This window comes from Enterobacter chuandaensis (genome assembly GCF_003594915.1).
GTDB classification, from domain to species: domain Bacteria; phylum Pseudomonadota; class Gammaproteobacteria; order Enterobacterales; family Enterobacteriaceae; genus Enterobacter; species Enterobacter chuandaensis.
The window spans coordinates 1-57,671 of record NZ_QZCS01000007.1; the positions used below are offsets into that span (position 1 = coordinate 1).

The window sequence follows — 57,671 nt, forward strand, 5'->3', positions numbered from 1 at the left end:
CAACCGGGGCTATGACGCATGATGATGACCATTCAGCAAACAGCCCCTTTTTCTGGCTTGCTTCTTTTCACCATTTCCAGGTATAGTTTTCCCGCTGTCGCAAAATCGGCAGCCGGAATTGGCGTTCCGAATAACTTCAAGGCGACACGACACGCGCCATGCGTGTTTTTTTATGTCGTTGCTCAGGCACACCCATTTTCAGGGCTGTGGTGTTTATTCGTGCACCAGAGTCCTTTTCTGATAATGGTAGTCCGGGCGGGGCAGCCTTCGGGCTGGCCGGTTTCCTTGAAGGCCGGTTACGCCAACCCCGTTCGGGCTGCCACCAGTGAAATTGGCGTTTCCGGTGGTAGTTTTTCAAACTACTTCAAGGAGGCTGCCATCATGGCTACTACCCTCACCCAGTCACACCCGCAGTTTGTCTTTGTGTTTGCCGCTGTTCGTCGCGCAGACCGTAAACCCCGTATCTGTATGCTTCGCACCGTTGCCGGTGATGAACACGCCGCACGTCTTTCCCTCGTTCGCGATTACGTCCTCTCGTTTGCTGGCCGTCTTCCGGTTGCGGAGGTGCGCGCATGAGACACACCACCATTACCGCCCGTGACCTCGAATGTCTGGAGCATATGCGCAATGTCGGCCAGCTCGTCGGCGACCTGATGCAGGTACAGGACTGCGCCACCGTTCGTCGTGACCCGGCGCAGCACTTACAGCTCACCTCCGTGATTTACCTCATGACCGCCCAGCTCGATGGCGTTGTCGAACGCTGCAATCAGCAGTGGCTGGCCGGGGAGGGTAACGTATGAAAAAGCCATTACCACCCGTATTACGCGCCGCGCTGTATCGTCGCGCCGTGGCCTGTGCCTGGCTGACCCTGTGCGAACGTCAGCACCGCTACCCGCACCTCACCCTCGACACACTGGAAAGCGCCATTGCCGCCGAGCTGGAGGGCTTCTACCTGCGCCAGCACGGCGAGGAAAAAGGCCGCCAGATTGCCTGTGCCCTGCTCGAGGATTTAATGGAAGCCGGACCACTCAAAGCCGCGCCGTCGCTGTCCTTTCTTGGGCTCGCCGTAATGGATGAACTCTGCGCCCGTCATATCACCGCACCGGTACTGCACTGAGGGAGAAAATAACAATGAAAATGAATGTAACGGAAACCGTAAAACAGGCGTGCGGCCACTGGCCGAACATTCTCTCGGCACTGGGTGTGAAGGTGATTAAAAACCGCCATCAGTCCTGTCCGGTGTGCGGCGGCTCTGACCGTTTCCGCTTTGACGACAAAGAGGGGCGCGGGACGTGGTTCTGTAACCAGTGCGGCGCGGGTGACGGGCTTAAGCTGGTAGAGAAAGTGTTCGGCGTAACCGCATCAGAGGCCGCCCAAAAGGTGAATGCTGTCACCGGCAACCTGCCGCCGGTTGCCCCGGAGGTGATTGTGGCCGCAGAGGCTGAAACGGTGGCTGACCGCAAAGCGGCGGCCGCGCTGGCCGTCAGGCTCATGGAGAAAACCCTTGCGGCCACCGGCAACGCCTACCTCACCCGCAAGGGTTTCCCCGCTCTGGAATGTCTGACGCTCACCGTCATGCATAAAACCGGCGGCGTGACGTTCCGCGCCGGGGATGTGGTTGTCCCGCTGTATGACGATACCGGCGCACTGATTAACCTTCAGCTTATTAATTCTGACGGTCTCAAACGCACCCTGAAAGGCGGAGCGGTAAAAGGTACATGCCATATCATCGAGGGGCAGAAACAGGCAGGAAAACGTCTGTGGATAGCGGAGGGCTATGCGACCGCGCTCACCGTGCATCATCTGACCGGGGAAACCGTCATGGTGGCGCTGTCCTCCGTGAACCTCCTTTCTCTGGCGAGCCTTGCCCGTCAGAAATATCCGGCCTGTCAGATTGTGCTCGCTGCCGACCGTGACCTTAACGGCGACGGCCAGAGTAAAGCCGCTGCGGCCGCAGATGCCTGTGAGGGCATTGTTGCCCTGCCGCCGGTGTTCGGTGACTGGAATGATGCGTTTATGCAGTACGGCGAGGAAGCCACGCGGAAAGCGATTTATGACGCTATCCGGCCACCGGCGCAAAGTCCGTTTGATACCATGAGCGAGGCGGAATTTACCGCCATGAGCGCCAGCGACAAGGCCTTGCGGGTGCATGAGCATTACGGCGAAGCGCTGGCTGTGGATGCGAACGGCCAGCTCCTGTCCCGCTATGAAAACGGCATCTGGAAAAATATCCCTGCCGCCACTTTTTCACGGAATGTGGCTGATTTATTCCAGCGCTTACGCGCCCCGTTCTCGTCAGGGAAAATTGCCTCGGTGGTGGAGACCCTGAAACTGATTATTCCGCAGCAGGATACACCGGCGCGCCGTCTGATTGGCTTTCGCAACGGGGTACTCGATACCCAAAGTGGCGTATTCAGCCCGCACCACAAATCGCACTGGCTGCGTACGTTGTGCGACGTGGATTTCACCCCGCCGGTGGACGGAGAAACGCTGGAGACTCACGCGCCGAACTTCTGGCGCTGGCTCGACCGTGCGGCCGGTAAAAATCCACAAAAACGCGACGTGATTCTGGCTGCGTTGTTTATGGTGCTGGCGAACCGTTACGACTGGCAGCTCTTTCTCGAAGTCACCGGTCCCGGCGGGAGCGGCAAAAGTATTCTCGCCGAAATCGCGACCCTGCTCGCCGGGGAAGATAACGCCACGTCAGCCGATATCGACACACTGGAAGACCCGCGCAAGCGTGCCTCCCTGATTGGCTTCTCGCTGATACGTCTGCCTGACCAGGAAAAATGGAGCGGTGACGGTGCAGGGCTTAAGGCCATCACCGGCGGCGATGCGGTCTCGGTTGACCCGAAATACCAGAATCCGTACTCAACGCATATTCCGGCGGTGATTCTGGCCGTGAACAATAACCCGATGCGCTTCACCGACCGCAGCGGCGGCGTCTCCCGTCGCCGGGTGATTATTCATTTCCCGGAGCAGATTGCCCTGGAGGAACGCGACCCGCAGCTTAAAAACAAAATCGCCCGTGAGCTGGCCGTGATTGTACGCCAGTTAATGCAGAAGTTCAGCGACCCGATCACCGCGCGCGCACTGCTCCAGTCACAGCAGAACTCCGACGAGGCTCTCAGCATCAAGCGCGATGCCGACCCGACATTTGATTTTTGCGGCTATCTGGAAGCCCTGCCGGAGCCTGAGGGGATGTATATTGGCAATGCCAACATCATTCCGCGTCAGCCGCGCCTGTATCTGTATCATGCCTATCTGGCGTATATGGAAGCCCACGGCTACAGGAATACACTCAGCCTCACCATGTTCGGTAAGGGATTGCCAGCCATGTTGAAAGAGTACGGGCTGAGTTATGAGAAGCGCCGAAAAAATCAGGGCATACAAACCAATCTCGCGCTAAGAGAGGAAAGCAACGCCGACTGGCTGCCGAAATGTGATGAACCCATAGCGAAATAACCTACCCTGACCGGCAATCGCCGGTCTTTTTTTACCTGCAAAATGGCAAAAGTGAACAGTAAAGTGTTCACTGTTCACCAACCATTCACCGCATAACTTAATGAATATTATAAATAAAAACCATTAGTGAACAGTGTGAACAGTTTTTCTAAAAAAAAGTTTTTTTTCTTGATGTGATCTATTCAAAAACAGGTTTACTTAACCACAGGAAGCGCTGCAACAAATCACCATTGGTATACGCTTAGGTATACAAATGAAAGTTGAATTGGTTAAAGTTACTTTATAACAGATAGTTACGGGAACTATTCAGACTCCGCCAGCCAAAATTCTCCATCGGCGATCACCAGAGTCGACTGATGAAGTCCTGAAAGCCCGCACGGCGCAAGCCCTGCGGGCTTTTTTGTGTTTCATTCCTACCGTTTCCCCATCCCTTTGACAAACATCAACACCCTCCCCCTACTCCTGTGCAAAATTACTCACACCACCCAGCGCTAAGGATTAGCCGCCTCACCCCGGAAGGAACCGCAACATGCACAGACCTATCGTCGTCATTATCTTTATTCTCCTGACCCTCGCCGCCCTCGCTGAGATAGGCTATTTATCCTTTGGATAATCCTTATACGAAATATCCCCTCACCACGGCACGTTGATCTCATTACAGTTTTTTCCTAAAGCCATCCCGCTTCGCCTGTGCCATGCTGAATCACGCTCATAACCGATAACGTTAAATGAGGATATTATGAAAAAAACAATTATCGCATTATCTGCCGTTCTGCTGGCTTCCCCAGTATTTGCTGCGACCACACATGCAACTGACGATACCGTCGCTGCGGCGAACGCAAACGCCAACGAAGCGAAGCAAAAACTGCACGAAGAGCAGAACAAAGGTGAAGAGCTGAAGCTGAAACAGCAGCATGCTGCGGAAGGTAAGAGCGAAACCTTTGGCAGCAAGGTCAGCGAAGATTCCCAGAAGGCCTGGCATAAAACCAAAGAAGGCACCGAGAAAGGGTGGGATGCCACCAAAGAAGGCGCTGAGAAAGGCTGGAACAAAACCAAAGAAGGTGCCAGCGAGCTGGAAAAGAAAGTCACTGAGTAATCCCTTTTAAAGGCCGCATACGCGGCCTTTTTTATTACCCCCAGCATTAAAGCCGAAAAGATCCCAGAGGTGGTGCGGCCGGAAAGGTCTTCGTCATTTCTCAATTGTTCTTCAAATTGCTGCGCGTCGGCGCGGTACATTTCGCAGTCGATTCATTTCATGATGGCTTCATCGCTGTAGGGCGGTGTAGAGAGAGGATATTCATACAGGACTCCCCGTTAAGAAGGAATGACGTCAGTAAACGTCCGGTGCCCCTGTTTTATTCATCCTGCAGATCATTTTTTTCATCCCCTGCATCAGGCGAATGCATGAACCGTATTGAAAATAAAGCAGGTTATTATATGCCTGCTCGAACTTTATTATTCCCCGCTCGCGGTAGCAGAGTTTTGACTGAGCATAAGAATATATTTTAAATCCCCTTTAATATAATATATCTTACATCAAAAATGTTACCCTAACTTAAACACACATTTAGCAACATTAAACAATGATGCGTTTAATTGCGTCAAATAATTGCCATACCAATTATTACAGAACGCATAAACCACAAACAAAAAATGTAACCAGGAAATAAAAAGAACTTCAAAAACAACAGGATATGAAAATAAATTTATAATCCACATCAATAAATTAATGTCCCCTTCACTGTTTACTCCTTTATTTACGGAAGCTTAATTTGCACATTCAGAGTTTTCTGGCTATATCATTTTTATATCCTCAAAACCAAATCCTCTATTAATTACAGGGTTTTATAAGGCACAAAATACGCATAAAAAACATTCTGTCTCATAAGTAATTAGATTCGCTCTGATGTTGCCACTCTGAATTCTGGCGGGCATCGTTCGCTCTAAAAAAGACGGTGAGTACTGTGTAATGAACAGTCACTCCGCCGGGGGCGCCCTTTACCTTCTCCAGAGATGGCTCGTCTTGCTCGTCGTTCACGATAACTCTGCTGGAGTAATACCTAAATGAGCCAAATCTCTGTTATTTCAAAACTCACTGGCGTGGAAACGACTACGGAAGGCACGCAGGTTACGCTGAGCCATTCCTCTATCGTTGAGCTTCATGTAGAGCGTGCTGATGTCTCCCACTTCGCACGAAGTGGTAACGATCTGGTGGTGACACTGCACTCAGGGGAAGTGATCACCCTTAAGAATTTCTACGTCACGGACGCGCAGGGCGTTAGCCAGCTGGTATTGCAGGAAAGTGACGGCGCGCTATGGTGGATTGAAGATCCTGCCGGGGCCGCCACCTACGAATCTATCGCCTCTACGGATGTGCTGCTTGCAGCCTCCGGTAGTGATGCCGGTGGCGCAGCCATCTGGCCGTGGGCGCTGGGCGGCATTGTCGCGGCTGGCGGCATCGCGGCGGCGGCAAGCTCCGGTGGCGGCGGCGGTGGGGATGACGATGATGGGAATAACAACAATCCTAACCCTAACCCCAACACGCCAGTCGATCCATCCAACCCGGATACGACACCACCAAATGCGCCAACCAGCCTTCAGTTCTCGGGAGACGGTAAAAGCGTCACCGGTACCGCCGAGCCCGGCAGTACCATCACCCTGAAAGACGCGAACGGTAACGTCATCGGCACGGGGAAAACCGGCAGTGACGGCAACTTTACCGTGTCTCTCGGCACTCCACTGACCAACGGCGAACAGGTAACCGCTACCGCGACGGATGCGGCCGGGAATACCAGCCAGGGTACCACGATTACTGCGCCGGATCTCACCGCGCCCGATGCCCCGACGATCGGTAGCGTGACGGACGATGTTGATCCTCAAACGGGGTCGGTCACAAACGGCGGCAGCACCAACGATCCACGCCCGCAGCTCAGCGGCACCGCGGAGGCGGGCTCCACAGTAACCATCTATGACGGCGGAGTCGCAATTGGCACGGCGGTTGTCGCCAGCAACGGCACCTGGACATTTACCCCGTCAGTTGACCTGAGTGAAAGCACCCACCAGATTACCATGCAGGCAACTGACGCCGCCGGCAACATCGGACCGGCCTCTCCGGTATTTACCCTCACCGTGGATCTTACCCCGCCGACAACGCCGACCGCGATTGTGCTGACCGACGACACGGGCGTTATCAGAGGGACCATTACCGCAGGCACCCCTACCGATGCGTCACAGCCGATCCTGGCGGGAACGGGCGAGCCCGGTGGCACAATCACTATTTACGATAACGGCGTCGCGGTTGGAACCACAACGGTGCTGCCGAACGGCACCTGGAGCGTCACGCCAGACGGCCCACTCCCGGACGGGACGCACACGATAACCGTCGTTGAAACCGATGCTGCCGGAAACCAGAGTACGGCATCAGAACCTATCATCTTCACCGTGGATACCACGCCGCCGCTGGCCCCCGGCGACCTCGTCGTTTCGAATGATGGCGGCACTATCACCGGCACCGCCGAGCCTGGCAGCACGGTAACCATCCGTGAAGGCGACGCTATCCTTGGTACTCCAGTGGCTGACAGCGAAGGTAACTTTAGCCTGACGCTGACCCCGCCTAAGCTCAACGGTGAAATTCTGACCGCAGACGCCACCGACGCTGCGGGCAATACGGGGCCCGCAACCTCCGCAGCGGCGCCGGATATTACCCCACCACAAAACCCGGTTATCGTGTCGGTGATTGATGATGTTCAGGCGACGGTCGGTCCCGTGGGCCAGAATGGGCTGACCAACGACCGGGCACCGACCCTGAACGGCACGGGCGAACCCGGCTCGACCATCACGATCTCCAACGGCAGCGACGTTATCGGCACGGTGGAGGTCCCCTCCTCCGGTCTGTGGAGCTTTACGCCGCCCTCACCGCTGGTTGATGGCACCTACGTGCTGACGGCAACGGCGACGGATGCAGCCGGTAACCCGAGCGGCCAGTCAAACGCGTGGACAATTATCGTTGACGGTACTGCGCCAGCCGCACCGGTGATTACGCAGGTCATTGACGACGTGCCCGGACGCACCGGGTCGCTCGACATCAATGAGACCACCAACGATTCAACCCCGACGCTCAGCGGTACCGCCGCGGCCAACGCCACGGTCACCATCCGCGTGGACGGCGTTGATATTGGTACCACCGTCGCCAATGGCCTCGGCGTATGGATCTTTACCCCAGACACCCCGATCGCCGAGGGTCCACATACCCTGACCGCCGTCGCAACTGACGCGGCAGGCAACACCAGCGACGTCTCGAACAGCTGGGGCATCACCATTGACAGCGTGGCCCCGGTAGCGCCGGTCATTACCCAGGTGGTGGATGACGTGCCAGAGCGCCTCGGCGCGCTCAACTCTGGCGACAGCACCAACGACACCACGCCAACGCTCAGCGGCACCGCGGAGCCGGGCTCAACCGTCATCATCCGCCAGGACGGCGTCGATCTCACAACGATTGTGATCGACAGCAGCGGCACGTGGACCTATACCCCAACCACACCGCTTGTTAACGGCACCTATACCTTTACCGCCGTCACCACCGATGGGGCAGGTAATACCAGCCAGCCGTCAGGCGGCTTCACCCTGACCATCGATAACACGCCGCCAGCGGCAGCGACCATCGCCACCGTGACCGATGATGTCGGCGGCGTTAACGGGCCGCTCACCAGCGGCGACACCACCGACGACACCCAGCCGCTGCTGCAGGGCACCGCGCCGGCTGATGCGGTGATTACCGTCTATGACGGTACCACCCTGCTTGGCACCGCTACCCTCGACGGCAGCGGCGGCTGGAGCTTTACCCCCATTATTCCGCTCACCGACGGCCCGCATACGCTGACGGTGCATGCCACGGATGCCGCGGGCAATACCACCATCTCAACGCCGTTCGAACTGACGGTGGATACCGTCGCGCCTGCCACGCCGGATATTCCGGCAATCACCGTCAACCCTGACGGCACAGCAACGCCGCTGAACCCGGGAGAAACCACCCGCGACACCACGCCGACCCTGAGCGGTACCGGCAATCCGGGCGATACCGTGACGATCTACAACGGCGGCGTCAAACTTGATGATGTACTCGTGGACGGCACCGGCAACTGGACCTGGACGCCCACTACCCCGCTGCCTAACGGCACCTATGACATTACCCTGACCGTGACCAACATGGACGGCACGGGCAACGAAAGCGCCCCATCACAGCCGGTCACTATCACCATTGATACCGATGCACCCGTCGCACCAGCAGCACCGGTGATTACCGACAGCGTCAGCCAGATAACCGGCCCTGTCCCTGATGGCGGAACCACCAACGACCCGCGTCCGGTCCTGAGCGGTACCGGCACGGCGAATGACGTTATTAACATCACTGATACCGTTAACGGCACACCGACCATAGTGGGCACCGTGACGGTAGACAGCAGCGGCAACTGGAGCTGGCGTCCTGACAGTAATATCGGCGAGGGCAGCCACGTTTATACCGCCACCGCCACCGACGAAGCGGGCAACGTCTCTGACCCGTCGCCAGCGATTACGATTACCGTGGATACCGTAGCACCGGATGTTCCCGTATTTGACGCCGTCGGGGGCCAGCCGAATGGTGGCACAATCACCGATGCAACGCCAACCGTCGGCGGTACCGGCGTTAACGGTGAGACGGTCATCGTTTACAACAACGGCGTCGAGGTAGGACGTGTCGATGTCGTTAACGGAGAATGGAGCTTTGTCCTGCCACAACAACCGGACGGCCTGCTGAATATCACCGTTGCAGGAGTCGATGCCGCGGGTAACGTCAGCGCGCTGAGCCCGGTCGTTTCCGTGACGCTTGATACTGTTGCGCCTGAAATACCCCAGATTAATACCGTTTCAGACAGCCAGCTCACCAACAACGTGCTTTACACCCGCGACGGCACGCCGACCCTTACCGGGACCAGCGAACCCGGCACCACCGTTATCGTCTCCGTCGACGGTAACCCGTCGGGCGTGCCGGTGACGATACAGCCGGACGGCAGCTGGAGCTGGACCGCCGGTACAACGCTGCCGGATGGTCCGCATACGTTCACCGTCTCTTCCAGCGATCCGGCGGGTAACACGTCAGGAAGTTCAGCACCGCTAAGCGTGACGGTGGATACCCTGGACCCAGCCGCCCCGGGCAATCTTAGTCTTGCTCAAGAAGGTACACCGCTGACCGGAACCGCCGAGGCTGGAGCACTCATCACCGTTAAGGATAGCGGCGGTAACGTCATTGGTACCGGGGTTGCGACCGGCGGCAGCTTCTCCATCGCGGTCAGCCCGGCCCCGCTGGATGGCGCGACCCTGACCGTGACCGCAACAGATGCGTCCGGACGTACCAGCCCTGATGCGACTTACAATGTCACCGGCACGCTTCCGAATCTTCCTGACGTGCCCGTCATCACAGCTATCAACGATGACGTCGCCCCGGTCACCGGCGATGTGAAAGGCAAAACCACCAACGACACCACGCCAACGCTTACCGGTACGGCCGAAGCGGGCAGCGTAATTACTATCTATCAGGACGGTAGCACGACGCCATTGACAACGGTGACCGCCGACGGCAGCGGCAACTGGAGCTATACGCCAGACGCGCTTGGCGAGGGGCTGCACACCTTCGAGGTAACCGCAACCCTCAACGGTGCCACCAGCGGCCGCTCTCCGGCGGCCAGCGTGACCGTCGATCTTACCGCGCCGGACACGCCAACCATTGGCTCGGTCATTGACGACGTGGGTCCTGTCACCGGTCCGCTGACCAGCGGCCAGACCACTAACGACAACCAGCCGACCCTCACCGGCACCGGCGCGGTGGGTGACACCATCTCCATCTACAACAACGGCGTGCTGCTGGACAGCGTGGTGGTCGGTAATACCGGCACCTGGAGCTACACCACGCCCGCCCTGCCAGAAGGCAATAACGTTCTGACCATCCGCGAGACCGATCCGGCGGGAAATCAGAGCGGTCCTTCGGCGGACTTCACCCTCGTGGTGGATTCTGTTTCCACCACGCCGGTCATCACCAGCGTAACGGATAATGTGGGCAATGCAGCCACCCCGATAGTCAGTGGCAGCGAAACGAACGACGCCACGCCAACGCTTACAGGGACCGCGGACGCAAACAGCGTGGTGACCATTTTCGACGGCGGCACCCAGATTGCCGTAGTAACGGCTGATAGCACCGGCGCGTGGACGTTTACTCCTGATACGGCACTCGTCGAAGGCTCGCACAGCTTCACCGTCCGGGCGACCGACCCGCAGGGCAACGTCAGCGAAGTCTCAGCCCCGTGGAGCGTGGTGGTTGACCTCACGGCACCAACGGTTCCAACGCTGGATACGGTGAACGACAACGTCCCTGGCGGCGTCACGGGCAACCTCACCAGCGGGCAGACGACCAACGACAACACCCCAACGATTAGCGGCACCGGGCTGGCGGGCAGCACCATTCACATCATGAATAACGGCACGCAGATCGGTACGGCGATCGTCGACGGAAGCGGGAGCTGGTCCTTTACGCCGACCACGCCGCTGGACGACGGCGGCTACTCCCTGCGCGCGTACGCAACGGATGCCGCGGGCAACGCCTCGGCGAACTCGTCGGTCTTCGTCTTCACCGTCGATACCGCAGCCCCTGGCGTGCCGGTGGTGACCAGCGTCATTGACGATGTCGCACCGACTACCGGTACGCTCACGTCGGGCAGTATCACCAACGACGCGCGCCCAACCTTCAACGGCACGGGCGACGTGGGCTCAACAGTGCATGTGATTGTAGATGGCAACGAAATTGGCACCGCCGTGGTCAATGCCCAGGGCGGCTGGACCTTCACGCCGGGTACCGATCTTGACGAAGGGCCACACGTCATCACCTTCAACGCCACCGACGCGGCGGGCAACGCGGGCAGCGCAACAGCACCGTTTAACCTGACGGTAGATACGGGCGTGCCGTCTGCGCCGGTCATTTCGACTGCGGCAGACAACGCGGGCAGCGTTCAGGCTCCGCTCACTTCCGGGCAGAGCACCGACGACACCACGCCAACGCTGAACGGCACCGCGACGGCCAACGCCACGGTCACGATCTATGAAAACGGGCAGCCCGTCGGCACCGTGCTGGCAGACGGTACCGGCGCATGGAGCTTTACGCCGTCAGCGCCGCTGGCCGCCGGCAGCCACACCTGGACCGCCACGGTCACCGATGCAGCAGGGAACATCAGCCCCGCCTCGCCAGACTTCACGCTGATTGTCGATACCACGGCACCCACCGCGCCGGTTATCAGCCAGGCGATTGATGATGTGGGGACCATTACCGGGCCAATCACGTCCGGGCAGACGACCGACGACACCGTTCCGCGGCTGGTCGGGACCAGCGAACCGTTTGCCACCGTCAACATCTATGAAGGCACCACGCTGGTCGGGACGGGCACCGCTGACGGCAGCGGCAGCTGGAACATCCTGCTCAACACCACGCTGACGTCGGGCGCGCACAACTTCACCGCGCAGGCCACCGATGCCGCAGGCAACACCAGCGTATCGTCCGCAAGCTTCAGTCTGACGATTGACACCGCGCCGCCTGCGCTGCCGGTGCTCACCAGCATTCTGGATGACGTGGGCAATGCGGCGACGCCAGTCGCGAACGGAGGAATAACCAACGACGCGCAGCCAACCCTCAGCGGTACGGCGGAAGCGGGTTCTACGGTGAAAATCTTCGATAACGGCGTGCAGATTGGCAGCGTGACCGCCACCGGCGGGGCGTGGAGCTATACGCCATCTCCGGCACTGAGCAACGGTCCGCACACGTTGACGTTTACCGCCACCGATGCCGCAGGCAACGCCAGCGCGCCAACCGCCGGATATACGATTAACGTTGATACCCTTGCCCCGGCCGCGCCGGTCATCAGCTCGGTGGTTGATGATGTCGGCAGCGTCATCGGCCCGATTACCGGCACCAACCCGACCAACGACACGCGTCCGGCGCTGAGCGGGACCGCCGAAGCGAATGCAACGGTACGGATCTACGATGGCATCACGCTGGTGGGCACCGTCACCGCCGACGCCAGCGGCAACTGGACGCTGCCAGAAACCACCACGCTGACGCAAGGCACCCATAACTTCACCGCCACGGCCACCGATGCCGCAGGCAACACCAGCCCGGCATCGGCCGTGACGACGATTATCGTCGATCTGACCGCGCCAACGGCCCCAACCGGAACCTTTAACGCCGACGGTAGCGTATTAACCGGCAATGCCGAAGCAGGCAGCACCGTCACCATCCGTCTCGCGGACGGCTCGACGGTGACCACCACTGCGGGCAGCAACGGCACGTACAGCTACACCTTCATTAACAAACAAACCGAAGGCCAGACGCTGCAAATCACCGCCACCGACGCGGCGGGCAATACCTCGCAGCCCGGCTCGGCCCTCGCACCGGTGGTGCCGCTCTCCGCCAGCAATAACGTTGAAGAGCTGGATCTCAGCACCACGGCCACCGTCACCAACAGCCAGTACAGCGACTACGGCTTCCTGCTGGTCGGCGCCGTGGGTAACGTCCTGACGCTGCTGGGGAATGACACCGCTCAGGTCAACTTCACGGTGGGCAGCGGCGGCAGTGCCGATATCGTGGTGAACGCCAACGCCACGGGCGCGGTGCTCTCTCTGCTCAACACCCTTGAGCTGGTGGTTCAGCATTACGTCAACGGCGCCTGGACCACCGTGGTGGATACCGGCCAGCCGCAGTTTGCTGACCTGCTGACCCTCGGCGCAACCGGCGTATCGCTGAACCTGACCGGGCTGGCGGACGGCGACTATCGCGTGCTCAGCTATAACACCAACCTGCTGGCGACCGGCTCCTACACCAGCCTCGATGTGGCGGTGAAAGAGACCGGACCGGGCACCGTCACGGGTGACACCAGCCTGGACGGTAACGTGATCACCGACGTCGACCCAACCGCGGGCAGCGATAACGCCCCGGCAGGCGCGACGGTCACGGCCGTCACCAACGCGCAGGGCACCACCACCAACATCACGGCTGACGGCACGGTGATTCAGGGCCAGTACGGCACGCTGACCATTAACCGCGACGGCAGCTACACCTACAACCTGACCGACACCAGCGCGGCAGTCATTGGCCGGACGGAGAGCTTCACCTACACCATCACCCATAACGGTGCCAGCGCGTCGGCGAACCTGGTGCTGTCGCTGGGTGCCGGTACGGTCAACGGTATTGTGGCGGTAGACGACACGGCCTCGCTGACCTTTGACACCACCGTGAGTGAAATTAATAACGGTACCTCGTCTCAGGGCGGCTTCACCCTGGTGGGCATTAATCTCGGCAACACGCTGGGGCTTAACCTGCTGGACGATATGACCAACCCGATTATCTACAACGTTGAGGAAGGTACCACCCGCACCATGACCATCCAGGCCTCCGTGGGCGGCGTGGCGCTGGCGTCGGTGTTTGATCTGTACGTCTATAAGTTCAACAACGCGACCCAGACCTTCGAGCAGGTACGCGTCGAGTCGGGCTGGCTCCGCGCCCCGTTGCTGGGCGGCACATCACCGCAGCTGACGCTGCAGCTGCCTGCCGGGGAGTACCTGTTCCTGCTGAATACCGCGTCCGGGATCACCGCCCTGACCGCCTACACGCTGAGCGTCCTGCAGGATCATGTCTACAGCGTGGCGAGCATCAGCGAGACGACCACGGGCGACGTGCTGGCGAATGACCCGGTTCCTGCGGGTACGGTAGTCAGCGAGGTCAACGGCGTGACGGTCAACAGCAGTGGCACAACCGATATTCAGGGGGAATACGGCACGCTGACCATTAATTCATCCGGCCAGTATACCTATATCCTGAGGAGCGGCGTCGGCGTGGACCATATCAGCACGCCGGATACCTTCGTCTACACCATTACCGCGCCAGACGGCACGAAAGACACCGCATCGCTTAACATCACCCCAACCGCGCAGGCGATGAATGCGGTGAACGATGTCAGCGCCGTGATGGATGTGACGTCAGTGCATCACACATCGGTCTACTCCGATACCACCGTCGGCAGTGCCAGCTGGACAACGGCGCTGTTCTCATCAACTCAGGGCTCCGGCAGCGGGACCTTCGTGGTGGATCCGAACACCGCGCTGCATAACGCCTCGCTGCACTTCAACGTGGCCTCGCTGCTGGCGCTGGGCGGGCTGACGGTGAACTGGTCAATCAGCGACAGCACGGGCGTGATTCGTACCGGCTCCTTTAGCGGTGGCTCGCTGCTGGGCGGCAATATTGACGTCCCGCTGACCGGGCTGGATTTGAACGCCGGGACCTATACGCTGAGCTACACCGGCAGCGTACCGGGGCTGAGCGTCGGGAACATCACCATCACCCCAAGCGTCAACGGCACCACCTACTCGCTGAGTGATTTCGACGCCACGGGCACCCACACCGTCAACGGCAATATCTTTGACGGTACCGACTCTGGCGGCGTGCTGGATCAGCTGCACTCGGTGGATACGCGCGTCAGCATTACCGACTTCAACGGCGTCACCACCACGCTGGATCCATACACCGGCAGCGCCACCGTCAACATAACGGGCCATTACGGCACCCTGGCAATTGCCGCGGACGGGCATTACACCTATACCCTCAACAGCGGGGTATCGCTCTCAACCATGACGTCGAAGGAGACCTTCAACTACACCCTGACCGATGCCAGCGGCAACACCGATACCGCGTCGCTAACCATCAACATGGCGCCGAAATTTATCAGTTCGGAGCATAACGATGTGATTAGCGGTACGGCCTACGGCGATACGCTGATCTATCAGGTGCTGAACAGCACGGTGGGCAACGCCACGGCGGGTAACGTCAGCAGTACCGCTGGCGATCACTGGAACGGCTTCTCGCTGGCGCAAGGAGACAAGATCGACATTGGCGACCTGCTGGTGGGCTGGGACGGGAATACCGCTTCGTTGGGGAATTATATCCATGTCACACAAAGCGGTAGCAACACTGTGATCTCCATCGACCGTGACGGTACAGGGAGCACCTACACTAATACTGCACTCGTTACGCTTGATAACGTGCAGACCACCTACGACGAGCTTGTAAACCAGCAACACATCATTACCTGATAGCACCTGTAGTACCTAACCCGGGCGCACAGCGCCCGGGCATAAATAATAAAGCTGTACTTTTTTATTAGGGACATGACATGGGAATAAAGATGCCTTACTGGTGGCTCTCGTGCTGCCTGATATCTGTGCCCGCCATCGCGGTAAACCCTGCGGCGATGATTAATACCGGACAACTCCGCGAAACGCAGGAACTTCCCTCACTGAATGGCCGCGTCGCCCCGGTGTCAGGCAAAGCTGCCCCCGGTTCATTACAGCTTGGCGAGGCCGTCAACCGCGCCGTCACCTGGCATCCGGCGATCGCTGAAGCCGTGGGCAAACTCTACGAACAGAACGAAGAGGTCGACGTCGCCAAATCGAAATACTATCCGCAGATTAACGCCGGCATGGACAACGGATATTCCCACGACGGCGACCAGAATGGCTTTACGCCGTCGCTGGTGCTCTCTCTTTCACAGATGCTTTACGACTTCGGCAAAGTGGCAAGCCAGGTGCGGGCCGAAAATGCCGGGGTCGCCCAGCAGCAGGCCAACGTACTGGTCAGCATCGACACCATCGCCCACGATACCGCTATCGCCATGGTGCAGGTACAAACCTGGCAGCAGATGGTCGACACCGCCAAAGAGCAGCTCGATGCCCTCTCCTCAATAGGCACGCTGACCCGCCAGCGTAACGACGAAGGGGCTACCTCGCTCTCTGACGTAGTACAGACCGACGCGCGCATTGAAGGCGCGCGCGCCCAGTTGATGCAGTATCAGGCCAGCCTCGACAGCGCCCGCGCCACGCTGATGAGCTTCCTTGGCTGGAACAGCCTGAACGATATCAGCAATGATTTTCCGCAAAAGCTGGCCCGCAGCTGCGATATCGCCGAGCCGGACGATCGTCTGGTGCCTGCGGTTCTTGCCGCCTGGGCGCAGGCGAACGTCGCCCAGGCGAACCTTGACTACGCCGATGCCCAGATGACGCCAACCGTCTCGCTGGAGCCGGAAGTCCGTCACTACCTGAACGATCGCTACGCGGGTAACGAAACGCGGGACCGCACCCAGTATTCCGCCTGGGTGAAAGTGCAGATGCCGCTCTATCAGGGCGGCGGACTCACCGCACGACGTAACGCCGCCGGACACGCGGTGGAAGCAGCGCAGTCCACCATTCAGCGCACGCGCCTTGATGTTCGTCAGAAGCTGCTGGAGGCCCGCAGCCAGGTGATGAGCCTGCAAAGCACGCTGCAAATTCAGGGCCGCCAGGAGGCGCTGAGCGCCCGCACCCGCGAACTTTACCAGCAGCAGTATCTCGATCTCGGCTCGCGCCCGCTGCTGGACGTGCTCAACGCCGAGCAGGAGGTCTATCAGGCGCGCTTTACCCAGCAGCAGACCCTCGGACAACTGCACCAGCTGCAGCTCAACTGCCTGTATAACACCGGGCAATTGCGTCATGCGTTCGATCTTGATAACCGCACCATCCAGACCGTGGAGATCCAGCCATGAAGCAACGCAACATCCCGCAGGGTGACAACATGACGGACGCGTCGCTGGAACAGTGGGCGCAGGCTTTTGGCTACGTTGCCACGCGCTACCGCGTCGCCTGCTCGCCCGGCTCGCTCATCGCGGGCGCGCCGTGGCTGAAAGGCAAACCGATGGTGCCCGCGCTGACCCAGCTTGCCCGTGAAGCCGGGCTGACGTTCCAGCTGCTGACGGCCGATCAGCAGTCGATCAACAGCTGGCGTCTGCCGGTGGTGGTGGAGCTAAGCGACGGAAAAATCGGCGTGATCGACAATTTTGATGGGGAGGACACGCTTGAGGTCACCTTTTTCGATAACGAGACGTACACCAACCGACTGTCGATGAGCGCGCTGTTACCCGCCATCCGCCATGTGATCGCCCTGCGTCCGCTGGCCGCCCTGAAAGACAGCCGCGTGGACGCCTACATCTCAAAATACCGGCCGGACTGGCTATACCGGCTGGTGATGCGCGACCTGCGCCCCTACAGCTGGGTGATGCTCGCCGCGCTGTTTATCAACATTCTGTCGCTCTCCGGGATTGTCTTCTCCATGCAGGTGTATGACCGGGTGATCCCCGCCCAGTCCTACCCGACGCTCTATGTGCTGACCATTGGGGTGCTGATCGCCACCCTGTTTGGCTTTGTGCTGCGCGTCGCGCGCGGTCACATTATGGATCTGCTCGGCAAGCGCTCGGATCTGCGCGTCTCGGATCGCGTGTTCGGCCACGCGTTACGGCTGCGCCACAGCGCCATTCCGCGCTCCACCGGCAGCTTTATCTCCCAGCTGCGCGAGCTGGAGCAGATCCGCGAGATGGTCACCTCTTCTACCATCTCGACGATTGTCGATCTGCCCTTCTTCTTCCTGTTTGTGGTGGTGCTGGCGATCATCGCTCCGCAGCTGGCGTGGATCGCCCCGGTAGCAGCGGTAATCATGGTCCTGCCCGGTCTGCTGCTGCAAAAGAAGCTGGCGGAGCTGGCGAAGCAGTCTGCCCATGAATCGACCCTGCGTAACGCGGTGCTGGTAGAGAGCGTGCAGGGTCTGGAGGACATCAAGCTGATGCAGGCGGAAAACCGCTTTTTGCAGCAGTGGAACAGCTATATCCAGATCACCGCGGAATCTGGCCTGCGCACCCGCGAGCTGACGCAGAACCTGATCAGCTGGGGGATGACCGTCCAGAGCCTGGTTTACGCCGCCGTGATCGTGGTCGGCGCGCCGATGGTGATCGACGGCACCCTGACCACCGGCTCGGTGGTAGCCGCCTCAATGCTGGCCTCCCGGATGATCGCCCCGATGGCAACGCTGTGCGGCGTGCTCGCCCGCTGGCAGCAGGTGAAAGCCGCCAAAGAGGGGCTGGACAGCATTATGCAGCTGCCGACCGAGAACCAGCGTGAGGAGACGCCGATCCGCCAGGACGTGCTGCGCGGACACTATCTTTTCGAGCAGGCGCAGTTCCGCTATCAGCCGGAAGATCCGCGCATGGCGCTGCGCATTAACCGCCTGGAGATCAGGCCGGGCGAGAAAGTGGCGATCCTCGGGCGTAACGGCGCGGGCAAATCCACTCTCCTGCAGGCGATGGCGGGCGGAATGGATCTGGCGGCCGGCGAGCTGCGGCTTGATAACTTCAGCCTGCCGCATCTGGACGTGGCGGACGTGCGGCGAAACGTCGGCTTTATGACCCAGAACGCTCGGCTGTTTTACGGCACCCTGCGCGAGAACATCACGCTCGGCATGCCGCGCGCCACCGACGAAGAGATTTTCGAAGTACTGGAGATGTGCGGCGCGGCCAGCTTTGTGCAGAAGCTGCCGAAGGGGCTGGACTACCCGATTATGGAAAACGGCGTGGGGCTCTCCGGCGGGCAGCGGCAGTCCATCCTGCTGGCGCGTATGCTGCTGCGCGACCCGAATATCGTGCTGATGGATGAACCGACCGCCTCCCTTGACGAGCACACCGAGCGGGAGTTTATCCAGCGTCTCGGGGAGTGGCTCGGCAACCGCACGCTGGTTGTCGCCACCCACCGTGTGCCGGTGCTGGAGCTGGTGGAGCGCGTGGTCGTGCTCAAAGATGGGATGCTGGTCATGGACGCGCCAAAAGCGCAGGCGCTGAACAACAGCCGCATGCAACAACAGCAGCAGGCAGCAACCGGACGGGAGTGGAAAAATGAAAATCAGTCAGCGTGACGTTGCGGCAATGGACGATCTTGATAACGCCCTCGACTCCGAGAGCGGCTACACCGGTGCGCGGCGGATCGTCATCTTCTCGCTGCTGATGTTTGTGGCGCTGGGCGTCTGGGCGTGGTTTGGGATGCTGGATGAGGTCTCAACCGGCTCGGGGAAAGTGATCCCCAGCTCGCGCGAGCAGGTATTACAGTCTCTCGACGGGGGGATCCTCACCGAGCTGAACGTTCACGAGGGCGATCAGGTGCAGGCCGGACAGGTGCTGGCGCGACTTGACCCAACGCGTTCTGAATCGAACGTCGGCGAAAGCGCGGCGCGCTACCGCGCGTCGCTGGCCTCCAGCGCGCGTCTGTACGCCGAGGTAAATGATCTTCCGCTGAAGTTCCCGCCTTCGCTGGAGAAATGGACCGAACTGACCGCCGCCGAAACGCGGCTCTACAACTCGCGCCGCGCCCAGCTGGAGGACACGCAGCGTGAACTGCGTTCGGCGTTAGACCTCGCGAACAAAGAGCTGGCGATCACCCAGCGGCTGGTCAAAACCGGCGCCGCCAGCCACGTGGAAGTGCTGCGCCTGCAGCGGCAGAAAAGCGACCTGGAGCTGAAGCTCACCGACGTGCGCTCGCAGTACTACGTTCAGGCGCGCGAAGCGTTATCCAAGGCCAACGCCGAAGTCGATATGGTCTCGGCGATCCTCAAAGGCCGCGAGGATTCCGTCACCCGCCTGACGGTAAAATCCCCGGTGCGTGGGATCGTGAAAAACATCAAGGTCACCACCATCGGCGGCGTGATCCCGCCCAACGGCGAGCTGATGGAGATTGTGCCGGTGGACGATCACCTGCTGATTGAAACCCGCCTCTCGCCGCGCGATATCGCCTTTATCCACCCGAACCAGGAGGCGCTGGTCAAAATCACCGCCTACGATTACGCCATCTACGGCGGGCTGCACGGCGTGGTGGAGACGATTTCCCCGGACACCATTCAGGACGAAGCCAAGCCGGAAGTGTTCTATTACCGCGTGTTTATCCGCACCAGCCAGGATTACCTGGTGAATAAGGCGGGCAGGCACTTCTCAATTGTGCCAGGGATGATTGCCACAGTGGATATTAAGACCGGAGAAAAAACGGTGCTGGATTATCTGATCAAGCCGTTTAACCGGGCGAAAGAGGCGCTGAGAGAGCGGTAGTCAAACGCCGGGTGGCGGCGATCTTCCCCCTCTCCCTAACCCTCTCCCCAAAGGGGCGAGGGGATGGTTCGCTGCTCGCATTAATGTGTGGAGATTCCTCAGCCCTGTGGGAGAGGACATCATGCCGCACCCACACCACAATACGCCTTTTCTGGAATCCGCCTCGAAGAAACCGCTTTTAATGGCGCCTTACGCTTTCCTTCAGCCTGCATCCGGGTAACATAGCTGCCAATAAAAACGCACTTGCGCACTGTGCAAGAGTGCATTACTATCCACATAGCTTCATGGACTGGAGCTCATAAGCACTATGATTAATCATTTTCGTGATCAATGGCTTAAGGATTTTTTTCTGTATGGGAAATCAAGCAATGTGATCCCTTCAAGACTTGAATCAGCCTTAGCGAGGAAGCTGGATATGATCAACGCTGCTACCTCGCACCGGGAGCTGAGATCCCCGCCAGGCAATATGTATGAATCGCTGAATCCCCCGCTTGCAGGGTACTCTTCGATTCGCGTGAACAGGCAATACAGGTTGGTATTCAGGTGGTCAGAGGGCAAAGCAGACGATCTCTACCTCTCTCCGCACAAGTACACGCCATACAAATGAGGCATTACCTATGACTCTTCAACAGGCTCTACGCAAACCCACCACGCCGGGCGATGTGTTGCAGTATGAATACCTTGAGCCGCTCAATCTGAAAATTAGCGATCTCGCGGAAATGCTTAACGTGCACCGTAACACCATCAGCGCTCTCGTTAATAATAATCGTAAACTGACGGCCGATATGGCAATCAGACTGGCCAAGGCGTTTGATACCAGTATTGAATTCTGGTTGAACCTGCAGCTAAACGTCGACATCTGGGAAGCACAGACCAATTCCCGGACTCAGGAAGAGTTGAGCCGTATAAAGACGGTCGCGGAAATTATGGCAAAAAGGAAATCAGGCAGGCCGGATGTGGCATGAGCGATCGTTTTCCCCGGTACGATATTGACCGCACCGGGTTTTACTCGTAATTACAGGGAGGTCTTCAAACGTCGAACCGCTTCTTTCAGCTCTTCATCCGTTGGCGTGACGAACGACATGCGCAGCGTCGCGTGGTCCGGCTCGTTGCAGTAGAAGAACTCGCCCGGTACAAACACCACGCCGTTGCTTAAGGTTTTTTCCAGCCATTTCGTCGTATTCATGCCGTTGTTCATTTTCGCCCAGAGGAACATGCCGCCCTTCGGCTTGTGGAACGACATCACATCGCCCAGCCCGGCTTCCAGTTCCGTTGCAAACGTCTGGTATTTCTGGCGATAGGCCTCGCGGATCATTTTAATCTGGTTCGCCAGACGACCGGTTTTCAGGTACTCGTAGGTCATCAGCTGGGACAGCGTGCTGGTGTGCAGATCGGTGGTTTGCTTGAGGTTCACCACCGCGCGCTTCAGCCATTCCGGCACCAGTACCCAGCCCACGCGGGTACCCGGCGCGAGGATTTTAGAGAAGGTGGAGGTGTACACCACGTTATCTTCATTGCCGATATCTTTGGCATGGGCAATCAGCGGGCGGAACACGTCGTCGGTGTAGTTAATTTCGCTGTACGGATCGTCTTCGATAATCACGAAATCATAGCGCTTCGATAATGCCACCAGCTCTTTACGACGCGCTTCGGAAAGCGTCACGCCGCCAGGGTTACCAAAGGTTGGAACGATATAGACCGCTTTGATGGTTTTCCTTGCCACCAACGCCTCAAGTTCATCGACCTTCATGCCGTCACCGTCGGTGCCAACGGATTCAAAGCTGGCCTGCGCCAGGCCAAAGACCTGCAGCGCGGCGAGATAGGTTGGACGCTCAACGACAACCGTATCGCCCGGGTTAATTAACGCGCGCGCCAGCACGTCCAGAGATTGTTGAGAGCCGGAAGTAATGACGACATCATCGGCCTTACAGGCGATGCCACGCCCCTCGCAGATGCGTTTAATTTCCTCGCGCAGCCCCGGCACGCCTTCCGTCAGGCCATACTGGAACGCCTCGCCAAAATGCTGCGATAAGACGGCATCAGCGGCGATTTTCAGCCCTTCATGATCGAACAGATCGGGATTGGGAATACCGCCACCCAGCGAAATCACCCCTGCCATTTTGCTGTGTTTTAATAATTCACGGATGGCAGATGATTGCAGGCCCTGCGCGCTGCTGGCGAGTTTGTTTGCAGACATTCTTTGATTACCTTCTTTTTTTATATTGTGCCCAATCTTAGCAGAAGATGAGCAATAAATTCCGTTAGCTTAGGGAGGGGACGTAAATCCTGTCGCCACAGTAAATGCACCGGCCTTGGTGAGGGGGTGAACGGCTCCAGCACACGTACCAGCCTGCCGCTTGCCAGCTCTTCCGCTACCAGCACTTCCGGTTGCAGCAATAACCCTGCCCCGGCCCGCGCCGCCATGCGTAAGCCGTAGCCGTCGTTGCATCGTAAGATCGCATCCCGCTTCCAGCGCACCTCCCCTTCCACGCCCGGCAGCCGCCACTCGTTGCGCGCGGTCCACACCGTGTGCGACAGACAAAGATGATCCATCAGATCGGCAGGCGTCTGCGGCGTACCGTGTCGCGCCAGATAATCCGGCGCGGCGCAGATCACCATGTTGTAGGGGCACAAATATTTCGCCACCAGATCGTCATTGCGGATATCGCCAATGCGAATGGCCAGATCGACCCCCTCCTCCACCAGATCCACCATCCGGTTAGTGAGATCCAGTTCGATACGCACTTCCGGGTAGCGCTGCAAAAAGCTGGCCGTCAGAGGAGCGATCGCGCAGCCGCCAAACGACGTGGGGGCGGTGACGCGCAGGGTGCCGGCGGGCGCCGCGCGCAGCCGTTCAACCGCGCTTTCGGCAATCGAGACCTGCTCCAGCACGCGCCTGGCCTCTTCGAAATAAACGCGTCCGGCGTCGGTCAGGCTCTGACGACGGGTATTGCGCTCCAGCAGGCGCGTACCGAGCTGCGATTCCAGCAGCGCAATATATTTCCCCACCATGACCGCCGACATCTCCAGCCGCGCTGCCGCGCCGGTAAAGCTGCCGCTTTCTACCACCGCGATAAACGTCTCCATGCCGCGAAGCTTATCCATATTCCGAACCTCTGGTTAGTAATCATCTAACTTTAGCCCAGTTTATCTGATTCTTTATTTATTAAAGAATGAGTGCTCACAACATCAAGGAGTCTGCTATGAAAATCGTCATTATTGGTGCCAGCGGTACGGTCGGTCATGCAGTAACGGAAGAGTTGAGTCGTCGCCACGAGGTCATCCGCGTCGGCCGCACGCAGGGAGACTATCAGGTGGATATCACCTCGCAGGCGAGCGTGCAGGCGCTGTTTGAGAAAATCGGCCCGGTGGATGCGATTGTCTCTGCGAGCGGTGGGCTGCACTTCGGCCCGCTCGCGACCATGAAAGACAGCGATTTCAACCAGGGCCTGCAGGACAAGCTGCTGGGGCAGGTGCGTCTGGCGCTGACCGGCCAGCACTACCTGAATGAAGGCGGCTCGATTACGCTCATTAGTGGGATTGTGGCGCACGAGCCGATCGCACAGGGGGTGAATGCCACCACGGTAAATGCGGCGCTGGAAGGGTTTGTCCGCGCCGCAGCGTGTGAACTGCCGCGCGGGATCCGCATCAACCTGATTAGCCCGACGGTACTGACGGAATCCGCCGACGCGTATGACGGTTTCTTCCCCGGCTTTGAAAGCGTTCCCGCCGCGACCGTTGCCCAGGCCTACCGCCGCAGCGTGGAAGGGGTGCAGAGCGGGCGGGTGTATAAGGTAGGTTACTGAGGATGTATAAAGGCCGGGTAAGGCGAAGCCATCACCCGGCTCGCTTTTAGCCAACAACGCCCCAGACGAGTTTCCCCTTGTGGAACGTCGCGGTACGCGGAGAAATGCGCGCTACCGCTTCGGCGGAACAGGAGGCATCCACCAGCACAAAGCTGGCATCGTCCTGCGCTTTCGGCCACACGCGTTCGCCTTTATCGTTCAGCGGCAGCACGTCACCGGTGGCAATGCCGAGCGCGCGGGAGAGCGTCTGCTCATTAGGGCGGATATAGAGCTGCGCGTAGAGATTGGCTTTTTCCAGCATGTCCCCCAGGCCGTACGGCGACCAGTGGTCGATCACGCTGTCGGTGCCCGTCATCACGAACACGCCCTTCTCGCGCAGCTGCTTCAGCGGCATATGCAGGGTTCCAATCGGCACGGTGGAGGCGATGGTCACCTGCTGCGCCGCCATGCGGGTGGCAATCTCATCCACCTGCTGCTCGTTGAGCGTCGCCAGCGCGAAGGCGTGGCTGATGGTCAGCTTGCCCTTCAGCGCCGGCGTTTTCTCCACGGTTTCCACCATGTAGTTCACCGCCGCCACGCCCGCCGGGCTGGTTTCGTGCAGGTGAATGTCCACCCCTTTGTCGTAATCCAGCGCAATCTGGAACATCAGATCGAGGGATTTCTCCATCGCGCCGTCGACGTTGGTTGGGTCCAGCCCGCCCACGTAGTGCGCCCCGGCCTGCATCGCCTCGCGCATCAGCTTTTCAGAGTTGGACAGCAGCAGGCCGTGCTGTGGGAAGGCAACGATTTCACAGTCAAAACCTGCGGCCCGGCGCGCCAGCACCGCCTGCAAACTTTCCAGGTTTTTCAGGCCGGATACCGGCTCTATGTTGCAGTGGCTGCGGGCAATGGTAGAGCCTTTCGACTGGATCAGGTCGATAAGCGCCTCCGCGCGTTCCTGGGTGTAGGGCTGTAGCTCCGGCAGCAGCTTCTGCTCAAGGCGGATCATGTCCTGAATCGTAGTGCCCGCCGGGCGATTCAGGGAGCGCCACGGACCGCCGTAGAAGGTTTTATCCAGATGGATGTGCATGTCGCGCATCGCCGGAAGCATCAGCTTTTTACCCGCGTCGTAGTGCGGCAGCGTGGCGTCGGCGTGGCTCTTGTTATCGCGCAGGGCGACAATTTTTCCGTCCTTGATCTCCAGCGTTTTCAGCTCGGTGCGGGTGCTCGTCGCCACGCTGCCGTCGAAGTTGAACCCGGCCTCCAGCAGCACGTTGTCGAGGTAATAGTGTTTTGCGGTGATACTCATCGGTTTGCCCGTCTCGCAGGTTGGCTTTGCTGAGTCGGCAGCATACGCGACGGAGCCGGTGGCGCCAAACAGCGCGCAGGCGGTGACCATTTTGCCGCTCTGGCTGATAAACTCGCGGCGGCTTTTGTTTTCACTCATCTTATCTTCCTTCATTAACAATATGGGTGCCGGTTTCCCCGCGAAGCGCGGCGGCCAGGCAGTCCGGCGAGGTGATGACAACACGCCTGCCGCCGTGCTTTAAAAATTCCAGCGAGGCGACGATTTTGGGCAGCATGCTGCCCGCCGGGAAGTGGCCTTCGTCCATGTAGCGCATCATCTGCGCCACGTTTACCGTGTCCAGCACCTGCTGGTTCGGCTTGCCGAAGTTAACGCACACTTTCTCCACGCCAGTAGTAATCACCAGTACGTCGGCGTGGATCTCGCGCGCCAGCAGCGCGGTGGAGAGATCTTTATCAATCACCGCGTCGACGCTCTGATAATCTCCCTCTTCGCTGCGCACGACCGGAATTCCGCCCCCACCCGCGCCGATCACCACGTACCCTTTTTGGGTCAGCGTCTTGATGGCATCCGCCTCGACAATCCGCAGCGGCTGCGGCGAAGCCACCACGCGGCGATAGCCCCGGCCCGAGTCCTCAACAAAATGCCAGTCCGGGTGCGCGAGCTGCAGCGCGTCGCGCTGCGCCTCGCTGAAGAACGCGCCGATCGGTTTCGTCGGGTGCGTAAAGCCGGGATCGTTTTTATTCACCTCCACCTGGGTAACGACCGTGACCGCTTTTTGCTCCCCGCGCGCGGCCAGACGGTTATTGAGCGCCTGCTGGATCAGGTAGCCAATGCCGCCCTGGGTATCCGCCACGCAGTTTGCCAGCGGGGTCAGCGGCAGCCCTTCCCGCTCGTGAGCGATTTCGGCGCGGCGCAGATCCAGCCCCACCTGCGGGCCGTTACCGTGGGTGAGCACGATGTCATAGTCGGAGGCCAGCATCTCCAGCACCGACTCGGCCACCGCTTTCACCGCCTGCGCCTGATGTTCAACCGACTGGCTGGCGTTGTCTTTGATAATGCTGTTGCCGCCGATGGCGACGACCATTAGCTCTTTCATACGTGTTCCTTCGCAACAGTAACTTCAGCGCTCGCAACTTCCCGGCTATCAAGGAAATGCTTCACCACAAACATGCCGCCCATCATCAGGTAGGCCGTGACGAACATCAGCGAACTGCCTTCGGCAAAGCCCACCACCGGGGCGTGGATCACGCCAAACAGAGCCAGCAGCGCCCCGCCCGCCGCCGCAACGGCCCCGCGCAGCGGCTTGTTGATGATGGCGAAGATGGCGATACAGCCCCAGAGCATGCTGGCGAGCGGCGCACCGTTACCGAGGTGCACCAGGCCTTCGTAGTAAATCCCCTTGCTGTGCAGCACGTCGGTGCCGATTTTCGCCGCGCTGGTGCCAGCCGCTCCCATCACGCTGTTCATCATGGTCAGCGCCCAGTTGGCGATCCACGGGAACAGGCAGATGAAGATCACCGGCACCTCCACTTTAGGCGTCTCCCTCACCACCTGGTTGGCGGTGACGACGCCGATAAACACCAGAATCGGCACGATGGCGGTCATTGGAATGATGGCGAGCATAAATGCCCCCAGCCCGAACAGCGGCACGATGAACATGGTCACGCCGGAGGCCAGCGTGTAGCCGATGCTGGCGCCCATCGCTTTCCAGCCCGGGTGGCCGACGTAGACCGTGACCGGGAACGGATTGCCCATCAGGCAGCCGAGCATCGACGCCAGGCCGTTTGCCAGCATGACCTTGCGGGTCGGGTACTCATCCCCCGCCGCGTGGGCGCTTTCGATGTTCTCCAGGTCAAAGATGTAGTTCGCCAGCCCCAGCGGCACGGCGGATGCCAGATACGGCAGCGCGTGCGGCAGCCCTTGCATAAAGCTGTCCACGTGCACTTCCGGCGGGTTAAAGCCGAAGGAGGACATGGACGCTTTAATAGCCTCCGGGCTTTGCAGGCCGGAGATCCACGCTAATGCCGTACCGGCAATCAGCAACAGCAGACCTGTCGGGATTTTGGCGAAAATCGGCTTTTTACCGAACCAGTTAATGAAAATCAGCAGCAGGACGATGAACGACACGGTAGGCGCTTCAAACGCCTGCAGCATCGGGTTCATCGCCAGCAGCAGCAGGCCAAGCCCGGACAGGCACGACAGCAGCACGGTGCGCGGGATCATCTTGCGGATGGTTTCTCCCAGGAACGAGCCGCCCGCGAGGATCATCGCTTCCACAAAGCACCACACCAGGCCGATCTGGATCGCGAACTCCGCATCGCCGGTCTGCTGGTAGACCGGCATCAGCACCAGGAAGGTCACGGTGAAAATCGACGGCGCGCTCGGGCCGGACGGCAGCGCGGTGACGTCCGTTCGTCCGGTGGCGCGCGCCATCTGCAGGCCAAACCAGGCGTAGCAGATACTCGCCACCAGCACCGCCAGCCCGAAGGCCGGCGCGATGCGTCCATAAACAATCTCCTTCGGGATGCCGACGACAAAAATGAGCAGCCCCATCATGGTCAGCAAATTGGTCAGGTTGTTGGTCATCAACCCGAAATATGCCGCCCAGTCACCTCTTTTCCACTCCAGTTTCATGTTTTTCATGGATGCATGCCTTATAAAAAGTAGCGATCGCGGAAGGTCAACAGCGCCTTTTCAAAACAGCTATACGGCGGGTGAACGATGCCCGCCCCAATCATGCCGATACCCGCGTCTTTATGGGCAATGGCGGTGTTAATGACCGGCAGAATGCCGCTGCCCGCGACTCTGGTAATGTCGATGGCGGTTGGAATGCCCATAAACGAGAGCAGCGGAATGGTGACGTTCGGGTTTTCGCCGAGGGTGATTTCGCGCATCTGGCGGGAGAAGTCGATGGCTTCCTCCACCGTGCCGCCCACCAGCGCAACGATGGCCGGTGCCGTCGCCATCGCAAAGCCGCCGATGCCGTAGGTTTCGGTGATGGCGCTGTCGCCGATGTCCAGCCCGGAATCTTCCGGCTTATAGCCTGCGAACATCGGGCCAATCACCTGCTGCGCCGGGCCGGTGAACCACTGCCCCGGCAGGCCGGAAATGCGCAGGCCGAACTCGTAGCCATTGCGCGCCATGGTGGTGACAACGGTGCTGTACTCAATGCCGTGGGCGGCGTCCAGCGCGGCCTTACACATCGCCATCCACGTCGGGCCGGAGAAGTAGTCGCTGCTGGCGACAAACTCGAACACCTCGCGCTGCTGCGCCACCGGATAGCCCGCCTGGATCAGCCCCGGCGTCAGCGCCTGAATAAGCAGCGTGGTGCCCGCGTTGTTGCGGTTGTGGCACTCGTCGCCCATGTGCAGCGCCTGGGCCAGCATCAGGCGCAGGTCGATTTCGCCGATAATCTTCATCGCGTCGCGCAGCATCGGGCCGAGCACGTCACGCATCCAGTTCAGGCGGTCGATCACGCTCTGGTCGTTGGCGCCCATGCGCAGGATCTTCGCCATCTGCTCGCTGAGGTTGGTGAACGCGCGGTTGCCGTAGGTTTTGTTCTCAACGATGTGCATAAACATCGACGCGGAGGTGACGCCCGCCATCGAGCCCACGCAGTCGTGCTCGTGGCACGGCGAGAAGGTGATCTCCCCTGAAGCAGCCAGCCTTGCGGCATCCTCCAGATCCGTCGCCAGCCCTTCAAATACCAGCGCGCCGGTGACCGCGCCCTTCATCGCCCCGCACATGTTCTCCCAGGAGACGGGCGGACCGGCGTGCAGAATGGTGGTGCGGGTCATCCCAGGCACCACGTTAATGGCCTGGTCATAACCCACCAGCACCGGATGGGACTGAATAATGCGCTCAAGGGCGATGTTGTTCGCGGCGGCGATCTTCTCCGCCAGCGGTTTTTCCGCCAGTTGGTCGAGCGCCTCCACCACCTGCATATTGCCCTGCCCCGGCGGCGTCCAGTCGAGCTGGGTCACGGGAACGTGCTGTTTTTTGAGATCGTCGCTGAACATCGCAATGCCAACGTTAATCACGTTCAGCGGCTGGTTGAATAAGGTCGTCATTATGCTTTCTCCCCTTTGCAGACAAATTCGCGTGCCAGTAATCCGGTATTGGTGCTGCTGCTGGCCCAGATGACGCCTGCGTCGGTCAGCAGCTGGCACTGCTGTGCCAGCGACTGCGGATCCTGGTCAGTGCCGAGCACATAGCCGAGGATCTCCAGCGGACGGTTATCGGCCTTCGCGATCGCCTGCGCCTCTTTGATCGCGTCGAGCATCACGCCGACCGGATCCTCGTGCGCGCCGAAGCCGAGCACGAAGTCCATCACGATCACGCCCACCTCCGGATCGCGCGCCTCCTGCAGCAGGCGGCTGATGCGGTTGGTCGGGTCGATCATCGGGTGCGGCTTGCCGTTGGTGAAATCGTCGTCACCGAAGTCGAGGAAGGTGTGGGCTTTACTGACGCTGATGTCTTTCAGACGCCTGGCCGGATCCGGCTGGATGTTGCTGTAGACGTCGTCGAATTTCGCAAGCGCCGCGAACATCGCCTCGTCGCACAGGGTGCCGCCGCAGAACAGGCCGCGAATATACTTCTGCTGCGGCGTCAGGCGGGCGCGCACCTCCTGAATCAGCGGCCAGTTGAGCGGGTGTAAATCCAGAGACTCTTTTTTGATGCCGGTGAGCAGGACGGCTTTCAGCGCCGCCTCTTTGGTGCCGCGCGCGAACTGCAGGCCGTCTTCATCGGCGGGCGGTTCGCTGCGGCCAAGGAAGCAGACAACCACCGGCTTGCGGCAGGCGCGCGCGCGGGCCAGTACCTTCTCCGCCACGGCAGGGGCCGGCGGCTTGGAGATCAGCGCGATGACCTGAGTGCTCTCGTCGGCTTCCAGCATGTCGATAGCGTCGAGCATCATCAGGCCGCCGATTTTCTCGCTGAGATCGCGCCCGCCGGTGCCGATCAGCTGCGACACGCCGCCGCCGAATTCATGGATGCGCACGCTCAGCTCCTGGCTGCCGGTGCCGGAGGCGCCGACGATGCCGATCGTGCCGCGGCGCACCGCGTTGGCGAAGCACAATCCCGCGCCGTTGATGATGGCGGTGCCGCAGTCCGGCCCCATCATCAGCAGCCCTTTCTGGTGCGCCAGCTGCTTCAGCGCCAGCTCGTCGTCGAGCGACACGTTATCGGAAAACAGCATGACGTTAAGATCGTTTTCCAGCGCCTGGCGGGCTTCGCGGGCGGCGAAGGTGCCGTTGACGGAAATCACCGCAAGGTTGCTGTCCGGGCGATGGGTTTTGGCGCTGGCAATCGTGGCGTAGCGCGCTTCATGGGTACCTGCGCTCTCTTTACGCGTGAATAACGCCTCAATAGCGGCCAGGGTTTCATCATTTGCCGCGTCGCCTTTAATCACGATCATCAGGTCGCCGTTTTTGGCGTCCGCTAATTCCGGCGTTAATAGCCCGAGATTTTTTAATACGCCTTTGTTCATTTCCGTCGCCATGGCCACAAACGCCTGCTCGACGCCCGGCAATTTATTGGCTTTGGTAGAAACCGACATCAATGACACCGAATCAAAATACGTATTCTTTTTTATGACGATTTTGGTTGGCATTGTTTTCTCCTGAATGCGGATAAAAGGGGGCCGCCGTCGTGCAGAATGCACGTCGGTAAAAATACTGTTTGAATTAACGGCCAGACGGGAAAGGCTGGCCGAATACGTTATGCGCCCGCCGCCAGCAGCAGGTCGGCTATTGCATCGAAGCCTTTTTCCCGCGCCAGTTCGAGCGGGGTTTTACCGTATTTATCGGTCATGTGCGGGTTCGCGCCGTGGTCCAGCAGCAGCTTCACAATTTCCTGCTGCTTTGCGCCGCCGTCATTCAGCACGATGGCTTCCAGCAGCGGCGTCCAGCCGACAAAGTTGGTGTGGTTGACGTTAATATCGGTTTTTTCCAGCAGTTCGCGGACGATCTCCACGTGCCCTTTTTCACTGGCAGGGGTAATGCCCACGCCGCCGAAGCGCGTCAGGCGGTCGAGATCCGGATTTGCCGGAAGGACAATGCGCAGCAGGGTTAAATCGTTTGTCAGGCAGCTAATCAGGAAGGGGTTAAAGCAGGTCTGATCCTGTTTATCAATATCCGCCCCGGCGGCAATTAATAACTCTACGCAGGAATAATGCTTTTTCAGGCTGGCAATAATAATGGCGGTTCTTTTCTGGCGGTTGGTGGCGTTAATATCCACGCCTTTCTCCAGACAGGCTTTTAGCGCATCGCTATTGCCCTCCTCTGCCGCCAGCAGAAATTCAGTAACGAGTTCAGTTGCAGACATATTCAGACTCCTAATGTTTTTATTTCTGTTGACCTGAGAATAGCAACAGCCTGGTCATAAAAGAATCCGCTTAAAAAGGATTCATCGACAGTCAATTCATTGTTGAGGTAAATTCAACAGTCCAGCTAAAACGTGCGTCTGTGCAACCTTTTTCTTATGTTTCACCGCGTTTTAGCGCTGCAGCCTGCATTATGCTTATGTCTGATGAAGCCTTGCTGAGCGCGGCCTGCGTCAAATAGTCAGAACTGTGATCGGCTTCAAATGCGTTGTAACAGTGTTGTTAAAATATGTTCAAAACTGATGGCTGAAGGGAGTGAGATATGAATTCCATCTTTACCGAAGAGAACCTGCTGGCCTTCACCACCGCGGCGCGCTTCGGCAGCTTCAGCAAAGCCGCCGCCGAGCTGGGCGTGACGACCTCCGCCATCAGTTACACCATTAAGCGCATGGAGACCGGGCTGGACGTGGTGCTGTTTGTGCGCAACACCCGCAGCATTGAGCTGACCGAATCCGGGTTTTACTTTTACCGCAAGGCCACCGACCTGCTGAACGACTTCCACGCCATCAAGCGCGGGATCGATACCATTTCACAGGGCATCGAGGCGCGGGTGCGCATCTGTATCAATCAGCTTTTGTATACGCCGCGCCACACCGCCAGGCTGCTGCAGGTGCTGAAAAAACAGTTTCCGACCTGCCAGATCACGGTGACGACCGAGGTCTACAACGGCGTCTGGGATTCGATCATCAACAATCAGGCCAATATCGCGATTGGCGCGCCGGACACCCTGCTCGACGGCGGCGGGATTGATTACACCGAAATCGGCGCCATTCGCTGGGTCTTTGCCATCGCACCGGAACATCCTCTCGCCTTTGTTCCCGAACCGATAGCGGAAAGCCAGCTGCGCCTGTACCCCAATATCATGGTGGAAGATACCGCGCATACCATTAACAAGAAGGTCGGCTGGCTGCTGCACGGGCAGGAGGCTATTCTGGTGCCGGATTTCAACACCAAGTGCCAGTGTCAGATCCTGGGCGAAGGGATTGGTTTTTTGCCGGAATACATGGCGAGGGAGGCGGTGGAGGATGGGCTACTGATAACGCGGCGCATCAACAACCCGCGTCAGGACTCGCGCATGCTGCTTGCCACGCAGCATGCGGCGACCGGTCAGGTGACGCGCTGGATCAAACAGCAGTTTGGTCCAGCGGGCGTGCTGGCGAGCATCTATAGCGATTTACTGTGGCGCGCTTAGCTTTTGGTCTGGACCCAAAACGCGTGGATAAGACCGGGAATATAGCCCAGTAGGGTCAGTAGAATATTCAGGATAAACGCCCAGCCAAACCCTTTGCCAAGCAGCACGCCCAGTGGAGGAAGAATAATCGTAAAAACAATACGCCAAAAACCCATAAAGACTCCCTGCAAGCTAACCAGTTGAAAATAAAAAGAGTATCTACTCTAAGCGTAGCCAGTTTATCGGCTTATGCCATAGTGCTCCCTCCCTTTTACCCTCTTTTACGCTTTTGACACTGGTTTAACAGAACCATTTAGTTTAGCATTTACTTAATTAAGCAAATACTAAACTAAAATGACCGAACTCGAACAACTTCAGGCCAGCGCCGGGCAGGCCGCCGCCCTTTTGAAAGCGATGAGCAATCCGCGTCGGCTGCTGATCCTGTGCACACTATGTGGCGCACCGGGCACCAGCGCGGGCGATCTGGCGCGCGCCACGGGGCTTAGCCCCTCCGCCACGTCGCAGCATCTGGCGCGTATGCGTGAGGAAGGGCTTATCGACAGCACCCGCAAGGCGCAGCGCATTCTCTATTTCATTAAAAACGATGCGGTGCATCAGCTCATCAGCACCCTGAAAACCCTTTATTGCCCGTAAGGAGCCGCTATGTCACTTCCACTGATTACCCCGCAACAGGCCCACGCCCGCGTGGCTGAGGGGGCGAGACTGATCGACATTCGTGATGCCGACGAATATGCCCGCGAGCATATTGCCGGGGCACAGTCGGTGCCGCTGGATACGCTACCCGGCGGGCTTAACGCGAGGGCTGGTGAAACGGTGATTTTCCACTGCCAGTCCGGCGCCCGTACCGCAGGGAACGCTGGCCGCCTTGCGCAGGCCGCCGGGCCCGCTCAGGCATTTGTGGTCGAGGGTGGCATTCAGGGCTGGAAGCAGGCGGGCCTGCTGACCATCGAAGACAAAACCCAGCCGCTCCCGCTGATGCGTCAGGTGCAAATTGCCGCCGGGCTGTTGATTCTCTGCGGCGTAGTGCTGGGCTACAGCGTCTCTGAGGGCTTTTTCCTTCTGAGCGGTTTTGTGGGTGCCGGGCTGCTATTCGCTGGTCTGACGGGGTTTTGCGGCATGGCGCGGCTGTTGAAGGTGATGCCATGGAACCGGCGTACCTCATAAGCAGTAATCCATGAATTACGCTGTACCCGCCGCCAGACGTGGGCTAAGGTGAAGATCGCTAAAACAATGAGGAGGTCATATGTTTTCTGTTGGTGATTATGTGCAACCGCGTAAAGGCGGCCCAAAGCTGAAGGTGCTTGAAGTGAACGGTGAAAGCGTGGTGGCGGTACAGGCCAGCAATGAGCAGGGTGAAAAATATACCCTCAAGGCCGCAGACCTGGCGCTCTATACCGAAGAAGGCGATTTCGGCGTCTGCTGAACAAACAACCGGGCGGAATATTCCGCCCGGCCTGCGGATTAGATCAGAAAATCATCCAGTGATTTACCGTTTGCCAGCGCGCTGGCAATAGGCTTCGGCGTGCGGCCCTGACCGGTCCACGTTTTCTCTTCACCGTTCTGGTCAATAAAGCGGTATTTCGCTTCACGCGGTTTACGCTTTTTAACCGGTTTACCCGCCTGCGCCAGGTCTGAACCCAGCAGGTCAGTCGGAGAAATACCATCGGCTTTCATCAGTTCCAGCAGGGTATTAATTTTTTTCTGCTGTTCAGCGCGCTGCTGCTCTAATTCCGCCAGCTCATTGCGTTTCTCTTCAGTAACGACCCTGACTTTTTCCAGCATTTCCTCAAGAACGTCCAGCGATAATTCACGCGCCATCGCGCGCAGGGTTCGGATATTATTAAGATTCTGTAACGTCAAAGACATATTATTTGAAAACCTTTTCTTTGGGGTAAATAGATAAATCGGGCACAGAATAATTCATTTCATTTGAAATATCTACCCAGAGGTCTGTATGGACATAATTGTAAATATATTTAAATATCGCCGTTAATAATAGCGTATAGCGTTTGTGGAAAGCAGGCGGATCTAATCACCGCATCAATATAAATGGTCAATTTTAATCCAAATCTCAGCACACTGCTCTCCCATCAGGAGAGCGGATTTCCGCTTCAGAAGTAAAGAAATTAACCTATTGATTTATATAAAAAACACCTTATCAGAGACAGATTATAACGAACCGGGCAAAAAACAATCATTTTTAGAGAATTTTGTGGACAAAAGGCGATTAAATAAAAATTAATCACTAGTTGTTAGTTCAAACACAGAGATATACGCTATACACGTCAAACAAACCAACCTAAAGCACTAATCGCTGAAGGAAAACCGATTCCACTGCGTTCTTCTCAAGGAGTTCAGACATGTTCTCGCCGCAATCTCGCCTGCGCCACGCGGTGGCGGATACTTTCGCGATGGTTGTCTACTGTTCCGTTGTGAACATGCTGATTGAAATATTCCTCTCCGGAATGACCTTCGAGCAGTCACTTTCGTCTCGTCTGGTGGCGATCCCGGTCAATATTATTATCGCCTGGCCTTACGGGTTATACCGCGATGTGGTCATGCGTTTCGCGCGCCGTATTAGCCCGGCAGGCTGGATGAAAAACCTGGCCGACGTGCTGGCGTACGTTACGTTCCAGTCTCCGGTTTATGTCGCTATTCTCCTGACGGTAGGCGCAGACTGGCACCAGATCGCCGCAGCGGTCAGTTCGAATATCGTGGTATCAATGCTGATGGGTGCGGTATACGGCTATTTTCTCGACTACTGCCGCCGTCTGTTTAAGGTCAGTCAGTACAGCCAGGTAAAAGCATAATGTGAAGCGACTGGCGAATGCCAGTCGCAGATTTACTGTACGTCGCCAAACAATCCCTTAAGAAACCGCTCCAGCGCCATACGCGAGCTGAAACCGTGCGGAATACCATAATGCTCATGCCGTTCACCGCCTAAATAGAGCGGAAATTGCTGATAATGATCGCAGGTTTTAATATCCGAGGCAGGTTCAGCAAATGACAGACTTCTGTCTTTCAGCGTCGGGTGAATAATGAGTGCGGTACGTCCCATCCTAGCTTCACGATTAACATACACATAATTCTCGCCTCGGCGATATCCATACGCTTTTGGCGTCACCTCATCCATGGTGAATCCCTCTTTTTCAAGAACGCGTGCCACCTCGTCAGGTCGTAAATACATATCTTTTCCTCGTTATCTTTTCCTGCCCGGCAACCTTACAGTAATCAGCATTAGCAGGGCTTTCAGAATAGTCCATAAACTGCCGGATAACGCGTGATGCGCTTCAGGTATTAAATTTCTGAACTAAACTAAACGGGAACACAAAATTACGGAGGATCGTATGTTTAACAGACCGAACCGAAACGATATTAACGACGACGCGCAGGATATTCGTAATGATGTCAGCCAATTAGCGGACACGCTGGAGGAAGTGCTGAAATCCTGGGGTTCCGATGCAAAGGATGAAGCAGATGCCGCGAAACGTAAGGCTCAGTCTCTGCTCCGTGAAACCCGCGCCCGTATGAACGGACGTTCACGCGCCACGCAGGCTGCCTGTGACATGGCCAGCTGCGCAACCACCTTCGTGCGTGAAAAACCACTGTGTACGCTGGGAACGGTCGCGGCGGTCGGCATTTTTGTCGGAGCCCTGCTCAGCCTGCGTAAGTAAGCACCCGTTCTCAACCCCGGTGGCCTCAGGCGCCGGGGCTTTTTTATGCCTGTAAACCTGAAATACCCGTACAGCCCGCCCTGCCCCGTTGTGCTCATCACTCAGGCAATATCAATCTAAATTTCCCATATCTTGTATGGTTGAATCTTTCATCAACTACATCTAGTATTCCCTTTAGAAAGACACACACCCTATGACGCGTTAACTCGCGCCGTTTTCTCATTCTAAATGGAAATACGAATCATGAGCATTATTATTTACACTCGTAACGATTGTGTTCAGTGCCACGCCACAAAACGGGCGATGGAGAGCCGCGGCGTGGCGTTTGAGATGGTAAATATCGACCTGGTACCCGAGGCCGCAGATACTCTGCGCGAACAGGGTTTCCGCCAGCTTCCGGTGGTGATTGCCGGTGAGACAAGCTGGTCAGGCTTTCGCCCGGACATGATTAACCGCCTGAGCGCTCAGGCCGCCCGTGCATGAGTGGGCTGGTCTTCTTCTCCAGCAGCTCGGAAAACACGCTCCGCTTTATTGAGCGTCTCGGGCTACCCGCAATACGCATTCCGCTCAACGAGCGGGAGCGTATTCAGGTAGACGAACCTTACATTCTGGTGGTGCCCAGCTATGGCGGCGGCGGGACGGCGGGGGCTGTGCCTCGCCAGGTGATCCGCTTTCTGAACGATCCTCATAACCGCGGGCTAATCCGCGGCGTGATCGCGGCGGGGAATCGCAATTTCGGCGACGCCTTTGGCCGCGCCGGGGATGTCATCTCTAAAAAATGCGGCGTGCCGTATCTCTATCGTTTTGAACTGATGGGGACACAGCTGGACGTCGAAAACGTGCGTAAAGGAGTGAACGAATTTTGGCAACGACAACCGCAGAACGGGTAATTCAGGCAACGCCGGACTACCACGCATTAAATGCGATGCTAAACCTCTATGACCGGGAGGGGCGCATTCAGTTCGATAAAGACAGTGAGGCGGTGGACGCCTTTTTAGCTGCCCACGTCCGCCCGAACAGCGTGCAATTTGCCAGCCAGAATGAACGTCTCAACTATCTGGTTAACGAGGGCTATTACGAAGAGCGCGTCCTGTCCCGCTACAACCGCGCCTTCGTGGTGACGCTGTTTGAGCGCGCCCATGCCAGCGGTTTTCGTTTCCAGACCTTCCTCGGCGCGTGGAAGTTCTATACCAGCTACACCCTGAAGACCTTTGACGGCAAACGCTACCTGGAAAGCTTTGAGGATCGTACCGTGATGGTGGCGCTGACGCTGGCCCAGGGCGATGAAGCGCTGGCAGAACGGCTGACGGAAGAGATCCTCTCCGGCCGCTTCCAGCCCGCCACGCCGACGTTTCTCAACTGCGGTAAGGCCCAGCGCGGCGAGCTGGTCTCCTGCTTCCTGCTGCGTATCGAAGACAATATGGAGTCGATTGGCCGCGCGGTGAACTCGGCGCTGCAGCTTTCCAAACGCGGCGGCGGCGTGGCGTTTCTGCTCTCGAACCTGCGTGAAGCGGGCGCGCCGATCAAGCGCATCGAAAACCAGTCCTCCGGCGTGATCCCGGTGATGAAGATGCTGGAGGATGCGTTCTCCTATGCCAACCAGCTTGGCGCACGCCAGGGCGCGGGGGCGGTTTACCTGCACGCGCACCACCCGGACATTCTGCGTTTTCTCGATACCAAACGTGAAAACGCCGACGAAAAAATCCGCATCAAAACCCTGTCGCTGGGGGTAGTGATCCCGGACATCACCTTTAAGCTCGCCAAAGAGAATGCCGACATGGCGCTCTTCTCGCCGTATGACGTGGAGCGAATTTACGGTAAAGCCTTTGGCGACGTGGCTATCAGCGAACTTTATGACGAGCTGGTGGCCGACGATCGCATTCGCAAAAAAACCATCAACGCCCGCGATTTCTTCCAGACGCTGGCCGAAATTCAGTTTGAGTCCGGCTATCCGTACATCATGTTTGAGGACACGGTAAACCGCGCCAACCCGATTGCCGGACGCATCAACATGAGCAACCTGTGCTCGGAGATTTTGCAGGTCAACAGCGCCTCCGCTTACGACGAGAACCTGGACTACGCGGAGATCGGCAAAGATATCTCCTGTAACCTCGGCTCGCTGAATATTGCCCACACCATGGATTCGCCGGATTTTGGCCGCACGGTGGAGACCGCCATTCGCGGGCTGACGGCGGTGTCGGACATGAGCCATATCCGCAGCGTGCCGTCTATTGAAGCGGGCAACGCCGCGTCCCACGCCATCGGCCTCGGGCAGATGAACCTGCACGGGTATCTGGCGCGCGAGGGTATCGCCTACGGCAGTCCGGAGGGGCTGGATTTCACCAATCTTTATTTCTACACCATCACCTGGCATGCGTTGCATACCTCGATGATGCTGGCGCGCGAACGCAACCAGCGGTTCGCGGGCTTTGAGCAGTCGCGCTATGCCAGCGGGGCGTATTTCAGCCAGTATCTGGAAGGCGACTGGCAGCCGAAAACCGAAAAAGTGCGCGAACTGTTTGCTCGCGCGGGGATCGTTCTGCCGACGCGCGAGATGTGGCAGCAGCTGCGTGACGACGTGATGCGCTACGGCATTTATAACCAAAACCTGCAGGCCGTGCCGCCAACCGGTTCGATTTCCTACATCAACCACGCCACGTCGAGCATCCACCCGATCGTGTCGAAGATTGAAATTCGTAAGGAAGGCAAAACCGGACGCGTTTACTACCCTGCCCCGTTTATGACCAACGAGAATCTGGCCCTGTATCAGGATGCTTACGAGATCGGCCCGGAGAAAATCATCGATACCTACGCCGAGGCCACGAAGCATGTGGATCAGGGATTGTCGCTGACGCTCTTCTTCCCGAACACCGCCACCACGCGGGATATCAACAGAGCGCAGATCTACGCCTGGAAGAAAGGCATTAAGACGCTCTACTACATTCGCCTGCGCCAGCTTGCGCTGGAAGGCACCGAAATCGAAGGCTGCGTGTCCTGCGCGCTGTAAGGAGAAAGGATGAAACTGTCACGCGTGAGTGCCGTTAACTGGAACAAAATCCAGGACGATAAAGACCTGGAGGTGTGGAACCGCCTGACCAGCAACTTCTGGCTGCCGGAAAAGGTGCCGCTCTCCAACGATATCCCTGCCTGGCAGACGCTGAGCCACGCTGAACAGCAGCTGACGATCCGCGTCTTTACCGGCCTGACGCTGCTGGATACCATTCAAAACACCGTCGGTGCGCCCGCACTGATGAGCGACGCGCTGACGCCGCACGAAGAGGCGGTGATGTCGAACATCAGCTTTATGGAGGCGGTACATGCCCGCTCCTATAGCTCGATTTTCTCAACGCTGTGCCAGACCAGAGACGTGGACGCGGCCTACGCATGGAGTGAAGAGAGTGAGTCATTGCAGCGCAAGGCGGAGCTGGTGCTGGAATATTACCGCGCCGACGAGCCGCTGAAGAAGAAGATCGCCAGCGTGTTCCTGGAATCCTTCCTCTTCTATTCCGGCTTCTGGCTGCCCATGTACTGGTCGAGCCGGGGCAAGCTCACCAACACCGCCGATTTGATTCGCCTCATCATTCGTGACGAGGCGGTGCACGGGTATTACATCGGCTATAAGTATCAGAAAGGGCTGGAGAAAGTCAGCCCGGAAAAACGCGAGGAACTCAAAGGTTTCGCCCTCGATTTGCTGATGGATCTTTACGACAACGAGCTGAGCTATACCGAAGAGCTGTACGCCGGAGCGGGCTGGGAGGAGGACGTAAAAGCGTTCCTCTGCTACAACGCCAATAAGGCGCTGATGAACCTGGGCTACGACGCGCTATTCCCGCCGGAGATGGCGGAGGTAAACCCGGCAATCCTCGCGGCGCTGTCGCCCAATGCGGACGAAAATCACGATTTCTTTTCCGGGTCCGGATCGTCGTACGTGATGGGTAAAGCGGTGGAGACGGAAGATGAGGACTGGGATTTTTAATGTATGAATTAACGTTCATTAATTAAATATAAATCTCATTATTTCCATATCACTATTTCACCAGGCGCTACACTGTAATTTCCCCGTCATATTCGCCTGAATCACACCGATTCAGGCGGAATTTCCCGATGCAGCAGCAAAAAATTGAGAAAAATTCAATCCGCCCTCAGCCCTTTATTCATGGGAAATTCAGCCGTTTCGCTTGTGGCAAAATTCACGCTAATGGCGGACTCAGGGTTGTCTCAGATTCTCAGTATGTTAGGGTTATGCCCGTTAACAATTTACCATGGTAATCATATCGACATAAACAAATAACAGGACACTCTCTATTGCATGGCAATTAAATTAGAAGTGAAAAATCTTTATAAAGTATTTGGCGAGCATCCACAGCGCGCATTCAAATATATTGAGAAAGGCCTTTCGAAAGAGCAAATTCTGGAAAAAACCGGGCTATCGCTTGGCGTTAAAGACGCCAGTCTGGCCATTGAAGAAGGCGAGATTTTTGTCATCATGGGGTTATCCGGTTCGGGTAAATCCACTATGGTTCGCCTTCTCAATCGCCTGATTGAACCCACCCGCGGACAGGTGCTGATTGACGGCGTGGATATCGCCAGAATATCAGACGCAGAGCTTCGCGAGGTGCGCAGAAAGAAGATCGCAATGGTGTTTCAGTCATTCGCGCTGATGCCGCACATGACGGTGCTGGATAATACCGCCTTCGGCATGGAATTAGCCGGTACGCCCGCTCAGGAACGTCAGGAAAAAGCCCTGGATGCCCTGCGTCAGGTCGGGCTGGAAAATTATGCGCATGCGTACCCGGATGAACTTTCCGGGGGGATGCGTCAGCGCGTGGGATTAGCCCGCGCGTTAGCCATCAATCCAGACATATTATTAATGGATGAAGCCTTCTCGGCCCTCGATCCGTTAATTCGCACAGAGATGCAGGATGAACTGGTAAAATTACAGGCCAGACATCAGCGAACTATTGTCTTTATTTCCCACGATTTAGATGAAGCCATGCGTATTGGCGACCGAATTGCCATTATGCAAAATGGCGAAGTGGTGCAGGTCGGCACGCCGGATGAAATTCTCAATAATCCGGCAAATGATTATGTCCGTACCTTCTTCCGCGGCGTGGATATTAGCCAGGTGTTTAGCGCCAAAGATATTGCCCGCCGAACCCCGAACGGCATTATCCGTAAAACCCCAGGCTTCGGCCCGCGCTCGGCGCTGAAGCTGCTGCAGGACGAAGACCGTGAATATGGTTATCTGGTTGAACGCGGCAATAAGTTTGTCGGCGTTGTCTCCATCGACTCCCTGAAAACCGCGCTTAGCGAAAGCCAGGGCATCGATGCGGCGTTAATTGACGCTCCGCTTGCCGTGGACGCCGAAACGCCGCTCAGCGAGTTGCTCTCCCATGTCGGCCAGGCGCCGTGCGCCGTGCCGGTCGTCGGTGAGGAACAACAGTACGTCGGCATCATCTCAAAACGGATGCTGCTGCAGGCTTTAGATCGCGAGGGGGCGAACAATGACCGATCAAACTAACCCGTGGGGGACCACAGAGGCAGCGGACAGCGCTGCGCAATCCGCCGACGCGTGGGGCTCCACGCCTGCACCCGCCGACGGTGGCGGCGCGGCAGACTGGCTGAACAGCGCACCCGCGCCTGCGCCAGAACACTTCAACATCATGGATCCGTTTCATAAAACGCTGATCCCGCTGGACAGCTGGGTCACGGAGGGGATCGACTGGGTGGTTACCCACTTCCGTCCGGTCTTCCAGGGGATCCGCGTCCCGGTGGATTATATCCTGAACGGCTTCCAGCAGCTGATGCTGGGCATGCCCGCGCCCGTAGCGATTATCCTGTTCTCCTTGATCGCCTGGCAGTTCGGTAGTGCGGGTATGGGCATCGCCACGCTCATCTCCCTGATTGCCATCGGCGCGATTGGCGCCTGGTCACAGGCGATGATCACCCTGGCGCTGGTGCTGACCGCCCTGCTCTTTTGCATTGTCATCGGCCTGCCGATGGGGATCTGGCTGGCGCGCAGCCCGCGGGCGGCGAAGATTATTCGCCCCCTGCTGGATGCGATGCAGACCACCCCGGCATTCGTCTATCTGGTGCCGATTGTAATGCTGTTCGGCATCGGCAACGTGCCGGGCGTGGTGGTCACCATTATCTTCGCCCTGCCACCGATTATTCGTCTGACCATTCTCGGGATCAACCAGGTGCCTGCGGACCTGATTGAAGCGTCACGCTCGTTCGGCGCCAGCCCGCGCCAGATGCTGTTTAAGGTTCAGCTCCCGCTGGCGATGCCGACCATCATGGCGGGCGTTAACCAGACGCTGATGCTGGCCCTGTCGATGGTCGTGATTGCCTCAATGATCGCCGTTGGCGGTCTCGGCCAGATGGTGCTGCGCGGCATTGGCCGTCTCGACATGGGGCTGGCCACCGTCGGCGGCGTCGGGATTGTGATCCTCGCCATTATTCTTGACCGCCTGACCCAGGCCGTCGGTCGTGATTCACGCAGTCGCGGCAACCGTCGCTGGTATACCACCGGCCCCGTCGGGTTACTCACCCGCCCATTTACAAAATAAGGAACAACGATGCGACAGAGCGTACTTTTTGCTACCGCGTTTGCCACCCTTGTCTCCACCTGCGCGTTTGCCGCTGACCTGCCGGGCAAAGGCATTACCGTGCAGCCGGTGCAGAGCACCATTTCGGAAGAGAGCTTCCAGACCCTGATCGTCAGCCGCGCGCTTGAGAAGCTGGGCTATACGGTCAACACCCCGAGCGAAGTGGATTACAACGTGGGCTACACCTCGATTGCCTCCGGTGACGCCACCTTTACCGCGGTGAACTGGCAGCCGCTGCATGACGACATGTATGCCGCCGCCGGTGGCGACAAGAAATTCTACCGCGAAGGCACCTTCGTGACGGGTGCGGCACAGGGTTATCTGATCGACAAGAAAACCGCGGATAAATACCACATCACCAATATTGAACAGCTGAAAGATCCGAAGATCGCCAGACTGTTCGACACCAACGGCGACGGCAAAGCGGACATGATGGGCTGTTCTCCGGGCTGGGGCTGTGAAGCGGTGATTAATCACCAGAACAAAGCCTTCGACCTGGCGAAGACCGTCGACGTAAGCCACGGCAACTACTCGGCGATGATGGCCGACACCATTGCCCGCTTTAAGGAAGGCAAGCCGGTGATCTACTACACCTGGACACCGTACTGGGTGAGCGACGTGCTGAAGCCGGGCAAAGACGTGGTGTGGCTGCAGGTGCCGTTCTCCTCCCTGCCGGGCGAGCAGAAAGATATCGACACCAAACTGCCGAACGGCATGAACTACGGTTTCCCGGTAAACACCATGCATATCGTGGCTAATAAAGCCTGGGCCGAGAAAAACCCGGCAGCGGCGAAGCTGTTCTCGGTGATGAAGCTGCCGCTGGCGGACATCAACGCCCAGAATGCGATGATGCACGCGGGCAAATCCTCTGAAGCAGATGTGAAAGGCCACGTGGACGGCTGGATCAAAGCCCACCAGCAGCAGTTCGACGGCTGGGTGAAAGAGGCGCTTGAGGCGCAGAAGTAAAAACACAACACAACCTTACCCCTCCCCCTCTGGGGAGAGGGTTAGGGTGAGGGGCATAAACCGCACAATCCAGCACGTAACAATCCCCCAACATTCACAATCATTGGTTATTATGGTTTCCGGAAAAATAATCACTTAACTAATGATTTCTGAAACCAATGACAAAAACAACTCAAGGGCTTAGCCCCGCACTTATCCTTTTAATGTCCGTGGCAACGGGTCTGGCGGTCGCCAGCAACTATTACGCGCAGCCTCTGCTCGACACCATCGCCCGCGCGTTCAATCTCTCCGCCAGCTCCGCAGGCTTTATCGTCACCGCTGCACAGCTTGGCTATGCCGCCGGGCTGCTGTTCCTGGTGCCGCTCGGCGATATGTTTGAGCGCCGGATGCTGATCGTCTCTATGACCCTGCTGGCAGCTGGCGGCATGTTGATCACCGCCAGCAGCCAGTCGCTGACGATGATGATAGTCGGTACCGCGCTAACGGGGCTGTTCTCCGTGGTGGCGCAAATCCTGGTTCCGCTCGCCGCAACGCTCGCCTCGCCGGAAAAACGCGGCAAGGTGGTGGGCACCATTATGAGCGGCCTGCTGCTCGGAATTCTGCTGGCGCGAACCGTTGCCGGGCTGCTGGCAAGCCTCGGCGGCTGGCGCACCGTTTACTGGGTGGCGAGCGTGTTGATGGTCATCATGGCGCTGGCGCTGTGGCGCGGGCTGCCGAAGGTAAAGCAGGAAAACCACCTGAATTACCCGCAACTGCTGGCCTCGGTTTTCAGCCTGTTCACCCAGGATAAGCTTCTGCGTACCCGCGCCCTTCTCGGGTGCTTCACCTTCGCTAACTTCAGCATTCTGTGGACGTCAATGGCGTTCCTGCTGGCCGCGCCGCCGTTCAATTATTCCGAAGGGGTGATTGGACTGTTCGGCCTGGCCGGTGCCGCAGGCGCACTGGGCGCTCGCCCGGCAGGCGGGCTGGCTGATAAAGGCAAATCGCATATGACCACGACAGCCGGACTGATTTTACTCCTGCTCTCCTGGGCAGCCATCTGGTATGGACACGTCTCGGTGCTGGCGCTGATCGTCGGTATTCTGGTGCTCGACCTGACCGTACAGGGCGTGCATATCACCAACCAGACCGTGATTTACCGCGTGAAGCCCGAGGCGCGTAACCGTCTGACGGCCGGATACATGACCAGCTACTTCATTGGTGGTGCGGCGGGGTCGTTAATTTCAGCATCGGCGTGGCAGCATGCTGGCTGGTCAGGCGTGTGTGGGATAGGGGCAATCGTCGCCGCGCTTAACCTGCTTGTATGGTGGCGCGGCTACCATCGCCAGGAGGCGATTCACTAAGTTTTACATTGCTTTGGGCCTCTTAGGGTGTAAAGGGGCCCTGCAGTCTGTTAATGTAAACGCAATCATTTATCCCAGAAATTTTAATGTGGGTGACATATCTACAATTGGCATGAATAGTTCAGACCCCCGTCCCCACATCCTCTCTTCAGCGGGTTTATACCCTACGCTTTCTGTGCTCACCGGGTCACGGATTTACCCGGCGCTCTCTGATGGTGACATACGTTTGGCGGATATAACCGCACAAATAATTCATTTACATTATTTGTCACTGTCGTTACTATATCGGCTGTAATTAATGAGGTTATACCCAAAATGGATAGTTCGTTTACGCCCATTGAACAAATGCTTAAATTCCGCGCCAGTCGTCATGAGGACTTCCCGTATCAGGAAATCCTGCTGACCCGCCTGTGCATGCACATGCAGGGTAAACTACTGGAAAATCGCAATAAAATGCTGAAAGCTCAAGGGATTAACGAGACGTTGTTTATGGCGTTGATTACGCTGGAGTCTCAGGAAAACCATAGCATTCAGCCTTCTGAGCTGAGCTGCGCGCTGGGATCGTCCCGTACCAATGCGACCCGTATTGCCGATGAGCTGGAAAAGCGCGGCTGGATTGAGCGCCGTGAAAGCGATAACGATCGCCGCTGCCTGCATCTGCAATTGACCGATAAAGGTCACCAGTTCCTGCGTGAGGTGCTGCCACCTCAGCACAATTGCCTGCACAAACTCTGGTCTGCCCTCAGTACCTCCGAGCGCGACCAGCTTGAGCACATCACTCGCAAGCTGCTCACCCGTCTGGACCAGATGGATGAAGAAGGCGCTGTTCTTGAGGCGCTGCGCTAACGCGACGACACGCTCAACAATCCAGATTTATATAAGAAAACCGACAGGCCAGCACGTCACACTGCTGGCCTTTCTGACAACAGGTCGGCTCAGCCGATGTGAAAATAAGAAGATCGTGGAGAACAACAATGAGCGCAAATGCGGAGAGCACTACCCCGCAGCAACCGGCCAATAAGAAAGGCAAACGTAAAAGTGCCCTTCTTCTGTTGACCTTGCTCTTTATTATTATTGCCGTGGCATATGGGATCTATTGGTTTTTAGTATTGCGTCATGCAGAAGAGACTGACGACGCATACGTGGCAGGGAACCAGGTACAGATTATGGCGCAGGTGTCGGGCAGCGTGACGAAAGTCTGGGCTGACAATACTGACTTTGTGCAAAAAGGCGATGTGTTGGTGACCCTCGATCCAACCGACGCCCAGCAGGCCTTTGAGAAAGCCCAGACCGCGCTGGCCTCCAGCGTCCGTCAGACCCGCCAGCTGATGATCAACAGTAAACAGCTGCAGGCCAACATCGACGTGCAGAAAACCGCACTCGCGCAGGCGCAGAGCGACCTGAACCGCCGTGTACCGCTCGGCACCGCTAACCTGATTGGCCGTGAAGAGCTGCAGCACGCGCGCGACGCGGTTGCCAGTGCCCAGGCACAGCTGGACGTGGCGATTCAACAGTACAACGCCAACCAGGCGATGGTGCTCGGCACCAGCCTCGAAAACCAGCCCGCCGTTCAGCAGGCGGCGACTGAAGTACGCAACGCATGGCTTGCCCTGCAGCGTACCAAAATCGTCAGCCCGATGACCGGCTACGTCTCCCGCCGTTCCGTCCAGCCAGGGGCGCAGATTAGCCCGACCACGCCGCTGATGGCGGTCGTGCCGGCAGACAACCTGTGGGTAGACGCTAACTTTAAAGAGACGCAGCTCGCCCATATGCGTATCGGCCAGACCGCGACGGTCGTCAGCGACATCTACGGCGATGACGTGAAGTACACCGGGAAAGTGGTGGGTCTGGATATGGGGACGGGCAGCGCCTTCTCCCTGCTCCCTGCGCAAAACGCCACCGGTAACTGGATCAAAGTGGTTCAGCGTCTGCCCGTGCGTATCGAGCTGGATGCCAAACAGCTGGCGGATCACCCACTGCGTATCGGCCTCTCAACGCTGGTGACGGTCGATACCGCTAACCGCGACGGTCAGATCCTCGCAAGCCAGGTGCGTAGCAGCCCGGCTTATGAAAGTAACGCCCGTGAAATTAGCCTCGATCCGGTCAACAAGCTGATCGATGACATCGTGAAGGCAAACGCCGGTTAATCCGAAGGTGAGCGTTATGCAACAGCAAAAGCCGCAAAAACCGCTGGAAGGCGCGCAGCTGGTCATTATGACCATCGCGCTGTCGCTGGCGACATTCATGCAGGTGCTGGACTCCACCATCGCAAACGTGGCGATCCCAACCATCGCCGGCAACCTTGGCTCGTCGCTGAGCCAGGGAACCTGGGTCATTACCTCGTTCGGGGTGGCGAACGCCATCTCCATCCCTATCACCGGCTGGCTGGCGAAGCGCGTCGGTGAGGTGAAGCTATTCCTCTGGTCCACGGTAGCGTTTGTTCTTGCCTCCTGGGCGTGCGGCATGTCAAGCAGCCTGACGATGCTGATTTTCTTCCGCGTCATTCAGGGGATTGTCGCCGGGCCGCTGATCCCGCTGTCGCAGAGTTTGCTGCTGAGCAACTACCCCCCAGCAAAACGTTCGGTCGCGCTGGCGCTGTGGTCTATGACCGTTATCGTCGCGCCTATCTGCGGACCGATTCTGGGCGGGTATATCAGCGATAACTACCACTGGGGCTGGATCTTCTTTATCAACGTACCGATTGGCGCCGTCGTGGTATTGATGACGCTGCAGTCGCTGCGGGGACGAGAGACGCGCACCGAACAGCGGCGAATCGACAGCATCGGGCTGGCGCTGCTGATCCTGGGCATCGGCAGCCTGCAGATTATGCTCGACCGCGGTAAAGAGCTCGACTGGTTCAACTCGCAGGAAATCATCATCCTGACCATTGTCGCGGTGGTGTCGATAAGCTTCCTGATTGTCTGGGAGCTGACGGACGATAACCCGATTGTCGATCTCTCGCTCTTTAAATCGCGAAACTTCACCATCGGCTGCCTGTGTATCAGCCTCGCCTATATGCTCTACTTCGGCGCGATTGTTCTGCTGCCGCAGCTGTTGCAGGAGGTGTATGGCTATACCGCGACCTGGGCGGGACTGGCCTCGGCGCCCGTTGGGGTGATCCCGGTACTGCTGTCGCCGATTATTGGCCGCTTCGCCCACAAGCTCGACATGCGTCGGCTGGTGACGTTCAGCTTCATCATGTACGCCGTGTGCTTCTACTGGCGCGCGTATACCTTTGAGCCGGGAATGGACTTTGGCGCCTCGGCGTGGCCGCAGTTCATTCAGGGCTTTGCGGTGGCGTGCTTCTTTATGCCGCTGACCACCATTACGCTCTCTGGCCTGCCGCCTGAGCGTCTGGCGGCGGCATCAAGCCTGTCGAACTTCACCCGTACGCTTGCGGGCTCCATCGGGACGTCGATCACCACCACCCTGTGGACGAACCGTGAATCGATGCACCATGCCCAACTGACCGAAGCGGTGAACCCGTACAATCCGAACGCCCAGCAGATGTACAGTCAGCTTCAGGGCATGGGGATGACGGAGCAGCAGGCATCCGGCTGGATTGCCCAGCAGATCACCAATCAGGGGTTGATTATCTCGGCAAACGAGATTTTCTGGATATCGGCAGGGATCTTCATCGTCCTGCTGGGGCTGGTGTGGTTTGCCAGACCGCCGTTTGGCGCCGGTGGCGGCGGCGGTGGGGCGCACTAATTCGCGTTGTCCAGAACGCGACAGCGATTGTCAGTTTCGATAAAGCAGCGCTCCTGAAATCACTTCACGATAGTGAAAAGACAACAGGAGCGCATCATGCTGAACACACCCGCCGACAAATACCAGCCTTACCCCACCGTTTCATTACCCGACCGCCGCTGGCCGGAGCAGACCATCACCCGCGCGCCGCGCTGGCTTTCGACCGACTTACGCGACGGTAACCAGGCGCTTGCTGAGCCGATGGACAGCGCCCGCAAGCTTCAGTTCTGGGATCTGCTGCTGGGCTGCGGATTCAAAGAGATCGAGGTCGCTTTTCCTTCCGCCTCGCAGACGGATTTCAACTTTGTTCGTCAGCTGATTGAAGAGAACCGCATCCCCGATGACGTCACGATTCAGGTGTTAACGCAGGCGCGGGAAGATCTCATCCGTCGCACTTTTGAATCCCTGCGCGGCGCGAAGCAGGCCACCGTTCATCTGTATAACGCCACCGCCCCGCTGTTCCGCCGCCTGGTGTTCGGCATGGAAAAAGCACAAATCGTTGAGCTGGCGACGCGCGCCACGCGCCTGATTCGTCAACTGTGTGAAGAGAACCCTGACACCCGCTGGCAGTACGAGTACTCCCCGGAAACCTTCTGCTTTACCGAGCCGGAGTTTGCGCTGGAGATTTGTGAAGCCGTGGCGGAGATCTGGCAGCCGTGCGATGCGCGGCCCATGGTGATCAACTTACCCGCTACCGTCGAGGTTAGTACGCCCAACGTCTACGCCGACCAGATCGAGTATTTCTGCCGCCACTTCAGCCGCCGCCGCGACGTGTGCATCAGCGTGCATCCGCATAACGACCGCGGCACCGGCGTCGCCAGCGCGGAGCTGGCAGTGATGGCAGGTGCAGACCGCGTTGAAGGCTGCCTGTTTGGCAACGGCGAGCGCACGGGCAACGTCTGTCTGGTGACGCTGGCGATGAACCTTTACAGCCAGGGCGTTAGCCCGAACCTGGATTTCAGCGACATGAACCGGGTGGTGGAAGTGGTGGAAGCCTGCAACCAGCTGCCGGTGCACCCACGTCATCCGTGGGCGGGTCGGCTGGCGTATACCGCCTTCTCCGGCTCGCACCAGGACGCGATCAAAAAAGGCTTTGATGCCCGTAAGCCTGACGATCGCTGGGAGATGCCCTATCTGCCCGTCGATCCGCAGGATATCGGCTGCACCTACGAAGCGGTGATCCGCGTGAACAGCCAGTCAGGAAAAAGCGGCAGCGCATGGCTTATCGAGCAAAATCATGGGCTGAAACTGCCCCGTGCCCTGCAGCAGGATTTCAGCCAGCACGTGCAACAGGAAACCGATAGCCACGGAAAAGAGATGACGCAGAATGCGCTGTGGCAACTGTTCCGCACCCGCTATGGGCTGGTAACCACGCCGCAGTTTGCGCTGCAATCCTACCACAGCGACGGCCAGCAGGACGGCCAGCTGCGCTTAACGGCAAGCATCTATACGCAGGGGGGAACGCGCCAACTGGAGGGCCAGGGCAACGGTCTGCTCTCCGCCGCCGCTCAGGGCTTAAGCCGCTGGGTTAACGCGCCGTTTGTGATTAAGGATTATCACGAACATACGTTAGGCGAACGCAGCGACAGCCGCTCGGTGGCCTATATTCGCTGTCTGTTCCAGGACGGTACCAGCCGCTGGGGCGTGGGCATCGACAGCGACGTGGCGCGCGCGTCGCTTCAGGCGCTGCTTAACGCCGTCAGTCGTTCTTAAAGTAATCGCTGGGTGAAGTTCCCATCACCCGGCGGAACATCGCCGTAAAGGCGCTGTTGCTGCCATAACCCAGATCCAGCGCCACGCGTAATACCGGCTGGCCCTGCGCCAGCCGTACTAAAGCTTCCAGCAGTCGCGCCCTTCTCACCCACTCGCTATAGCTCACGCCCGTCTGCTGCTGAAAATGGCGGTTCAGCGTGCGTTCGCTCATCCCTACAATGTCTGCGGCCTGCGCACTGCTCCAGCTTTCTCCCGAGGACTGTCGAATCTGCTGGCAGAGGTGGCGCAGCGCTTCACTTTCCGGCTCGGGAAGGTGAAACGGCAGTACCGGCATGAGACGAATTTCATCGAGGATCAGCTCATAAACCCGTTCATCGCGGCTACCGGGTGCGTAAGATTCCGGTAGCGTCAGGGAGGTAAGGATCAGCTCGCGCAACAGCGGTGAGATCTGCACGATCTGACAGGTCGCCGGGAGATCGGCGCGCGCCAGCGGATCGATGAACAACGTTCGCGCTGCGACGTTGCCGGTGATACGAAGCGAGTGCTGTGTCCCCGCCGGTAGCCAGACGCCGCGCCCGGGAGGAACAACCCAACATCCTGATGCAGTATCGACCCGCACCACGCCGCTCAGGGTGTGCAACAGCTGCGCGCAGTCGTGCTGATGCCACGGCTCGCTGTCGCCGTGAACGTAATCATGGGCAAACGGAACGAGGGGACGATGGGTAAAGGAGAAGGTTGCGGTTGTGGTCATGGGGTTAAACCACCCTCACCCTACCCTCTCCCTGAGGGAGAGGGAAAAGGTGCCCTAGATGTGCAGTTCCTGCAGTTTTTCTTTTGGCAGGGCCAGCTCTTCGTTGCTGTTCACGCGAACGTCACGCTCGATGATGTGACGCGCGATCTCCTGCGCTTCTTCCAGAGAGTGCATCTGGTAAGTGCCGCACTGGTAAACGTTCAGCTCAGGGATCTGGTTCTGCTCTTTCACTTTCAGCACGTCTTCCATCGCCGCTTTCCACGCATCGGCAACGCGTTTCTCTTCAGGCTGGCCAATCAGGCTCATGTAGAAACCGGTACGGCAGCCCATCGGGGAGATATCGATGATCTCAACGCCGTTGCCGTTCAGGTGGTCACGCATGAAACCCGCGAACAGGTGTTCCAGGGTATGAATGCCTTTCTCTGGCATCACTTCTTTATTCGGCACGCAGAAACGCAGATCGAAGACGGTGATCGTGTCGCCGTGCGGGGTGTGCATGGTCTTCGCCACGCGAACTGCAGGTGCTTCCATACGGGTATGGTCGACAGTAAAGCTATCTAATAACGGCATACGTCACCTCCGATAGTGATTTTTTTTAAAATAAACTGAACTCTTCTACAGAATGCACGTCTGAGTATATGAAAGACGCGCATTTGTTATCATCATCCCTGAATTCAGAGATGTATATTTTGGCCACAGCGATGTGGCCTTTTTCTTTTCTGCTTAAGACTGCTTCGCCAGAAACGCCTCAAACGACTCTGTATCCGCCGCTTCAACCTCTTTCTGACGCACCACGGACGCCTCGCGTTCCGCGATAAAATCCGCCTCGCTCAGGATCGCTAACGGCTCATGCATCAGCATCTCACGGTACTCCGCTGAGAGTGAACGCCCCGTACCGCCAATCCCCTGCTCGATCATGGAACGCAGAATACGCGCTGAGAACGTCAGTTCCGGGTTATCGAAGCATTCCACCAGCTGGTCGCAAATCTGTTGATATGCGTCACCGCCGTCGATGCTGTCCATTGTCCGGGCAACACGCTTCAGGTCGTGGAACAGATCTTTACCCACCTTGGCCAGCGGGAACTGCGCCGTTTCACAACCAATACCTAACGTCAGGCCAGGCTTGCGCCCTTCCAGGATCACGCGGTTCCAGTTGGTGCGCGTACAGAGCAGTTCGTCTGAGCTCATTTCCGGCGCATCCGCCAGCGCGCACCAGACCATAAACAGATCCAGGAAGCGCACCTGCTGCTCGTCAACGCCAATCGGCGAGAACGGGTTGATATCCAGCGAGCGTACTTCAATATATTCAATGCCGCCGCGCTGCAGCGCATCCGACGGCGTTTCACCGCTGCGCGTCACGCGCTTCGGACGAATTGGCGCATACAGCTCATTTTCAATCTGCAGCACATTGCTGTTGATTTGCAGGCGCTTGCCGTCTTTTTCGAGGCCGATTTTCTCGTACTCTTCCGACGGGGTTTTGATCGCCCGCTTCAATCCTGCCACATATTCGTGCAATTCGTTAAACGTAATACCGAGATTGCTTTGCGATTTATTGGTATAGCCCAGATCGCTCATGCGCAGAGAGGTCGCATACGGGAGATAGTACATTCCGCACTCGGTTTTTTCGAACGGCAGCGTGGTCGGTTTCCCCTGCAGGAACGATGAGCAGATTGCCGGAGACGCGCCAAACAGGTACGGAATCACCCAGCCGAAACGGTAATAGTTGCGGATCAAACGGAAGTATCCCGCGGAGATCGCTTCTTTATCCGTATCTCCCCCTTTCGCCTGCCAGAACGCCATCGGCAAAGAGAAATTGTAGTGCACGCCAGAGATCGTCTGCATCAGTGCGCCGTAGCGATTTTTCAGACCTTCACGATAGAGCGTTTTCAGCTGGCCAATGTTTGACGTGCCGTACTGCGCCAGCTCAATCTCCTGGCCCTGCTCGATATAACACGGCATGCTGAGCGGCCACATACGCTCATCGCCGAGATTGCGCGCGGTGTAGCGATGGATGTCGCGCATGATCGTCAGCATATGATCAATATCGCCGTCCACCGGCGTGATGAACTCCAGCAGCGCTTCAGCGAAATCGGTTGTGATCCATTTATGTGTCAGCGCCGAGCCTAACGCCTTCGGGTGACCCGTCGTCGCTAAGCTACCGTCCGCGTTAACGCGCAGCGTTTCACGCTCGAGACCACGCTGAATACCCTTCAGAGCCTGAGGGTGGTTTTCCAGCCAGGCCAGCGCCTGAGATACGTCCGGGATCAAATTGACCTCCCGCCTGTCAAAGTAATGTTACTCAGCATAATTGTAATGGTTGACGATTGAAGGTCGCGTATTCATTCCACCAATTAGTGCCACCACGTCATACCCTGTAGTGTTGCCCACGCCACGAGAACATAGCGCAACGCCTTGCCAAGGCACAAAAAAAAGAGCACCGGTCCCCAGGAGATGCGCATCCATCCCGCCAGCAGACACAGTAAATCGCCTATTACAGGCATCCAGCTTAATAACAGCGTGGCAGCGCCATAGCGTTTTAGCCAGCCGACTGCCTTTTCCTGCCAGCGCGATTTTTCACGCAGCGGAAAGAAACGCCCAAGAATAACGTTAGTCAGCCCTCCAAGGCTATTACCCATTGTTGCTATTAATACCAGTAGCCAGGGCTGACTCACGCCGGACAACAGCATCGCCACCAGCACCACTTCCGAATTTCCCGGTAACAGCGTGGCGCTTAAAAAACTGCTGGCGAATAATGAGGCAAGTGACAGTGCGTCACTCACAGTAAGCGCACATCCACCGCCGCCATTCCGGCATCACGTGCGGCCTGAATGCCGAAGTCGGCGTCTTCAAACACGACGCATTTTGCTGCCGGGACGCCCATTAATTCTGCGCAGAGCAGGAAGGTGTCCGGTGCGGGCTTGTGATTTTTAACATGATCGGCGGCCACCACGGCAGAAAAATAGTGGCGCAGGCCAAGATGGTTGAGCAACGCTTCTGCTATCGCGCTCTCGCTGCCCGTCCCGACAGACATAGGACGACGCCCGTGCCACTCTTTGACGACGTCAATGAGCGGTAAAGGCTGCACGGTGTCTAACAGTATGGCTTTCACCGCGTCGGTTTTTTCACGCGCGAGCTGGTGCGGGTCGAGATCGGCCTGATTTAGTTCAATTACGGCCTGCGCAATACGCCAGGTAGGGGATCCGTTGAGGGCAATCATCGCCTGAAGGTCGAAACGCATGCCGTAGCGACCCAGGACCTCGGTCCAGGCTTGACGATGCGTGGGTTCAGTATCCAGGATGGTGCCATCCATGTCGAAGATCAAACCGTCATACTGTGCGTACATCGTGCTCTCGCTAAACGATTAACAAAGCATTACTTTATCGTAAAAGGTGGTTTTTGTCGCTGACTGAGAGTGTGATTGCTGACGGAACGTCGAAGGAATAAACAAAGAAGGAGAAGATGGTGCATCCGGGAGGATTACTCGGCTTACGCCTCGCCCTGCGGGCCGTTGCTAAAGCAACGTTATCCTCCCTGCTGCTTGCGATTAACTCGCAGACCTTAAAACAACAGCATCGCTGTTATCCAGGAGAATATGGTGCATCCGGGAGGATTCGAACCTCCGACCGCTCGGTTCGTAGCCGAGTACTCTATCCAGCTGAGCTACGGATGCATCGGGGAAATGCTTTTAGAAACAGTAAATGGTGCATCCGGGAGGATTACTCGGCTGCGCCTCGCCCTTCGGCGCCGTTGCTAAAGCAACGTTATCCTCCCTGGTGCTTGCGATTAACTCGCAGACCTTAAAACAACGACATCGCTGTTATCTCGGAGAATATGGTGCATCCGGGAGGATTCGAACCTCCGACCGCTCGGTTCGTAGCCGAGTACTCTATCCAGCTGAGCTACGGATGCATCAGGGAACTGCTTTCAGAAATAGTAAATGGTGCATCCGGGAGGATTCGAACCTCCGACCGCTCGGTTCGTAGCCGAGTACTCTATCCAGCTGAGCTACGGATGCATCGGGATTTACTACTGTACTACTCGATATTCATATCACTTCGAAAGCAATATGAAGTAATAGATGGTGCATCCGGGAGGATTCGAACCTCCGACCGCTCGGTTCGTAGCCGAGTACTCTATCCAGCTGAGCTACGGATGCAAAATGGCGGTGAGGCGGGGATTCGAACCCCGGATGCAGCTTTTGACCGCATACTCCCTTAGCAGGGGAGCGCCTTCAGCCTCTCGGCCACCTCACCACACAACGCCTCTTTCGAGTGCTTCGAGTCACTCGTTAAGAGCTTCTCGTCGCTGCGTGGCGCATATATTACTTTCTGGGACTTATAAGTCAAACAATTTTCCAAAAGCTTTTATCGTTTGCACAAATCGCACGCAATTCGCATGTAAAAGCCGCAAAGAGGGTGTTTTATAAGCGGATTTTGCAGGCATCTTCACAGAAAACATCTGCCGAAATGGCGGCGTAAGGGCGAGTTTAGGGTAACAGAGTGGTTAAAAAGAGAGCGTTTGAAATTAAACGGTAACGTTGAGCAGGAAAAATAGCGGGAGGGTTGCGTCTCGCCCGACAGCGAGACGCGACAATATCAGTAACTGGACTGCTGGGATTTTTCAGCCTGGATACGCTGGTAGATCTCTTCACGGTGGACAGATACTTCTTTAGGAGCGTTAACACCAATACGTACCTGGTTACCCTTTACCCCTAAAACTGTCACGGTGACCTCATCCCCAATCATGAGGGTCTCACCAACTCGACGAGTCAGAATCAGCATTCTTTGCTCCTTGAAAGATTAAAAGAGTCGGGTCTCTTGTATCCCGGCATTATCCATCATATAACGCCAAAAAGTAAGCGATGACAAACACGTAATGTGTAAGCAGTCACGGCATCACATTCTGTTAAACGTAAGTTTAGCCGATATACACAAACTCAACCTGACTTTATCGTTATCGATAGCGCAGTGAGCAAGACGCCATAACGTTACCGTTATGGCGTCTGCTTGTGCTTTGTAGTTATTACAGCTTCGCGCTCACCCAGCTTTCAACGCTGGCCAAAGCTTGCGGAAGTGCCGCCGCATCCGTACCACCGGCTTGCGCCATGTCCGGACGACCGCCACCCTTGCCGCCCACCTGCTGGGCGACCATACCAATCAGTTCCCCTGCTTTTACGCGGTCGGTCACATCCTTAGAGACGCCCGCAATCAGAGAAACCTTACCTTCTGCCACCGTCGCCAGCACGATAACCGTAGAACCAAGCTGGTTCTTGAGATCGTCGACCATAGTACGCAGCATCTTAGGCTCCACGCCCGCCAGATCGCTGACCAGCAGTTTGACGCCCTTAATGTCTACCGCTTTGCTGGAGAGGTTCGCACTCTCCTGCGCCGCAGCCTGTTCTTTCATCTGCTGGAGTTCTTTTTCCAGCTGACGGGTGCGATCCAGCGCAACACGCACTTTCTCGCCCAGGTTCTGGCTATCGCCTTTCAGCAACTGCGCGATGTCGTGCAGTTGGTCGCTCTGCGCATGCAGGCTGGCGATTGCGCCTTCACCGGTCACCGCTTCGATACGACGCACGCCTGCAGCCGTACCGGATTCAGAAACGATGCGGAACAGGCCGATGTCACCGGTGCGCGAGGCGTGAGTACCACCGCACAGCTCGGTAGAGAAGTCGCCCATGCTCAGCACGCGTACGCGCTCGTCATATTTCTCGCC

General features: G+C 57.7%; 48 protein-coding genes and 5 tRNA genes (1 of these 53 running past the window's edge). 30 read left to right on the forward strand and 23 right to left on the reverse strand.

Annotated features, from left to right (window positions below; translation table 11 throughout):
* The first annotated feature begins 18 nt into the window (after positions 1-18).
* The 11 genes from D5066_RS12740 to D5066_RS12790 all read left to right on the forward strand — a co-directional run bounded on the left by D5066_RS12740 (position 19) and on the right by D5066_RS12790 (position 21,448).
* Positions 19-576: a host cell division inhibitor Icd-like protein gene (locus D5066_RS12740; protein WP_119916156.1), complete on the forward strand. Its 558-nt coding sequence runs from the start codon at positions 19-21 to the stop codon at positions 574-576.
* A complete protein-coding gene (locus D5066_RS12745) occupies positions 573-800 on the forward strand; it encodes a hypothetical protein (RefSeq protein WP_080195888.1) in 228 nt (75 codons plus the stop codon). The genes D5066_RS12740 and D5066_RS12745 overlap by 4 nt, the downstream gene beginning before the upstream one ends.
* Complete coding sequence (locus D5066_RS12750) at positions 797-1,117, forward strand: DUF5375 domain-containing protein (RefSeq protein ID WP_000743149.1); 321 nt, start codon at positions 797-799, stop codon at positions 1,115-1,117. Before D5066_RS12745 ends, D5066_RS12750 begins: the two co-directional genes overlap by 4 nt.
* A 14-nt stretch (positions 1,118-1,131) precedes the next feature.
* Positions 1,132-3,465 carry a primase-helicase zinc-binding domain-containing protein gene (locus tag D5066_RS12755; RefSeq protein WP_119916157.1) on the forward strand — a complete coding sequence of 778 codons (2,334 nt, stop codon included), beginning with the start codon at positions 1,132-1,134 and terminating at the stop codon, positions 3,463-3,465.
* A gap of 739 nt (positions 3,466-4,204) precedes the next feature.
* Positions 4,205-4,561: a KPN_00521 family repetitive protein gene (locus D5066_RS12760; RefSeq protein ID WP_119916158.1), complete on the forward strand. Its 357-nt coding sequence runs from the start codon at positions 4,205-4,207 to the stop codon at positions 4,559-4,561.
* A gap of 968 nt (positions 4,562-5,529) precedes the next feature.
* Positions 5,530-15,627, forward strand: a complete 10,098-nt coding sequence (locus D5066_RS12765; RefSeq protein WP_119916159.1) for a BapA/Bap/LapF family large adhesin — start codon at positions 5,530-5,532, stop codon at positions 15,625-15,627.
* A gap of 80 nt (positions 15,628-15,707) precedes the next feature.
* The gene (locus D5066_RS12770; protein ID WP_119916160.1) at positions 15,708-17,111 is read left to right on the forward strand and encodes a TolC family outer membrane protein; all 1,404 of its coding nucleotides are present in this window, start codon (positions 15,708-15,710) and stop codon (positions 17,109-17,111) included.
* Positions 17,108-19,303 (forward strand): type I secretion system permease/ATPase, encoded by a 2,196-nt coding sequence (locus tag D5066_RS12775; protein ID WP_119916161.1) that lies wholly within the window; start codon positions 17,108-17,110, stop codon positions 19,301-19,303. The genes D5066_RS12770 and D5066_RS12775 overlap by 4 nt, the downstream gene beginning before the upstream one ends.
* Before the next feature lie 10 nt (positions 19,304-19,313).
* Positions 19,314-20,483, forward strand: coding sequence for a beta-barrel domain-containing protein (locus D5066_RS12780; protein WP_119916274.1), 1,170 nt, complete (start codon positions 19,314-19,316; stop codon positions 20,481-20,483).
* A gap of 307 nt (positions 20,484-20,790) precedes the next feature.
* Complete coding sequence (locus tag D5066_RS12785; protein ID WP_119916162.1) at positions 20,791-21,090, forward strand: type II toxin-antitoxin system RelE/ParE family toxin; 300 nt, start codon at positions 20,791-20,793, stop codon at positions 21,088-21,090.
* Between the two features lie 10 nt (positions 21,091-21,100).
* Complete coding sequence (locus D5066_RS12790; protein ID WP_119916163.1) at positions 21,101-21,448, forward strand: HigA family addiction module antitoxin; 348 nt, start codon at positions 21,101-21,103, stop codon at positions 21,446-21,448.
* A 50-nt stretch (positions 21,449-21,498) separates the two neighbouring features.
* On the opposite strand, the gene D5066_RS12795 is transcribed toward D5066_RS12790, so the two are convergent.
* Positions 21,499-22,680, reverse strand: a complete 1,182-nt coding sequence (locus tag D5066_RS12795) for an aminotransferase-like domain-containing protein (RefSeq protein WP_119916164.1) — start codon at positions 22,678-22,680, stop codon at positions 21,499-21,501.
* Positions 22,681-22,700: 20 nt separating this feature from the next.
* Positions 22,701-23,588, reverse strand: a complete 888-nt coding sequence (locus tag D5066_RS12800) for a LysR substrate-binding domain-containing protein (protein WP_119916165.1) — start codon at positions 23,586-23,588, stop codon at positions 22,701-22,703.
* A 68-nt stretch (positions 23,589-23,656) separates the two neighbouring features.
* On the opposite strand from D5066_RS12800, the gene D5066_RS12805 reads away from it, so the two are divergent.
* Positions 23,657-24,289, forward strand: a complete 633-nt coding sequence (locus tag D5066_RS12805) for a short chain dehydrogenase (RefSeq protein WP_276330559.1) — start codon at positions 23,657-23,659, stop codon at positions 24,287-24,289.
* Positions 24,290-24,335: 46 nt separating this feature from the next.
* Here the strand turns inward: D5066_RS12805 and D5066_RS12810 are convergent, their stop codons facing one another.
* The 6 genes from D5066_RS12810 to D5066_RS12835 all read right to left on the reverse strand — a co-directional run bounded on the left by D5066_RS12810 (position 24,336) and on the right by D5066_RS12835 (position 31,901).
* A complete protein-coding gene (locus tag D5066_RS12810) occupies positions 24,336-25,715 on the reverse strand; it encodes an amidohydrolase family protein (protein WP_119916167.1) in 1,380 nt (459 codons plus the stop codon).
* Between the two features lies 1 nt (position 25,716).
* Positions 25,717-26,673: a carbamate kinase family protein gene (locus D5066_RS12815; RefSeq protein ID WP_119916168.1), complete on the reverse strand. Its 957-nt coding sequence runs from the start codon at positions 26,671-26,673 to the stop codon at positions 25,717-25,719.
* The gene (locus D5066_RS12820; protein WP_119916169.1) at positions 26,670-28,220 is read right to left on the reverse strand and encodes a xanthine permease; all 1,551 of its coding nucleotides are present in this window, start codon (positions 28,218-28,220) and stop codon (positions 26,670-26,672) included. Before D5066_RS12820 ends, D5066_RS12815 begins: the two co-directional genes overlap by 4 nt.
* 11 nt (positions 28,221-28,231) lie before the next feature.
* A complete protein-coding gene (locus D5066_RS12825; protein ID WP_208861686.1) occupies positions 28,232-29,647 on the reverse strand; it encodes a YlbE family protein in 1,416 nt (471 codons plus the stop codon).
* Entirely contained in the window at positions 29,647-31,188 is a 1,542-nt protein-coding gene (gene fdrA / locus D5066_RS12830; protein WP_119916170.1) for an acyl-CoA synthetase FdrA, read from the reverse strand. Before fdrA ends, D5066_RS12825 begins: the two co-directional genes overlap by 1 nt.
* A 107-nt stretch (positions 31,189-31,295) precedes the next feature.
* Positions 31,296-31,901 carry an ankyrin repeat domain-containing protein gene (locus D5066_RS12835; RefSeq protein ID WP_119916171.1) on the reverse strand — a complete coding sequence of 202 codons (606 nt, stop codon included), beginning with the start codon at positions 31,899-31,901 and terminating at the stop codon, positions 31,296-31,298.
* 320 nt (positions 31,902-32,221) lie between these two features.
* On the opposite strand from D5066_RS12835, the gene D5066_RS12840 reads away from it, so the two are divergent.
* The gene (locus D5066_RS12840; protein ID WP_119916172.1) at positions 32,222-33,151 is read left to right on the forward strand and encodes a LysR substrate-binding domain-containing protein; all 930 of its coding nucleotides are present in this window, start codon (positions 32,222-32,224) and stop codon (positions 33,149-33,151) included.
* On the opposite strand, the gene D5066_RS12845 is transcribed toward D5066_RS12840, so the two are convergent.
* Entirely contained in the window at positions 33,148-33,306 is a 159-nt protein-coding gene (locus tag D5066_RS12845) for a YqaE/Pmp3 family membrane protein (RefSeq protein ID WP_014884952.1), read from the reverse strand. The two genes, D5066_RS12840 and D5066_RS12845, sit on opposite strands and share 4 nt — an antisense overlap.
* Positions 33,307-33,484: 178 nt before the next feature.
* On the opposite strand from D5066_RS12845, the gene D5066_RS12850 reads away from it, so the two are divergent.
* From D5066_RS12850 to D5066_RS12860, 3 genes are all read left to right on the forward strand, one after another.
* Positions 33,485-33,784, forward strand: a complete 300-nt coding sequence (locus tag D5066_RS12850) for an ArsR/SmtB family transcription factor (protein ID WP_119916173.1) — start codon at positions 33,485-33,487, stop codon at positions 33,782-33,784.
* Between the two features lie 9 nt (positions 33,785-33,793).
* A complete protein-coding gene (locus tag D5066_RS12855) occupies positions 33,794-34,315 on the forward strand; it encodes a rhodanese family protein (protein WP_119916174.1) in 522 nt (173 codons plus the stop codon).
* A 79-nt stretch (positions 34,316-34,394) separates the two neighbouring features.
* Positions 34,395-34,574 (forward strand): GDFGVC terminal motif YodC-like protein, encoded by a 180-nt coding sequence (locus tag D5066_RS12860; RefSeq protein ID WP_080330199.1) that lies wholly within the window; start codon positions 34,395-34,397, stop codon positions 34,572-34,574.
* Between the two features lie 38 nt (positions 34,575-34,612).
* On the opposite strand, the gene stpA is transcribed toward D5066_RS12860, so the two are convergent.
* Positions 34,613-35,017, reverse strand: coding sequence for a DNA-binding protein StpA (gene stpA, locus D5066_RS12865; RefSeq protein WP_119916175.1), 405 nt, complete (start codon positions 35,015-35,017; stop codon positions 34,613-34,615).
* Positions 35,018-35,511: 494 nt separating this feature from the next.
* On the opposite strand from stpA, the gene alaE reads away from it, so the two are divergent.
* Positions 35,512-35,961 (forward strand): L-alanine exporter AlaE, encoded by a 450-nt coding sequence (gene alaE / locus D5066_RS12870; RefSeq protein ID WP_119916176.1) that lies wholly within the window; start codon positions 35,512-35,514, stop codon positions 35,959-35,961.
* A 32-nt stretch (positions 35,962-35,993) separates the two neighbouring features.
* On the opposite strand, the gene D5066_RS12875 is transcribed toward alaE, so the two are convergent.
* On the reverse strand, positions 35,994-36,338 hold the full coding sequence (locus D5066_RS12875) for a DUF2002 family protein (protein WP_023308923.1): 345 nt from the start codon (positions 36,336-36,338) through the stop codon (positions 35,994-35,996).
* 160 nt (positions 36,339-36,498) lie between these two features.
* Between D5066_RS12875 and D5066_RS12880 the strand changes: the two genes are divergently transcribed.
* The 13 genes from D5066_RS12880 to leuA all read left to right on the forward strand — a co-directional run bounded on the left by D5066_RS12880 (position 36,499) and on the right by leuA (position 51,205).
* Complete coding sequence (locus tag D5066_RS12880) at positions 36,499-36,825, forward strand: ElaB/YgaM/YqjD family protein (RefSeq protein WP_023308924.1); 327 nt, start codon at positions 36,499-36,501, stop codon at positions 36,823-36,825.
* A gap of 243 nt (positions 36,826-37,068) precedes the next feature.
* Positions 37,069-37,308 carry a glutaredoxin-like protein NrdH gene (nrdH, locus tag D5066_RS12885; protein ID WP_119916177.1) on the forward strand — a complete coding sequence of 80 codons (240 nt, stop codon included), beginning with the start codon at positions 37,069-37,071 and terminating at the stop codon, positions 37,306-37,308.
* Positions 37,305-37,715, forward strand: coding sequence for a class Ib ribonucleoside-diphosphate reductase assembly flavoprotein NrdI (nrdI, locus tag D5066_RS12890; protein WP_119916178.1), 411 nt, complete (start codon positions 37,305-37,307; stop codon positions 37,713-37,715). The genes nrdH and nrdI overlap by 4 nt, the downstream gene beginning before the upstream one ends.
* Positions 37,688-39,832 (forward strand): class 1b ribonucleoside-diphosphate reductase subunit alpha, encoded by a 2,145-nt coding sequence (gene nrdE, locus D5066_RS12895; protein ID WP_119916179.1) that lies wholly within the window; start codon positions 37,688-37,690, stop codon positions 39,830-39,832. The genes nrdI and nrdE overlap by 28 nt, the downstream gene beginning before the upstream one ends.
* A gap of 9 nt (positions 39,833-39,841) precedes the next feature.
* Positions 39,842-40,801: a class 1b ribonucleoside-diphosphate reductase subunit beta gene (gene nrdF / locus D5066_RS12900; RefSeq protein ID WP_119916180.1), complete on the forward strand. Its 960-nt coding sequence runs from the start codon at positions 39,842-39,844 to the stop codon at positions 40,799-40,801.
* A 333-nt stretch (positions 40,802-41,134) separates the two neighbouring features.
* The gene (proV, locus tag D5066_RS12905) at positions 41,135-42,346 is read left to right on the forward strand and encodes a glycine betaine/L-proline ABC transporter ATP-binding protein ProV (RefSeq protein ID WP_080330193.1); all 1,212 of its coding nucleotides are present in this window, start codon (positions 41,135-41,137) and stop codon (positions 42,344-42,346) included.
* Positions 42,330-43,394, forward strand: coding sequence for a glycine betaine/L-proline ABC transporter permease ProW (gene proW / locus D5066_RS12910; protein ID WP_119916181.1), 1,065 nt, complete (start codon positions 42,330-42,332; stop codon positions 43,392-43,394). The genes proV and proW overlap by 17 nt, the downstream gene beginning before the upstream one ends.
* A 9-nt stretch (positions 43,395-43,403) precedes the next feature.
* A complete protein-coding gene (gene proX / locus D5066_RS12915; protein WP_119916182.1) occupies positions 43,404-44,399 on the forward strand; it encodes a glycine betaine/L-proline ABC transporter substrate-binding protein ProX in 996 nt (331 codons plus the stop codon).
* Positions 44,400-44,557: 158 nt separating this feature from the next.
* A complete protein-coding gene (locus D5066_RS12920) occupies positions 44,558-45,742 on the forward strand; it encodes an MFS transporter (RefSeq protein WP_119916183.1) in 1,185 nt (394 codons plus the stop codon).
* A 315-nt stretch (positions 45,743-46,057) separates the two neighbouring features.
* A complete protein-coding gene (gene mprA / locus D5066_RS12925; protein ID WP_041911975.1) occupies positions 46,058-46,588 on the forward strand; it encodes a transcriptional repressor MprA in 531 nt (176 codons plus the stop codon).
* A gap of 128 nt (positions 46,589-46,716) precedes the next feature.
* Complete coding sequence (gene emrA / locus D5066_RS12930; protein ID WP_045909303.1) at positions 46,717-47,889, forward strand: multidrug efflux MFS transporter periplasmic adaptor subunit EmrA; 1,173 nt, start codon at positions 46,717-46,719, stop codon at positions 47,887-47,889.
* Positions 47,890-47,905: 16 nt separating this feature from the next.
* On the forward strand, positions 47,906-49,453 hold the full coding sequence (gene emrB, locus D5066_RS12935) for a multidrug efflux MFS transporter permease subunit EmrB (RefSeq protein WP_028014182.1): 1,548 nt from the start codon (positions 47,906-47,908) through the stop codon (positions 49,451-49,453).
* 96 nt (positions 49,454-49,549) lie between these two features.
* A complete protein-coding gene (gene leuA, locus D5066_RS12940; RefSeq protein ID WP_119916184.1) occupies positions 49,550-51,205 on the forward strand; it encodes a 2-isopropylmalate synthase in 1,656 nt (551 codons plus the stop codon).
* On the opposite strand, the gene D5066_RS12945 is transcribed toward leuA, so the two are convergent.
* The 12 genes from D5066_RS12945 to alaS form a co-directional block, all read right to left on the reverse strand.
* Positions 51,192-51,956, reverse strand: a complete 765-nt coding sequence (locus D5066_RS12945; protein WP_119916185.1) for an AraC family transcriptional regulator — start codon at positions 51,954-51,956, stop codon at positions 51,192-51,194. The two genes, leuA and D5066_RS12945, sit on opposite strands and share 14 nt — an antisense overlap.
* 54 nt (positions 51,957-52,010) lie before the next feature.
* Positions 52,011-52,526 carry an S-ribosylhomocysteine lyase gene (gene luxS / locus D5066_RS12950; RefSeq protein WP_008499539.1) on the reverse strand — a complete coding sequence of 172 codons (516 nt, stop codon included), beginning with the start codon at positions 52,524-52,526 and terminating at the stop codon, positions 52,011-52,013.
* A 153-nt stretch (positions 52,527-52,679) separates the two neighbouring features.
* Entirely contained in the window at positions 52,680-54,224 is a 1,545-nt protein-coding gene (gshA, locus tag D5066_RS12955) for a glutamate--cysteine ligase (protein ID WP_119916186.1), read from the reverse strand.
* Positions 54,225-54,307: 83 nt separating this feature from the next.
* Positions 54,308-54,736, reverse strand: a complete 429-nt coding sequence (locus D5066_RS12960) for a YqaA family protein (RefSeq protein WP_008499541.1) — start codon at positions 54,734-54,736, stop codon at positions 54,308-54,310.
* Complete coding sequence (gene yqaB / locus D5066_RS12965; protein ID WP_080330187.1) at positions 54,733-55,299, reverse strand: fructose-1-phosphate/6-phosphogluconate phosphatase; 567 nt, start codon at positions 55,297-55,299, stop codon at positions 54,733-54,735. Before yqaB ends, D5066_RS12960 begins: the two co-directional genes overlap by 4 nt.
* Positions 55,300-55,549: 250 nt before the next feature.
* Positions 55,550-55,626: transfer RNA gene (locus D5066_RS12970), tRNA-Arg, on the reverse strand.
* A gap of 162 nt (positions 55,627-55,788) precedes the next feature.
* A tRNA-Arg gene (locus D5066_RS12975) sits at positions 55,789-55,865 on the reverse strand.
* A gap of 29 nt (positions 55,866-55,894) precedes the next feature.
* Positions 55,895-55,971, reverse strand: a tRNA-Arg gene (locus D5066_RS12980).
* Positions 55,972-56,035: 64 nt separating this feature from the next.
* Positions 56,036-56,112 (reverse strand) — tRNA-Arg (locus D5066_RS12985).
* A 4-nt stretch (positions 56,113-56,116) separates the two neighbouring features.
* A tRNA-Ser gene (locus D5066_RS12990) sits at positions 56,117-56,209 on the reverse strand.
* A gap of 342 nt (positions 56,210-56,551) precedes the next feature.
* Positions 56,552-56,737, reverse strand: coding sequence for a carbon storage regulator CsrA (gene csrA / locus D5066_RS12995; RefSeq protein ID WP_000906486.1), 186 nt, complete (start codon positions 56,735-56,737; stop codon positions 56,552-56,554).
* A gap of 241 nt (positions 56,738-56,978) precedes the next feature.
* A protein-coding gene (gene alaS / locus D5066_RS13000; RefSeq protein ID WP_080330186.1) for an alanine--tRNA ligase crosses the window boundary here: on the reverse strand, positions 56,979-57,671 show its 3' end. It continues 1,935 nt past the right edge of the window; only the last 693 of its 2,628 coding nucleotides appear in the window; the start codon falls outside the window, past its right edge — the gene reads right to left on this strand; it ends in the stop codon at positions 56,979-56,981.

What these genes read in the sequence shown, in the direction of transcription:
- D5066_RS12740 (WP_119916156.1), top strand. Translation starts at nt 19, where the DNA reads ATGATGATGACCATTCAGCAAACAGCCCCTTTTTCTGGCTTGCTTCTT.
- D5066_RS12745 (WP_080195888.1), top strand. Translation starts at nt 573, where the DNA reads ATGAGACACACCACCATTACCGCCCGTGACCTCGAATGTCTGGAGCAT.
- D5066_RS12750 (WP_000743149.1), top strand. Translation starts at nt 797, where the DNA reads ATGAAAAAGCCATTACCACCCGTATTACGCGCCGCGCTGTATCGTCGC.
- D5066_RS12755 (WP_119916157.1), top strand. Translation starts at nt 1,132, where the DNA reads ATGAAAATGAATGTAACGGAAACCGTAAAACAGGCGTGCGGCCACTGG.
- D5066_RS12760 (WP_119916158.1), top strand. Translation starts at nt 4,205, where the DNA reads ATGAAAAAAACAATTATCGCATTATCTGCCGTTCTGCTGGCTTCCCCA.
- D5066_RS12765 (WP_119916159.1), top strand. Translation starts at nt 5,530, where the DNA reads ATGAGCCAAATCTCTGTTATTTCAAAACTCACTGGCGTGGAAACGACT.
- D5066_RS12770 (WP_119916160.1), top strand. Translation starts at nt 15,708, where the DNA reads ATGGGAATAAAGATGCCTTACTGGTGGCTCTCGTGCTGCCTGATATCT.
- D5066_RS12775 (WP_119916161.1), top strand. Translation starts at nt 17,108, where the DNA reads ATGAAGCAACGCAACATCCCGCAGGGTGACAACATGACGGACGCGTCG.
- D5066_RS12780 (WP_119916274.1), top strand. Translation starts at nt 19,314, where the DNA reads ATGGACGATCTTGATAACGCCCTCGACTCCGAGAGCGGCTACACCGGT.
- D5066_RS12785 (WP_119916162.1), top strand. Translation starts at nt 20,791, where the DNA reads ATGATTAATCATTTTCGTGATCAATGGCTTAAGGATTTTTTTCTGTAT.
- D5066_RS12790 (WP_119916163.1), top strand. Translation starts at nt 21,101, where the DNA reads ATGACTCTTCAACAGGCTCTACGCAAACCCACCACGCCGGGCGATGTG.
- D5066_RS12795 (WP_119916164.1), bottom strand. Translation starts at nt 22,680, where the DNA reads ATGTCTGCAAACAAACTCGCCAGCAGCGCGCAGGGCCTGCAATCATCT.
- D5066_RS12800 (WP_119916165.1), bottom strand. Translation starts at nt 23,588, where the DNA reads ATGGATAAGCTTCGCGGCATGGAGACGTTTATCGCGGTGGTAGAAAGC.
- D5066_RS12805 (WP_276330559.1), top strand. Translation starts at nt 23,657, where the DNA reads ATGAGTGCTCACAACATCAAGGAGTCTGCTATGAAAATCGTCATTATT.
- D5066_RS12810 (WP_119916167.1), bottom strand. Translation starts at nt 25,715, where the DNA reads ATGAGTGAAAACAAAAGCCGCCGCGAGTTTATCAGCCAGAGCGGCAAA.
- D5066_RS12815 (WP_119916168.1), bottom strand. Translation starts at nt 26,673, where the DNA reads ATGAAAGAGCTAATGGTCGTCGCCATCGGCGGCAACAGCATTATCAAA.
- D5066_RS12820 (WP_119916169.1), bottom strand. Translation starts at nt 28,220, where the DNA reads ATGAAAAACATGAAACTGGAGTGGAAAAGAGGTGACTGGGCGGCATAT.
- D5066_RS12825 (WP_208861686.1), bottom strand. Translation starts at nt 29,647, where the DNA reads ATGACGACCTTATTCAACCAGCCGCTGAACGTGATTAACGTTGGCATT.
- fdrA (WP_119916170.1), bottom strand. Translation starts at nt 31,188, where the DNA reads ATGCCAACCAAAATCGTCATAAAAAAGAATACGTATTTTGATTCGGTG.
- D5066_RS12835 (WP_119916171.1), bottom strand. Translation starts at nt 31,901, where the DNA reads ATGTCTGCAACTGAACTCGTTACTGAATTTCTGCTGGCGGCAGAGGAG.
- D5066_RS12840 (WP_119916172.1), top strand. Translation starts at nt 32,222, where the DNA reads ATGAATTCCATCTTTACCGAAGAGAACCTGCTGGCCTTCACCACCGCG.
- D5066_RS12845 (WP_014884952.1), bottom strand. Translation starts at nt 33,306, where the DNA reads ATGGGTTTTTGGCGTATTGTTTTTACGATTATTCTTCCTCCACTGGGC.
- D5066_RS12850 (WP_119916173.1), top strand. Translation starts at nt 33,485, where the DNA reads ATGACCGAACTCGAACAACTTCAGGCCAGCGCCGGGCAGGCCGCCGCC.
- D5066_RS12855 (WP_119916174.1), top strand. Translation starts at nt 33,794, where the DNA reads ATGTCACTTCCACTGATTACCCCGCAACAGGCCCACGCCCGCGTGGCT.
- D5066_RS12860 (WP_080330199.1), top strand. Translation starts at nt 34,395, where the DNA reads ATGTTTTCTGTTGGTGATTATGTGCAACCGCGTAAAGGCGGCCCAAAG.
- stpA (WP_119916175.1), bottom strand. Translation starts at nt 35,017, where the DNA reads ATGTCTTTGACGTTACAGAATCTTAATAATATCCGAACCCTGCGCGCG.
- alaE (WP_119916176.1), top strand. Translation starts at nt 35,512, where the DNA reads ATGTTCTCGCCGCAATCTCGCCTGCGCCACGCGGTGGCGGATACTTTC.
- D5066_RS12875 (WP_023308923.1), bottom strand. Translation starts at nt 36,338, where the DNA reads ATGTATTTACGACCTGACGAGGTGGCACGCGTTCTTGAAAAAGAGGGA.
- D5066_RS12880 (WP_023308924.1), top strand. Translation starts at nt 36,499, where the DNA reads ATGTTTAACAGACCGAACCGAAACGATATTAACGACGACGCGCAGGAT.
- nrdH (WP_119916177.1), top strand. Translation starts at nt 37,069, where the DNA reads ATGAGCATTATTATTTACACTCGTAACGATTGTGTTCAGTGCCACGCC.
- nrdI (WP_119916178.1), top strand. Translation starts at nt 37,305, where the DNA reads ATGAGTGGGCTGGTCTTCTTCTCCAGCAGCTCGGAAAACACGCTCCGC.
- nrdF (WP_119916180.1), top strand. Translation starts at nt 39,842, where the DNA reads ATGAAACTGTCACGCGTGAGTGCCGTTAACTGGAACAAAATCCAGGAC.
- proV (WP_080330193.1), top strand. Translation starts at nt 41,135, where the DNA reads ATGGCAATTAAATTAGAAGTGAAAAATCTTTATAAAGTATTTGGCGAG.
- proW (WP_119916181.1), top strand. Translation starts at nt 42,330, where the DNA reads ATGACCGATCAAACTAACCCGTGGGGGACCACAGAGGCAGCGGACAGC.
- proX (WP_119916182.1), top strand. Translation starts at nt 43,404, where the DNA reads ATGCGACAGAGCGTACTTTTTGCTACCGCGTTTGCCACCCTTGTCTCC.
- D5066_RS12920 (WP_119916183.1), top strand. Translation starts at nt 44,558, where the DNA reads ATGACAAAAACAACTCAAGGGCTTAGCCCCGCACTTATCCTTTTAATG.
- mprA (WP_041911975.1), top strand. Translation starts at nt 46,058, where the DNA reads ATGGATAGTTCGTTTACGCCCATTGAACAAATGCTTAAATTCCGCGCC.
- emrA (WP_045909303.1), top strand. Translation starts at nt 46,717, where the DNA reads ATGAGCGCAAATGCGGAGAGCACTACCCCGCAGCAACCGGCCAATAAG.
- emrB (WP_028014182.1), top strand. Translation starts at nt 47,906, where the DNA reads ATGCAACAGCAAAAGCCGCAAAAACCGCTGGAAGGCGCGCAGCTGGTC.
- leuA (WP_119916184.1), top strand. Translation starts at nt 49,550, where the DNA reads ATGCTGAACACACCCGCCGACAAATACCAGCCTTACCCCACCGTTTCA.
- D5066_RS12945 (WP_119916185.1), bottom strand. Translation starts at nt 51,956, where the DNA reads ATGACCACAACCGCAACCTTCTCCTTTACCCATCGTCCCCTCGTTCCG.
- luxS (WP_008499539.1), bottom strand. Translation starts at nt 52,526, where the DNA reads ATGCCGTTATTAGATAGCTTTACTGTCGACCATACCCGTATGGAAGCA.
- yqaB (WP_080330187.1), bottom strand. Translation starts at nt 55,299, where the DNA reads ATGTACGCACAGTATGACGGTTTGATCTTCGACATGGATGGCACCATC.
- csrA (WP_000906486.1), bottom strand. Translation starts at nt 56,737, where the DNA reads ATGCTGATTCTGACTCGTCGAGTTGGTGAGACCCTCATGATTGGGGAT.